54 protein-coding genes, 1 pseudogene and 1 CRISPR repeat array (1 of these 56 running past the window's edge) are annotated in these 57,671 nt (G+C 50.3%); of the genes and pseudogenes, 28 read left to right on the top strand and 27 right to left on the bottom strand.

Features of this window, described 5'->3' with window-relative positions; all coding sequences use genetic code 11:
• Positions 1-14: pseudogene (locus tag A9587_RS04060) on the top strand (sensor domain-containing phosphodiesterase) (it extends 2,334 nt beyond the left edge of the window).
• A 7-nt stretch (positions 15-21) separates the two neighbouring features.
• Positions 22-1,350: a GGDEF domain-containing protein gene (locus A9587_RS04055; protein WP_001516061.1), complete on the top strand. Its 1,329-nt coding sequence runs from the start codon at positions 22-24 to the stop codon at positions 1,348-1,350.
• A gap of 46 nt (positions 1,351-1,396) precedes the next feature.
• On the opposite strand, the gene rimO is transcribed toward A9587_RS04055, so the two are convergent.
• The 3 genes from rimO to A9587_RS04040 all read right to left on the bottom strand — a co-directional run bounded on the left by rimO (position 1,397) and on the right by A9587_RS04040 (position 5,422).
• Complete coding sequence (rimO, locus tag A9587_RS04050) at positions 1,397-2,722, bottom strand: 30S ribosomal protein S12 methylthiotransferase RimO (protein ID WP_000049369.1); 1,326 nt, start codon at positions 2,720-2,722, stop codon at positions 1,397-1,399.
• A gap of 127 nt (positions 2,723-2,849) precedes the next feature.
• The gene (locus A9587_RS04045) at positions 2,850-4,085 is read right to left on the bottom strand and encodes an oligosaccharide MFS transporter (protein WP_105263398.1); all 1,236 of its coding nucleotides are present in this window, start codon (positions 4,083-4,085) and stop codon (positions 2,850-2,852) included.
• A 254-nt stretch (positions 4,086-4,339) separates the two neighbouring features.
• Complete coding sequence (locus A9587_RS04040) at positions 4,340-5,422, bottom strand: LacI family DNA-binding transcriptional regulator (protein ID WP_000849774.1); 1,083 nt, start codon at positions 5,420-5,422, stop codon at positions 4,340-4,342.
• 233 nt (positions 5,423-5,655) lie between these two features.
• Here A9587_RS04040 and A9587_RS04035 point away from each other — a divergent pair, with 233 nt between their 5' ends.
• The 3 genes from A9587_RS04035 to A9587_RS04025 all read left to right on the top strand — a co-directional run bounded on the left by A9587_RS04035 (position 5,656) and on the right by A9587_RS04025 (position 9,427).
• Positions 5,656-7,710 (top strand): beta-galactosidase, encoded by a 2,055-nt coding sequence (locus tag A9587_RS04035; RefSeq protein WP_061090916.1) that lies wholly within the window; start codon positions 5,656-5,658, stop codon positions 7,708-7,710.
• A 104-nt stretch (positions 7,711-7,814) separates the two neighbouring features.
• A complete protein-coding gene (gene bssR / locus A9587_RS04030; protein ID WP_000497146.1) occupies positions 7,815-8,198 on the top strand; it encodes a biofilm formation regulator BssR in 384 nt (127 codons plus the stop codon).
• Between the two features lie 110 nt (positions 8,199-8,308).
• Positions 8,309-9,427, top strand: a complete 1,119-nt coding sequence (locus A9587_RS04025; RefSeq protein ID WP_105263397.1) for a PQQ-dependent sugar dehydrogenase — start codon at positions 8,309-8,311, stop codon at positions 9,425-9,427.
• Here A9587_RS04025 and gstB read toward each other — a convergent pair.
• Positions 9,424-10,050, bottom strand: a complete 627-nt coding sequence (gstB, locus tag A9587_RS04020; protein ID WP_010379678.1) for a glutathione S-transferase GstB — start codon at positions 10,048-10,050, stop codon at positions 9,424-9,426. The two genes, A9587_RS04025 and gstB, sit on opposite strands and share 4 nt — an antisense overlap.
• A gap of 245 nt (positions 10,051-10,295) precedes the next feature.
• Here gstB and dacC point away from each other — a divergent pair, with 245 nt between their 5' ends.
• Entirely contained in the window at positions 10,296-11,498 is a 1,203-nt protein-coding gene (dacC, locus tag A9587_RS04015; protein WP_001516066.1) for a serine-type D-Ala-D-Ala carboxypeptidase, read from the top strand.
• A 47-nt stretch (positions 11,499-11,545) separates the two neighbouring features.
• On the opposite strand, the gene deoR is transcribed toward dacC, so the two are convergent.
• Both deoR and ybjG read right to left on the bottom strand, forming a co-directional pair.
• The gene (gene deoR, locus A9587_RS04010) at positions 11,546-12,304 is read right to left on the bottom strand and encodes a DNA-binding transcriptional repressor DeoR (protein WP_000450142.1); all 759 of its coding nucleotides are present in this window, start codon (positions 12,302-12,304) and stop codon (positions 11,546-11,548) included.
• 57 nt (positions 12,305-12,361) lie between these two features.
• Positions 12,362-12,958 carry an undecaprenyl-diphosphate phosphatase gene (gene ybjG / locus A9587_RS04005; RefSeq protein WP_000892326.1) on the bottom strand — a complete coding sequence of 199 codons (597 nt, stop codon included), beginning with the start codon at positions 12,956-12,958 and terminating at the stop codon, positions 12,362-12,364.
• 285 nt (positions 12,959-13,243) lie between these two features.
• On the opposite strand from ybjG, the gene mdfA reads away from it, so the two are divergent.
• Positions 13,244-14,476 (top strand): multidrug efflux MFS transporter MdfA, encoded by a 1,233-nt coding sequence (mdfA, locus tag A9587_RS04000; protein WP_001516067.1) that lies wholly within the window; start codon positions 13,244-13,246, stop codon positions 14,474-14,476.
• A 40-nt stretch (positions 14,477-14,516) separates the two neighbouring features.
• On the opposite strand, the gene ybjH is transcribed toward mdfA, so the two are convergent.
• The 3 genes from ybjH to A9587_RS03985 form a co-directional block, all read right to left on the bottom strand.
• Entirely contained in the window at positions 14,517-14,801 is a 285-nt protein-coding gene (ybjH, locus tag A9587_RS03995) for a protein YbjH (RefSeq protein ID WP_010379680.1), read from the bottom strand.
• 84 nt (positions 14,802-14,885) lie between these two features.
• Positions 14,886-15,701: a Cof-type HAD-IIB family hydrolase gene (locus tag A9587_RS03990; RefSeq protein WP_001516070.1), complete on the bottom strand. Its 816-nt coding sequence runs from the start codon at positions 15,699-15,701 to the stop codon at positions 14,886-14,888.
• Positions 15,701-16,909, bottom strand: a complete 1,209-nt coding sequence (locus tag A9587_RS03985; protein ID WP_010379705.1) for an MFS transporter — start codon at positions 16,907-16,909, stop codon at positions 15,701-15,703. The genes A9587_RS03990 and A9587_RS03985 overlap by 1 nt, the downstream gene beginning before the upstream one ends.
• Positions 16,910-16,993: 84 nt before the next feature.
• On the opposite strand from A9587_RS03985, the gene rcdA reads away from it, so the two are divergent.
• On the top strand, positions 16,994-17,569 hold the full coding sequence (gene rcdA / locus A9587_RS03980) for a DNA-binding transcriptional regulator RcdA (RefSeq protein ID WP_001516071.1): 576 nt from the start codon (positions 16,994-16,996) through the stop codon (positions 17,567-17,569).
• Between the two features lie 135 nt (positions 17,570-17,704).
• On the opposite strand, the gene A9587_RS03975 is transcribed toward rcdA, so the two are convergent.
• Positions 17,705-19,390: an aspartate:alanine antiporter gene (locus A9587_RS03975; RefSeq protein WP_001024862.1), complete on the bottom strand. Its 1,686-nt coding sequence runs from the start codon at positions 19,388-19,390 to the stop codon at positions 17,705-17,707.
• A 268-nt stretch (positions 19,391-19,658) separates the two neighbouring features.
• Between A9587_RS03975 and A9587_RS03970 the strand changes: the two genes are divergently transcribed.
• Positions 19,659-20,036 carry an inner membrane protein YbjM gene (locus A9587_RS03970; RefSeq protein WP_000681115.1) on the top strand — a complete coding sequence of 126 codons (378 nt, stop codon included), beginning with the start codon at positions 19,659-19,661 and terminating at the stop codon, positions 20,034-20,036.
• A gap of 32 nt (positions 20,037-20,068) precedes the next feature.
• Here the strand turns inward: A9587_RS03970 and grxA are convergent, their stop codons facing one another.
• Positions 20,069-20,326 carry a glutaredoxin 1 gene (gene grxA, locus A9587_RS03965; protein WP_001195226.1) on the bottom strand — a complete coding sequence of 86 codons (258 nt, stop codon included), beginning with the start codon at positions 20,324-20,326 and terminating at the stop codon, positions 20,069-20,071.
• 159 nt (positions 20,327-20,485) lie between these two features.
• On the opposite strand from grxA, the gene A9587_RS03960 reads away from it, so the two are divergent.
• The 10 genes from A9587_RS03960 to rlmC all read left to right on the top strand — a co-directional run bounded on the left by A9587_RS03960 (position 20,486) and on the right by rlmC (position 29,209).
• Positions 20,486-20,773: a YbjC family protein gene (locus A9587_RS03960; RefSeq protein ID WP_001259126.1), complete on the top strand. Its 288-nt coding sequence runs from the start codon at positions 20,486-20,488 to the stop codon at positions 20,771-20,773.
• On the top strand, positions 20,757-21,479 hold the full coding sequence (nfsA, locus tag A9587_RS03955) for a nitroreductase NfsA (RefSeq protein WP_000189116.1): 723 nt from the start codon (positions 20,757-20,759) through the stop codon (positions 21,477-21,479). Before A9587_RS03960 ends, nfsA begins: the two co-directional genes overlap by 17 nt.
• A gap of 60 nt (positions 21,480-21,539) precedes the next feature.
• Positions 21,540-22,442, top strand: coding sequence for a 30S ribosomal protein S6--L-glutamate ligase (rimK, locus tag A9587_RS03950; RefSeq protein ID WP_000684354.1), 903 nt, complete (start codon positions 21,540-21,542; stop codon positions 22,440-22,442).
• Between the two features lie 87 nt (positions 22,443-22,529).
• Complete coding sequence (locus A9587_RS03945; RefSeq protein WP_001516074.1) at positions 22,530-23,006, top strand: YbjN domain-containing protein; 477 nt, start codon at positions 22,530-22,532, stop codon at positions 23,004-23,006.
• Positions 23,007-23,356: 350 nt separating this feature from the next.
• A complete protein-coding gene (potF, locus tag A9587_RS03930) occupies positions 23,357-24,469 on the top strand; it encodes a spermidine/putrescine ABC transporter substrate-binding protein PotF (protein WP_000147250.1) in 1,113 nt (370 codons plus the stop codon).
• 94 nt (positions 24,470-24,563) lie between these two features.
• Complete coding sequence (gene potG, locus A9587_RS03925; RefSeq protein WP_000995979.1) at positions 24,564-25,697, top strand: putrescine ABC transporter ATP-binding subunit PotG; 1,134 nt, start codon at positions 24,564-24,566, stop codon at positions 25,695-25,697.
• A gap of 9 nt (positions 25,698-25,706) precedes the next feature.
• Positions 25,707-26,651, top strand: coding sequence for a putrescine ABC transporter permease PotH (potH, locus tag A9587_RS03920; RefSeq protein WP_001516075.1), 945 nt, complete (start codon positions 25,707-25,709; stop codon positions 26,649-26,651).
• A complete protein-coding gene (gene potI / locus A9587_RS03915) occupies positions 26,648-27,493 on the top strand; it encodes a putrescine ABC transporter permease PotI (protein WP_001516076.1) in 846 nt (281 codons plus the stop codon). Before potH ends, potI begins: the two co-directional genes overlap by 4 nt.
• A gap of 59 nt (positions 27,494-27,552) precedes the next feature.
• A complete protein-coding gene (locus tag A9587_RS03910; protein ID WP_000389253.1) occupies positions 27,553-28,041 on the top strand; it encodes a YbjO family protein in 489 nt (162 codons plus the stop codon).
• 40 nt (positions 28,042-28,081) lie between these two features.
• Complete coding sequence (gene rlmC, locus A9587_RS03905; RefSeq protein ID WP_001149757.1) at positions 28,082-29,209, top strand: 23S rRNA (uracil(747)-C(5))-methyltransferase RlmC; 1,128 nt, start codon at positions 28,082-28,084, stop codon at positions 29,207-29,209.
• A gap of 174 nt (positions 29,210-29,383) precedes the next feature.
• Here the strand turns inward: rlmC and artJ are convergent, their stop codons facing one another.
• From artJ to A9587_RS03875, 6 genes are all read right to left on the bottom strand, one after another.
• Positions 29,384-30,115 (bottom strand): arginine ABC transporter substrate-binding protein ArtJ, encoded by a 732-nt coding sequence (gene artJ / locus A9587_RS03900; RefSeq protein ID WP_001516078.1) that lies wholly within the window; start codon positions 30,113-30,115, stop codon positions 29,384-29,386.
• 303 nt (positions 30,116-30,418) lie between these two features.
• The gene (gene artM, locus A9587_RS03895) at positions 30,419-31,087 is read right to left on the bottom strand and encodes an arginine ABC transporter permease ArtM (RefSeq protein WP_000895404.1); all 669 of its coding nucleotides are present in this window, start codon (positions 31,085-31,087) and stop codon (positions 30,419-30,421) included.
• Positions 31,087-31,803, bottom strand: a complete 717-nt coding sequence (gene artQ, locus A9587_RS03890) for an arginine ABC transporter permease ArtQ (protein ID WP_001001690.1) — start codon at positions 31,801-31,803, stop codon at positions 31,087-31,089. Before artQ ends, artM begins: the two co-directional genes overlap by 1 nt.
• A 6-nt stretch (positions 31,804-31,809) precedes the next feature.
• On the bottom strand, positions 31,810-32,541 hold the full coding sequence (gene artI / locus A9587_RS03885; protein ID WP_000756581.1) for an arginine ABC transporter substrate-binding protein ArtI: 732 nt from the start codon (positions 32,539-32,541) through the stop codon (positions 31,810-31,812).
• Between the two features lie 17 nt (positions 32,542-32,558).
• Positions 32,559-33,287: an arginine ABC transporter ATP-binding protein ArtP gene (gene artP / locus A9587_RS03880; RefSeq protein ID WP_000027205.1), complete on the bottom strand. Its 729-nt coding sequence runs from the start codon at positions 33,285-33,287 to the stop codon at positions 32,559-32,561.
• Positions 33,288-33,504: 217 nt separating this feature from the next.
• Positions 33,505-34,020 carry a lipoprotein gene (locus A9587_RS03875; protein WP_001516079.1) on the bottom strand — a complete coding sequence of 172 codons (516 nt, stop codon included), beginning with the start codon at positions 34,018-34,020 and terminating at the stop codon, positions 33,505-33,507.
• Between the two features lie 125 nt (positions 34,021-34,145).
• Here A9587_RS03875 and A9587_RS03870 point away from each other — a divergent pair, with 125 nt between their 5' ends.
• Both A9587_RS03870 and amiD read left to right on the top strand, forming a co-directional pair.
• Positions 34,146-34,469, top strand: a complete 324-nt coding sequence (locus A9587_RS03870; RefSeq protein WP_001160731.1) for a heavy metal-binding domain-containing protein — start codon at positions 34,146-34,148, stop codon at positions 34,467-34,469.
• Positions 34,466-35,296, top strand: coding sequence for an N-acetylmuramoyl-L-alanine amidase AmiD (gene amiD / locus A9587_RS03865; RefSeq protein WP_001516080.1), 831 nt, complete (start codon positions 34,466-34,468; stop codon positions 35,294-35,296). The genes A9587_RS03870 and amiD overlap by 4 nt, the downstream gene beginning before the upstream one ends.
• Here amiD and A9587_RS03860 read toward each other — a convergent pair.
• The 8 genes from A9587_RS03860 to aqpZ all read right to left on the bottom strand — a co-directional run bounded on the left by A9587_RS03860 (position 35,293) and on the right by aqpZ (position 45,247).
• Complete coding sequence (locus A9587_RS03860) at positions 35,293-36,306, bottom strand: NAD-dependent epimerase/dehydratase family protein (protein ID WP_000866894.1); 1,014 nt, start codon at positions 36,304-36,306, stop codon at positions 35,293-35,295. The genes amiD and A9587_RS03860 overlap by 4 nt on opposite strands.
• A gap of 100 nt (positions 36,307-36,406) precedes the next feature.
• Entirely contained in the window at positions 36,407-37,837 is a 1,431-nt protein-coding gene (locus A9587_RS03855) for an SDR family oxidoreductase (protein WP_001136516.1), read from the bottom strand.
• A gap of 10 nt (positions 37,838-37,847) precedes the next feature.
• A complete protein-coding gene (gene ltaE, locus A9587_RS03850; RefSeq protein ID WP_000566404.1) occupies positions 37,848-38,849 on the bottom strand; it encodes a low-specificity L-threonine aldolase in 1,002 nt (333 codons plus the stop codon).
• Positions 38,850-38,885: 36 nt separating this feature from the next.
• Entirely contained in the window at positions 38,886-40,604 is a 1,719-nt protein-coding gene (poxB, locus tag A9587_RS03845; RefSeq protein ID WP_000815343.1) for a ubiquinone-dependent pyruvate dehydrogenase, read from the bottom strand.
• 132 nt (positions 40,605-40,736) lie between these two features.
• Positions 40,737-41,705, bottom strand: a complete 969-nt coding sequence (hcr, locus tag A9587_RS03840) for an NADH oxidoreductase (RefSeq protein WP_001516083.1) — start codon at positions 41,703-41,705, stop codon at positions 40,737-40,739.
• Positions 41,706-41,716: 11 nt separating this feature from the next.
• The gene (hcp, locus tag A9587_RS03835; RefSeq protein ID WP_000458827.1) at positions 41,717-43,369 is read right to left on the bottom strand and encodes a hydroxylamine reductase; all 1,653 of its coding nucleotides are present in this window, start codon (positions 43,367-43,369) and stop codon (positions 41,717-41,719) included.
• Positions 43,370-43,511: 142 nt separating this feature from the next.
• Positions 43,512-44,411, bottom strand: a complete 900-nt coding sequence (gene lysO / locus A9587_RS03830) for an L-lysine exporter LysO (protein WP_000491126.1) — start codon at positions 44,409-44,411, stop codon at positions 43,512-43,514.
• A gap of 140 nt (positions 44,412-44,551) precedes the next feature.
• Positions 44,552-45,247, bottom strand: coding sequence for an aquaporin Z (gene aqpZ, locus A9587_RS03825; RefSeq protein ID WP_001516085.1), 696 nt, complete (start codon positions 45,245-45,247; stop codon positions 44,552-44,554).
• 424 nt (positions 45,248-45,671) lie between these two features.
• Between aqpZ and A9587_RS03820 the strand changes: the two genes are divergently transcribed.
• Positions 45,672-47,330: an ATP-dependent endonuclease gene (locus tag A9587_RS03820; protein WP_000599821.1), complete on the top strand. Its 1,659-nt coding sequence runs from the start codon at positions 45,672-45,674 to the stop codon at positions 47,328-47,330.
• On the opposite strand, the gene A9587_RS03815 is transcribed toward A9587_RS03820, so the two are convergent.
• Complete coding sequence (locus A9587_RS03815) at positions 47,327-48,277, bottom strand: VirK/YbjX family protein (protein ID WP_133053296.1); 951 nt, start codon at positions 48,275-48,277, stop codon at positions 47,327-47,329. The genes A9587_RS03820 and A9587_RS03815 overlap by 4 nt on opposite strands.
• A gap of 158 nt (positions 48,278-48,435) precedes the next feature.
• On the opposite strand from A9587_RS03815, the gene macA reads away from it, so the two are divergent.
• Positions 48,436-49,551, top strand: a complete 1,116-nt coding sequence (macA, locus tag A9587_RS03810) for a macrolide transporter subunit MacA (protein ID WP_000747340.1) — start codon at positions 48,436-48,438, stop codon at positions 49,549-49,551.
• On the top strand, positions 49,548-51,494 hold the full coding sequence (gene macB, locus A9587_RS03805; RefSeq protein ID WP_085448909.1) for a macrolide ABC transporter ATP-binding protein/permease MacB: 1,947 nt from the start codon (positions 49,548-49,550) through the stop codon (positions 51,492-51,494). The genes macA and macB overlap by 4 nt, the downstream gene beginning before the upstream one ends.
• Before the next feature lie 72 nt (positions 51,495-51,566).
• Here the strand turns inward: macB and cspD are convergent, their stop codons facing one another.
• The gene (cspD, locus tag A9587_RS03800; RefSeq protein ID WP_000410785.1) at positions 51,567-51,791 is read right to left on the bottom strand and encodes a cold shock-like protein CspD; all 225 of its coding nucleotides are present in this window, start codon (positions 51,789-51,791) and stop codon (positions 51,567-51,569) included.
• Between the two features lie 149 nt (positions 51,792-51,940).
• Here cspD and A9587_RS24970 point away from each other — a divergent pair, with 149 nt between their 5' ends.
• The 4 genes from A9587_RS24970 to cas1f form a co-directional block, all read left to right on the top strand.
• The gene (locus tag A9587_RS24970) at positions 51,941-52,015 is read left to right on the top strand and encodes a hypothetical protein (RefSeq protein WP_212741843.1); all 75 of its coding nucleotides are present in this window, start codon (positions 51,941-51,943) and stop codon (positions 52,013-52,015) included.
• A 98-nt stretch (positions 52,016-52,113) separates the two neighbouring features.
• Positions 52,114-52,434 carry an ATP-dependent Clp protease adapter ClpS gene (gene clpS, locus A9587_RS03795; protein ID WP_000520777.1) on the top strand — a complete coding sequence of 107 codons (321 nt, stop codon included), beginning with the start codon at positions 52,114-52,116 and terminating at the stop codon, positions 52,432-52,434.
• A gap of 30 nt (positions 52,435-52,464) precedes the next feature.
• Positions 52,465-54,741 (top strand): ATP-dependent Clp protease ATP-binding subunit ClpA, encoded by a 2,277-nt coding sequence (gene clpA, locus A9587_RS03790; RefSeq protein ID WP_000934071.1) that lies wholly within the window; start codon positions 52,465-52,467, stop codon positions 54,739-54,741.
• 224 nt (positions 54,742-54,965) lie between these two features.
• A CRISPR array of direct repeats spans positions 54,966-56,676; the repeat unit is 28 nt; unit sequence GTTCACTGCCGTACAGGCAGCTTAGAAA.
• Between the two features lie 171 nt (positions 56,677-56,847).
• A partial coding sequence (gene cas1f, locus A9587_RS03785) for a type I-F CRISPR-associated endonuclease Cas1f (protein WP_105263395.1) occupies positions 56,848-57,671 on the top strand: 824 nt, incomplete at its 3' end.

Genomic DNA, 57,671 nt, shown 5'->3' with positions numbered 1-57,671 from the left:
TAGTAAAAGAGTAGTTTAGGTATGTCCAGAATCAATAAATTCGTACTTACAGTCAGTCTGCTGATTTTTATCATGATTTCAGCAGTTGCCTGCGGGATCTATACCCAGATGGTAAAAGAACGGGTGTATGGCCTGAAACAGTCCGTTATTGATACTGCTTTTGCGGTGGCAAATATTGCCGAATATCGGCGCAGTGTGTCAATTGATCTCATTAACACGCTTAATCCGACTGAAGAACAACTGTTGGTTGGCTTGCGCACAGCTTACGCTGACTCGGTTTCACCTTCTTATTTGTATGATGTTGGTCCTTATCTGATTTCCAGCGACGAGTGTATTCAGGTTAAGGAGTATGAAAAAAATTATTGTGCAGATATTATGCAGGTTGTTAAGTATCGGCATGTCAAAAATACGGGGTTTATCTCTTTTGACGGTAAAACCTTCGTCTATTATCTCTATCCGGTTACTCACAACCGCAGTCTGATATTTTTGCTTGGGCTGGAACGATTTTCGTTACTCTCAAAGTCGCTGGCAATGGATAGCGAGAACCTGATGTTCTCTTTATTCAAAGGTGGCAAGCCAGTTGTTGGGGATGAATATAACGCGAAAAATGCCATCTTTACTGTTTCGGAAGCGATGGAACACTTCACTTATTTACCAACGGGGTTGTATGTCTTTGCTTATAAGAAGGATGTCTATTTTCAGGTTTGTACTTTAATTATTTTCTTTGCCGCATTAGTGGCAGCGATATCGGGGATAAGTTGCATGTATCTGGTACGCAGAGTCATTAATCGCGGCATCGTTGAGAAAGAAGCTATCATTAATAACCATTTTGACCGCGTGCTGGATGGTGGGCTTTTCTTCTCGGCGGCGGATGTCAAAAAACTCTACAGCATGTATAACTCAGCGTTTCTTGATGACCTGACGAAAGCAATGGGCAGAAAATCTTTTGATGAAGATTTAAAAGCCCTGCCGGAAAAAGGTGGCTATTTGTGCCTGTTTGACGTCGATAAATTCAAAAACATTAACGATACCTTCGGGCATTTGCTGGGCGATGAAGTGTTGATGAAGGTAGTGAAAATTCTCAAATCACAGATTCCGGTAGATAAAGGCAAAGTCTACCGCTTTGGCGGCGACGAATTTGCGGTGATTTATACCGGTGGTACTCTGGAAGAGTTGCTATCAATACTAAAAGAAATCGTCCATTTCCAGGTGGGGAGCATTAACTTAAGCACCAGTATCGGCGTGGCGCATTCAAATGAATGTACTACCGTTGAACGGCTGAAAATGCTGGCAGATGAGCGGCTGTATAAAAGTAAGAAAAACGGCAGGGCGCAGATTAGCTGGCAATAATGCTTATTAGCAGGCCGGGCGGGTAATTTGCCCGGCCTGACATTAATTAAACCCGACTACCCCACAAATCGTACTCATCGGCGTGTTCGACTTTCACACGCACAATATCACCCGGCTTAACGTTGGTTTCACCATTGAGATAAACCGCGCCGTCGATTTCCGGTGCATCTGCCATACTGCGGCCAATCGCGCCTTCTTCGTCCACTTCGTCGATGATCACCAGAATTTCACGACCCACCTTCTCCTGCAGACGCTCGGCGGAAATCTGCTGTTGCAGTTGCATGAAGCGGTTCCAGCGTTCTTCTTTCACTTCTTCCGGAACCTGGTCAGGCAGGGCATTGGCATCAGCACCTTCAACCGGGCTGTATTTAAAGCAACCAACGCGATCCAGACGAGCTTCTTTCAGGAAATCGAGCAGCATCTGGAAATCTTCTTCCGTCTCGCCAGGGAAACCGACAATAAAGGTTGAGCGCAGTGTCAGTTCCGGGCAAATTTCGCGCCACTGTTTAATGCGCGCCAGTTGGCGATCTACAGAACCCGGACGCTTCATCAGTTTGAGAATGCGCGGGCTGGCGTGCTGTAACGGAATATCCAGATATGGCAGAATTTTGCCTTCTGCCATCAACGGGATGACGTCATCCACATGCGGGTAAGGGTAAACGTAGTGCAGGCGCGTCCAGATCCCCAGTTTTGATAGCTGTTCGCACAGGCTGACCATGCTGGTTTTTACCGGTTCGCCGTTGTGGAAGCCAGTGCGGTGTTTTACATCAACACCATACGCGGAAGTATCCTGGGAGATCACCAGAATCTCTTTAACACCCGCATCAACCAGACGTTTCGCTTCACTTAACACTTCGCCAATCGGGCGGCTCACCAGATCGCCGCGCATAGACGGAATAATGCAGAAGGTGCAACGATGGTTACAGCCTTCGGAAATCTTCAGATAAGCATAATGACGCGGTGTCAGCTTAACACCTTGCTCCGGCACCAGGCTCAGGAATGGGTTGTGTTTCGGTTTTGGCACGTAGTGATGAACGTGTTCCAGAACCTGCTCGTAGCTATGAGGGCCGGTGATTTCCAGCACTTTTGGATGGACTTCGCGGATTTGATCTTCTTTCGCCCCCAGACAACCGGTCACAATTACCTTGCCGTTTTCATTCAACGCTTCGCCAATGGCTTCCAGTGATTCTTGCACCGCACTGTCAATAAAGCCGCAGGTGTTGACGATCACCATATCTGCGTCGTCATAGCTCGGTACTACATCATAACCTTCAGTGCGCAGTTCAGTCAGAATGCGCTCTGAATCGACGAGGTTTTTCGGACAGCCGAGGGAAACAAAGCCGATTTTCGGCTGGGGAGTTACTTTGCTCATAGCTTAAAAAATATTCAGTTACAGGAAAGGTCAGGGCAGGGATTCTACAGAGTTCTGGATAAAATTTGTATCGCAATCTGGTCAACCGGTGAGGAAAGCGCCCCAAATAAAGGGGCGCAAATGAGGATCATGCTACAGAATTTTCAGTTAGCGTCTCCGTAGGCTGGCTGCTGGATTTGTCCCGCAGCGTAAAGACCGAAATAAGCGTGAAGCAACCGGCAATAGCCCCCAGGATTAGATAGGTTTCAGCAAAGTCAATGGTGTCATACAGATAGCCTGCAATGGGTGAATAGATTGCTGTGGCGATGGATGCCACAAAAAGCACTAGCAGGTAGACCGTTGAAGAGAGTTTATGATCAAAGTTAGCCGCGATAAATTTAAACACAGACACCAGGATCAGTGGTTTTTCGATGGCGTGCATCATTTTAACGGCTGCAATCCACACCGGTCCCAGTTGGATTGCAGAACCGGCAATGCGTAACGACATAATGGTTCCGGCAATCACTAACGCCCATTTTGCACCAGTGCGGTTAACAAACCACGGCATCAGGCAGAGAAATAAGGTTTCTCCGCAGACCTGAACAGAAGCCAGAATTCCGTACCAGCGATTGCCTTCTTCTGGTGTCGGAAATTGCAGCGAAAAATACTGTGCGAACTGTTGATCGTAGGTGTCATAAATTTGTGTTACGAACAGAGTGAACATCAATAAAAACCAGAACTGACTATTTTTTGCCAGCTCAAGGGCATGGATGGCTTTCAGCGAATTGGTTTTTTCAATTTCGGCCTCGGTAAGTTCGATTTTGGTAAACATAAAGCAGATTGCGGCGATCACAATGGCGCAGCTTGCCAGCCAGAAAGAGAGATTAGGGTTGGTATCAATATATTTACCAACAATCCACGCGGCGGCGGCCCATCCCAGAGAGCCCCACATCCTTACGCGACCATATTCAAAATGATAACGACGCGAAACTTTATCTATCCAGGAATCCAGAACGCCACAGCCAGAATTAAAAATGATCCCCAGGTAAACGCCACCCAAAACAGCGCCCAGCCAGAAGTTATGAACCAGAAGCGGGGCATACACATAAATAAAGAATGGGCCTACGGGAAGTAATAATGCGACGAGGATCCAGATGAGTTGTTTCTTAAGACCAAATTTATCGGAGATGAAACCGAAGAACGGCTGCATTAATAACGCAATGAAAGCATTAACGGAATAAAGTAATCCTGTGCGTGTGGCGGTAATTTCCAGATGCTGTGTCGTCCATATGACAAAAAATGCCATCGTTGCCGACCAGGCGAAGAGGTACAGAAAATCGAAAATACTGAGCAAAATATAATTACGTTTACCGGGCAATAACATAGCCATATCCTCAATCACTGGCGTTGGGTCATTTACCGTTGGCACAGGCATTAGCTGTGCTTACTGGTTATTGTTTTGGTATGCATCTCCGGAAATGTCATACGTTAACAATTTCATTTTTACTCTGGCCCTGACATTGATGATTAGGCAATGTGTTAAATGAATGTTTGAGATTTACATCACATTTATTGCTGATAATAAAAAAGATTTAGCGAAATGGATCACTAAATCTTCTTTATGAGAACGTATTACTTTTATGCCTTGCGTGTTAGCTCATCTGCCAGCGTGCGAAGGTGTTCGGCAATGTTCATCAGATCAGCCTGTGGTGAGTGCAGAGGGCCAGCAGAATTACGCACGACCAGACGGCTGGGAAGGATGGTTGAAGAGCGGAGCATAGCTTGTGCATCGTCCGGCTGTAAAATTTGTTGAACGGCAATTTTCCCTTGCAAATCAAAGTCGATTGCGACGGTCGTCAGTGAAGGTTCAAAAAACGCACTCTCATAGGTGTCGTCATAGCCAATGACAGAAATATCCTGCGGGATTTTACGTTTTTGTTGATGTAAGGCGCTTAACGCACCCAACGCCATCTGATCGTTCGCGATCAGAAGAGCGGTCGCCTGTGGCGTTTCACGTAGCATCTGTAATGTCGCCAGATAGCCGCTTTGAGCGTCCCAGCTACCGTAATGTATGGCCAGCGGTGTCAGTTGGAGTGAGGCGAGGGTATCGCGCCAGGTATTGAGTCGTAACCGCGCCGGTACTGAATTTTCAGGGCCAGAGATCAAGCAAAATTGACGATGCCCCAAGTCGTAAAGATATTTTACGCTGGCGCGTGCACCTTCTGCGGGATTAAAGGTGACGTTAAACACCGGGCTATAAGGGTCCACGTCGAGAAACAGACACAATACATCACTGTTTTCAGCAACCAGAGTTTCAGCCAATGCCGTTTCCAGGGGGGCGTTGATAATAATCTTTGTTACCCGTTGTGCTTTTAAGTCATTAACTGCAGCCTGAATACCTTTAATATCAACATCATCAATCATCGATATCAGCACCTGATATCCCTGCTCCCCGGCATATTTTTTTACCGCCGCCGCAATTTGTGAAGGGGCATGTAGGGCGAGTGAGGTGGTGACCAGCCCCACCGTTTTGCTCTCTTTCCCTACCAACTGTTGAGCTACGCGATTTGGAACGTACTTAAGTTCGGCAATGGCTTGTTCAATTTTTTGACGTGTTTTGGCAGACACGTTCGCTGAATTGTTAAGCACCCGCGACACTGTCTGATAAGAAACATTGGCATGACGAGCAACATCGGCAAGGGTTGCAGCTTTGGTTTTCATATTCGCCCCGGCTAAAAGATTTGTCACAGTATACCGCAGTGAATGTCATACGTATCACGCTCACGTATTTCAGCGCATGTCTGCCAAACCGTGGAGCCTGTTTGAATGGAAAAACGCGTAGTTGCTCACATTTCTACCGGACACTTCTTGCATAACGAAGCAATTAATTACTAGATGACAGTATTGTGAACGAATAACATTTTTTGTCTGTTTAAAACAATTCAGGAGTCAGCATGGACAAGCATCCACCGATCATCCCCACAGCCCCGTGGTTACTTCATGGTGCCGATTACAATCCGGAACAATGGTTACATGTCCCTGGGATCCTGGAGAAAGATATTGCCATGATGCAACAGGCTGGTTGTAACACCATGTCGGTGGGCATCTTTAGCTGGTCAATGCTGGAACCCACAGAGGGGGAATATCGCTTTGACTGGCTGGATGAGGTGTTGGATAAACTTCATGCTGGCGGGATCTCTGTCTTCCTGGCAACCCCGAGCGGAGCCAAACCCGCCTGGCTTGCAGCACGTTATCCAGAGGTTCTGAGAGTTAGCGCGTCACGCGAGAAAATGCTTCACGGCGGTCGCCATAATCACTGCCTTTCTTCGCCAGTGTATAAAGAAAAAGTGACGCAAATTAACCGTAAGCTGGCGCAGCGATACGCGAATCATCCGGCGGTTCTGGGATGGCATATCAGTAATGAGTATGGCGGTGAGTGTCATTGTAACGGATGCCAACAGGCGTTTCGCCATTGGTTGCAGACTCGTTACACCACTCTTGAGGCACTTAATCAGGCATGGTGGACAGGCTTCTGGAGCCATACATACAGTGACTGGTCACAAATTGAGTCACCTTCTCCATTAGGTGAGATGTCTAACCACGGCCTGAATCTTGACTGGCGACGCTTTGTCACATCGCAGGTAAAAGAATTCTATCAAATGGAAGTCGCGCCGCTAAAAGCAGAACGGCCTGAGTTACCCGCGACTACCAATTTTATGTGGTATTTCAATGATTACAACTACTGGTCATTAGCTGAGGTTGTCGATTTTGTAAGTTGGGATAGCTATCCCATGTGGCACAAACAGGAAGATGAACGCGCCGTAGCTTGTAAAACAGCGATGTATCACGATCTGATGCGTACCTTGAAAAATAAACCGTTCATTCTGATGGAATCCACCCCCAGCCAGACAAGTTGGCAGCCAACCAGCAAATTGAAAAAGCCGGGAATGAACATTCTTTCTTCTTTACAGGCCGTCGCTCATGGCGCAGATGGCGTGCACTATTTTCAGTGGCGTAAGAGTCGCGGAGCCGTGGAGAAGTTTCATGGTGCGGTGGTTGATCACGTCGGTCATCTGGAGACGCGTACCGGGCGCGAAGTTATACAGCTAGGGCAACGACTGGCACATCTTAAGCAATTGGTCGGGACGAAAACTCAGGCTAAAGTTGCCATTATTTTCGACTGGGAAAACCGCTGGGCGATTAATGATGCTGCCGGGCCGCGCAATTGCGGTATCCATTACGAACAAACGGTAGTGGATCATTACCGACCTTTCTGGGAGCAGGGGGTGGCGGTCGATATTATCAACGCTGATTGTGATCTTACGGGTTATCAATTAGTTATCGCTCCAATGCTCTATATGGTTCGCGATGGATTTGCTGATCGTGCCCGTGCCTATGTCGAAGCTGGTGGCAATTTTGTCACCACTTACTGGTCCGGGATTGTCAATGAAACTGATTTATGTCACCTGGGCGGTTTTCCTGGCCCGTTGCGTGACCTGATGGGCGTGTGGGCTGAAGAGATCGATAGCCTTAATGATTATCAGCATAACGAAGTTATCTGCGAGCCGAATGCCTATGGATTGCAAGGTAAATGGCAGGCAAGGGAATTATGTGCGGTTATTCACGCCGAAGGCGCACAGGTTCTGGCGCGCTATGGTGAGGATTTTTATGCAGGTACACCTGCGTTAACGGTAAATCACGTCGGACAGGGACGTGCTTTCTATGTGGCTTCGCGTAATGATGCGTCATTTCATCAAGCGTTTGCTGCGATGTTGATCAACTCACTTAATCTTCCAAAAGCCCTTGCGACTGAACTTCCTGTTGGCGTTATTGCAACGCGTCGGACAGACGGCAATCAGGAATGGGTTTTTGTACAAAATTACACTGCTCATGTACAAAATGTGGTGCTTCCTGGTGCATGGCGAGTGGCGGAAACAGGCAAGGCTTGTTCACAAGAATTAGAACTGGCACCCTGGGGATGCGAGGTACTGGAAAGAGAAATAATGTAAATTATTATTAATAAGATGTGAAGTATTGATCCTTGACAGCACTTTGTTCAAAAAGTAGCCATACTATTTAATTGCACTAAGGCTGCAAAGAGGAGGATCGAAGTATGTTCGTTGACAGACAGCGAAGCGATCTGCTTAATCGGTTGAACGATGCTCGAGTTGACCTCGCCGCATATGTGCGACTGAGGAAGGCCAAAGGATACATGTCCGTCAGCGAAAGCAATCATCTACGAGATAACTTTTTTAAACTGAATCGCGAACTGCACGATAAATCGCTGCGGTTGAATCTTCACCTGGATCAGGAAGAGTGGAATGCTCTTCATCATGCTGAAGAAGCATTAGCGACAGCCGCAGTATGTTTGATGAGTGGGTATCATGATTGCCCAACTTTTATTACCGTCAACGCCGATAAGCTTGAAAATTGTCTGATGAGCTTAACGCTGAGTATCCAGAGCCTGGAGAAGCACGCCATGCTTGAGCAGGCCTGAAAGCTAAGGGGGAGAAGGCGTCTCCCCCTTCATATTTAAGTTTATGTAAAAATAAATTTGTCACGCCCCTGACTGACTACGCTTTAAGCCAGAGTCAATCCGGAGGTGTTATGTATCGACAATCCTTTTACTTTGTGCCCCTTCTCTGTATTCCTTCCGCTCTTTGGGCGGCACCCGAAACGGTAAATGTCGAAGTACTGCAGGATAAACTCGACCATCCGTGGGCGCTGGCCTTCTTACCGGATAATCACGGCATGTTAATCACCCTGCGCGGCGGCGAGTTACGCCACTGGCAAGCAGGAAAAGGATTATCTGCGCCGCTTGCCGGTGTGCCGGAAGTCTGGGCGCACGGGCAGGGCGGTTTGCTGGATGTGGCATTAGCGCCTGATTTTGCCCAGTCGCGCCGTATCTGGTTAAGTTTTTCTGAAGTCGGTGATGATGGTAAAGCCGGAACTGCCGTAGGTTATGGCCGCTTAACTGATGACCTCGCAAAAGTGACGGACTTCCGCACCGTTTTTCGCCAGACGCCAAAACTTTCTACCGGTAATCATTTTGGCGGGCGGCTGGTATTCGATGGTAAAGGCTATCTGTATATTGGTCTGGGTGAAAACAATCAGCGCCCGACGGCGCAGGATCTGGATAAATTGCAGGGTAAATTAGTGCGCCTGACCGACCAGGGCGAGATCCCGGATGATAATCCCTTTGTGGAGGAGTCTGGTGTGCGAGCCGGGATCTGGTCTTATGGCATTCGTAACCCGCAAGGGATGGCGATGAATCCGTGGAGTAATACGCTGTGGTTGAATGAACACGGTCCGCGCGGCGGCGATGAAATTAATATCCCGGAAAAAGGTAAAAACTACGGTTGGCCGCTGGCAACCTGGGGGATGAATTACTCAGGTTTTAAAATACCGGAAGCGAAAGGGGAAATCGTCGCCGGGACTGAACAACCCATTTTTTACTGGAAGGATTCACCGGCGGTGAGCGGCATGGCCTTCTATAACAGCGACAAATTCCCCCAGTGGCGGCAAAAATTATTTATTGGCGCGCTGAAAGATAAAAATGTCATCGTGATGAGCGTTAAAGGCAACAAGGTGGCAGAAGATGGTCGCATATTAACGGACAGGAGGCAGCGAATTCGTGATGTTCGCAGCGGACCCGACGGTTATTTATACGTTCTGACCGACGAGTCCAATGGAGAATTACTCAAAGTTAGCCCACGCAATAATTAGCTAACAGGGATCATCACAACTTTACGCACCGCGGGGCGTTCGGTGAGTTGCTGATACCAGCGTTGCAGATTCGGACGTGGTGTCCAGGTCAGGCCAACGTTAAACAAATTGTAGATAAACGGCGCGATGGCAATGTCGCCCACACCAAATGCATCGCCGGAGAACCATTTCACTTTCGCCAACTCTGCATCGAGAAGGGCAAACAGGGCGTCGCATTCCTTGCAACTGGCGTCAATGGCGGCCTGATCGCGCTCTTCCGGTGGCGTTCTGACCAATCCCATCAGGATCCCTCGATGGGCATTACTGAGCGTCTGGTTTGCCCAGTCCATCCACTTTTCGGCTTCTGCGCGGCGTGCCGGTGAGTCGATCCATAAACGGTTTTGCCCGTACTGTGCTGCAAGGTAGCGGACAATGGCGTTTGATTCCCAAAGAATTAAATTACTTTCGTCGTCACGCAACAGCGGCACCAGCCCGTTAGGATTCATCGCCAGAAAATCGGCGTCATGGTTTACCCCAAACTCACGACCCGCCAAAATTTGCTCATAAGGTAGTTCCAGTTCTTCGAGCGTCAGCAACACTTTTTTAACGTTGGTTGAATTATTCCGACCCCACAGCGTAATCATAGTCACCCCTTTTATACAGGCAGCCACAGGCTGAACAGGATTCCGATGGTGAAGTAAAGTTAACTTTTAAGCAACAGTGAGTAAAAAAATGACACCAGAAGCAGCGAAGCGGCAGGATATTGCATAAACTTTAAAAACTTTACCAATTTACGGTTTCTTTAAGCTTGTGTGTGCGTTATTAATCACCGAACTTATCATACGGCGATATAACGTATTTTTTTTGAATGGATACTCGGGTGGCATTTATGACGCAATACTCCTCTTTCCTTCGTGGTCTTGCAGCGGGTTCTGCATTTTTATTCCTTTTTGCCCCAACGGCATTTGCGGCGGAACAGACCGTTGAAGCGCCGAGCGTGGATGCGCGTGCATGGATTTTAATGGATTATGCCAGCGGCAAAGTGCTGGCAGAAGGCAATGCGGATGAGAAACTGGACCCCGCAAGCCTGACTAAAATCATGACCAGCTATGTGGTTGGACAGGCACTTAAGGCCGATAAGATCAAACTCACCGATATGGTGACGGTCGGTAAAGATGCCTGGGCAACGGGCAATCCAGCGCTGCGCGGTTCATCGGTCATGTTTCTTAAACCGGGCGATCAGGTCTCTGTGGCGGATTTGAATAAAGGTGTGATCATTCAGTCCGGTAATGATGCCTGTATTGCACTGGCAGATTATGTTGCGGGCAGCCAGGAGTCATTTATTGGTTTGATGAATGGTTATGCGAAGAAACTGGGCCTGACCAACACCACCTTCCAGACGGTACACGGCCTGGATGCACCGGGGCAGTTTAGTACCGCGCGCGATATGGCATTGCTGGGTAAAGCGTTAATTCACGATGTACCGGAAGAGTATGCCATTCATAAAGAGAAAGAGTTTACCTTTAACAAAATTCGCCAACCTAACCGTAATCGCCTGTTGTGGAGCAGTAACGTTAATGTTGATGGTATGAAGACCGGAACCACGGCAGGTGCGGGATACAATCTGGTCGCTTCGGCTACCCAGGGTGATATGCGTTTGATCTCTGTGGTGCTGGGGGCGAAAACTGACCGTATCCGTTTTAATGAGTCTGAGAAATTACTGACCTGGGGTTTCCGCTTCTTTGAAACCGTGACACCAATTAAACCTGATGCCACCTTTGTGACTCAGCGGGTTTGGTTTGGTGATAAGAGCGAAGTGAATCTCGGTGCCGGTGAAGGGGGATCGGTGACCATCCCTCGTGGGCAATTGAAAAACCTGAAAGCCAGTTACACGTTAACGGAACCGCAGCTTACCGCACCGCTGAAAAAAGGTCAGGTCGTCGGCACTATTGATTTCCAGCTTAACGGCAAGTCGATTGAACAGCGTCCGCTGATCGTGATGGAAAATGTGGAAGAGGGCGGATTCTTTGGTCGGATGTGGGACTTCGTAATGATGAAATTCCATCAGTGGTTCGGCGGCTGGTTCTCTTAATCTTCTGATGACCGGATGACGCGTTAACGTCATCCGGTTATGCATCATCAATACATCAACTTAATATGCTGCGTCTGTGCGTACTTCACATACTCATCTTCCGGGCAACGATCGCTTACCACAATATCAAATCGTTTCAGGTCACTCATGCGTGCCGGGCGTACCTTGCCAAACTTACTGTGGTCGACAACCAGCACATGCTTTTGCGCCATCGACATGGCCCAGTGTTTTACCGGCAACTCTTCAAGATTAAAACAGGTAGCACCTTTACTGATATGCACTCCGGCTGCGGAATAAAAAGCGATATCTGGACAGAAATTATTCAACGTCAATTGAAAATCGACGGGTTTAAAAATGGCGTTACTGGCATGAAATTCACCGCCGCAAAGAAACACCCGGCAATGGGGTTTCTCTTTCAGTGCCAGAAAGGTATTTAGTGAATAACAAACGGCGGTGAAAGGGATTTCATTATCTATCGCTTCAATAATCCACGGCGTGGTAGTGCCACAGTCAAAAAAGAGGGTCTGATCGGGTTCTACCAGCGTCGCAGCCAGTTTTGCCGCCCGGCGTTTTTCTTCCACCAGACGGGATTTTTGATCGCTTAACAGGTAATGGCTGGCACTGCGCGGTTCCAGAACGATATAACCGCCGAGTAATACGACGGGGGCGCTGTTGTTATTCAAATCGCGGCGAATCGTCATCTCTGAAACCCCGAGCAGGGTGGCGGCGTCCTTCAGATGTAACTTATCGCTGCGTTTTAATTCTTGCAGTAATTGCCCGATACGCTCTTCGCGACGTGTTTCCATAATCCCTCTGAATTGTTATTGAAGCGAGCCGCCTGATATTACACTTTTTATCCGAAATCAGCCACGCACCCAGCCTTTACGTATTGGTAAGGCGAAACAGATGCGATACCACAATTGCAGCCGCTGGTAGAGCCTGGATCCCACAGCTTGCCAGATAATCTGGGCGCTAAGGCAACCAATCATTCCCGCCAACAATCCACCAAGCATGTCCAGCGGCCAGTGAACACCGAGATAAACGCGCGACCAGGCAATAACTACCGCCAGTACCATGAGGATTGCTCCTGACCACAAACGATGCCAGCATAAAAATGCCAGCGCAAAGGTAAATATCACCGTGCCATGATCGCTCGGGAAAGAGTCATCTGCTGCATGATGCAGGAAGTTATAGCCGACATTCTCGACAAATGGACGGTCATGCGGAAACAGATGGCCCATCGTCCAGGAAACAAACAGACTGACCGCTAGCGCGATGGCGATTTTTATCACCAGTTGTCGTTGCGCCGTAAATCCCCATAGCCAAAGCACCGTAGCCAACAATGGCACCACGGTAATTAAATCTTTGGCAATAAAAATTGCTAACGAAATCATCCATGCGGATGAGTCTGGCGTCGCATTAATAAGAGAGAATAATGAATAATTCAGATTTTCCAGCATAACTTTCAGACTCAAAAGGTGATTAGTGGGCAGCCATCAGGCAAGTCGATGAGAATAAATCGCTTGTTAAACAGGGTAAAGCGGCATCGTCTTATTTACCTCAACCGGATTGGCTTACAGCAGAGAATGGTAACGCGAAGAAATTAAATAAAGCTTAAAGAAAGGGGGGCTATACTCGGAATAACGTAAGAATGTGCTTAACCGTGGTTTCAGCTACAAAATTTGCTTTCTCGTTTGCCACGCTTTTATTAAAATTTGCGCGATTATTATTGGCGAAGAAATTGCATGCAAAATAAATTAGCAACAGGTGCCAGACTTGGGCGTCAGGCATTACTTTTCCCCCTCTGTCTGGTGCTCTACGAATTCTCGACCTATATCGGCAACGATATGATTCAACCCGGTATGCTCGCCGTGGTGGAGCAGTATCAGGCGGGTATTGACTGGGTTCCTACTTCGATGACCGCTTACCTGGCGGGAGGGATGTTTTTACAGTGGCTGTTAGGACCACTGTCGGATCGTATTGGTCGCCGTCCGGTAATGTTAGCTGGCGTGGTGTGGTTCATAATCACCTGCCTGGCGATATTACTGGCGCAAAACATTGAACAATTCACGCTGTTGCGCTTTCTACAGGGGATAAGCCTCTGTTTCATTGGCGCTGTGGGTTACGCCGCGATTCAGGAATCTTTTGAAGAGGCGGTTTGTATCAAGATCACCGCGCTGATGGCGAATGTGGCGCTGATTGCTCCGTTACTCGGGCCATTGGTGGGTGCCGCGTGGATTCATGTGTTGCCCTGGGAAGGGATGTTTGTGTTGTTTGCTGCATTGGCGGCGATCTCCTTCTTCGGTCTGCAACGTGCGATGCCAGAAACGGCTACGCGCATTGGCGAGAAACTGTCGCTGAAAGAGCTTGGTCGAGACTATAAGCTGGTACTGAAGAACAGCCGCTTTGTTGCAGGAGCGCTGGCGCTGGGATTTGTCAGTCTGCCGTTACTGGCGTGGATTGCCCAGTCACCGATTATCATCATCACCGGTGAACAGTTGAGTAGCTATGAATATGGTTTGCTGCAAGTGCCCATTTTCGGCGCGTTAATTGCGGGTAATTTGCTGCTGGCACGTCTGACCTCGCGCCGTACCGTACGTTCGCTGATTATTATGGGGGGCTGGCCGATTATGATTGGTCTGCTGGTCGCCGCAGCGGCCACGGTCATCTCATCGCACGCGTATTTATGGATGACCGCCGGGTTAAGTATTTATGCTTTTGGTATTGGTCTGGCGAATGCAGGGCTGGTGCGTTTAACGTTGTTCGCCAGTGATATGAGTAAAGGGACGGTATCGGCGGCGATGGGGATGTTGCAAATGTTGATCTTTACCGTAGGTATTGAGATCAGTAAACATGCCTGGCTGAATGGCGGTAATGGATTGTTTAATCTGTTTAATCTTGCCAACGGAGTTTTGTGGCTGCTGCTGATGTTTATCTTTTTAAAAGATAAACAAACAGGAAATTCTAACGACGGATAAGAAAATGCCTGGTTGTTTTATACAATCAGGCATTCAGGGATTAGTGGTGATGGTCGTCGATCTGATGTTCGATTACCATCCCTTCGCCTACGCTGGCAAGGTGACGGACATATGGATGTGCACGGTAAGCCGGAGCTGGCGTAGGGGCCACGTATACGGTTTGCGGCACGCTGGCAACGCTGACGGCTTGCGGAACGCTGACTGAATCAGGGACCACCACCACTTTGTATCCACTCGGCACATCAACGGTGACACTTTGCGCCATTGCCACACCAGTAAAACTCAACAGAAACGCGCCCAGCAGTACACATTTTTTCATCATCATTTCGCCTGAAATAATCCAGAAGGGTAATTTCCGCGGATTATGCATCCTTCATTCAGGCATTGTGTTGCCGGGCGTGCTGCCGTTTTATTGATTAAATGGCGCTTCGTGTTTAAGAACTTTATCGATAATGTCCAGTACGCCTTCATGGTTATTGGAGCCTGCACGGTATTTCGCCGCCGCTACGACTGCGTTGCCAGCATTTTCCATTGCAAAGCTAAAGCCCGCCTGACGCAGCATCTCAATATCATTACCGCCATCGCCAAAAACCACCACTTCGCTGTCGTCTATGCCCCATAATTTCTGGAGTTGACGCAGGCCATTGGCTTTATGTACGCCGGGGATAATCAAATCGATACTACCGTTGCCGGTATGGACTGGCACCATAATATCGCCAATAGAATCATGTAACTCTTTTTGCACTTGCGGAATCAGTTCGTCAGAGAGATTTAACCCAAACTTGAAGAAGATATCGTCGATATTGTCAAAGTTATCGACATATTCCAGGCGATGATAGTACATCTCCGCCACGGCCTTCATTTCGGCGTCATACTTTTTCAGGGTATAGGCGCTATTTTTTCCACAGGCAATAATTTCCACCTCCGGGCGCGTCAGTAAATGCTCCACAATAGTGGAAAATGCGTCCTTCGACAGTTCGCCATTAAAAACATCTTTGCCTTCGTTCACCACCCAGCCGCCGTTTTCCGCCACAAAGGCAATTTCATTGGCAATTTCGGGAAAGAACGAAATTAACTGATAATATTGATTTCCACTGGCGACCACAAAGCGAATACCTTGTGCTTTCATCTGCTGATACTGGGCCATAAACCGCTCACGGTTATAGGTTTTTTGATCGCTTAAGAAAGTACCGTCCATATCTACCGCAATTAATTTAATGCCCATCAACTATTCTCCATCGCAGTTTGCGTTTTTGTATCGGGTTTGGCGACGGCTTTAGCGACAATAGCCGCAAGAATAACCAGCGCCAGCACAACCAGCATTGCACTACGTAATCCATAATGTTCTCCGAGATAGCCCAGCAGTGGCGGCCCGACGAGGAATGCCAGATAACCCGTCGTTGCCACTACGCTGACGCGGGTCGGCGCATCGGGGCCGGTATCGCTGGCGGCAGAAATGGTTAGTGGGAAGCCCAGAGAAGCGCCCAATCCCCAAAGCACAACAGACACCCCAGCGACCCATGCGCTATCGACAAAAATAATCAGTCCGATACCCAACGCACCCATCAAGGCACTGGCACGTACTACGGCAACGCGGCTGTAACGGTCGATGAACCAGCCACCGGTGAAGCGTCCAACGGTCATCCCCAATGTGAAACCGGCATAAATCAGTGAGCCTGACGTTGGACTAAAACCGTGGCCATCAACCATTAATAAGGGTAACCAATCGTTGGCAGAGCCTTCTGCAAAAGCCATTGCCAGTACTACGACACCAATCAACAGCAACTGGATGTCACGGTAAAAAGGCACACCTTTTTCGTCATGCTGCGAGCCATCGGCAGCGTTTTTGCCCGTACCGCCAGGGATTGCCTTAATAGCAATATAAATAGGTGCGATGCCCGCCAGTGCCGCCAACAAAATATGTACAGTTGCCGGAACACCAAAGGCTGTCAACGCCATCCCGACACCAGCGCCTGCCAGCGTGCCCAGGCTATAAAAGCCGTGCATCATAGGCAAAACCGTTTTATTCATTTCTCGCTCAACGGCTGCGCCTTCAACGTTTATCGCCACTTCAGCGGAACCAAAACTGGCCCCAAAGACACCAAGACCAACGGCAAAGAGGACGGGGGATGTCAGCCAGAGCGCCAGACTTAATATCATCATCCCGATCAAAGCGCAGGACATAGTGACCAGAATGACATTACGCGTCCCAAAGCGTTTCACTAACCACGCCGAGCAGAGGATACCGCTCATCGAACCTATCGACAGGCCAAAGAGTACACCGCCCATTTCAGCGATAGAGACAGAGAGAATATCCCGAATTGCTGGCGTGCGGGTGGCCCAGGAAGCCATTAGCAGTCCTGGCAAAAAGAAGAACATAAACAACGCCCAGGTACGGCGTTTCAAGGCATTACGTGAAGAATTTACTGTCATAGATCACGTCAAAAAAAGAAGAGGGAAGACAACCTTAGCAAGGTTGTGTACATTTGTACACAATTGCAGAGAGAGGGTAAAAATATGCGCCGCGCTAATGATCCCCAACGGCGAGAAAAAATCATTCAGGCCACGCTGGAGGCAGTGAAACTTTACGGGATACATGCCGTTACGCACCGTAAAATCGCCACCCTCGCCGGAGTGCCGTTAGGATCAATGACCTACTATTTTTCAGGAATTGATGAGTTGTTGCTGGAAGCGTTTAGCCGTTTTACGCAGACGATGTCGCGGCAATATCAGGCTTTTTTTGATGATGTCAATGACGCCCCCAGCGCCTGCCAGGCCATAACAGACATGATCTACAGCTCGCAGGTCGCAACGCCGGATAACATGGAACTGATGTACCAGCTCTACGCATTGGCCAGCCGAAAACCGCTATTAAAAACGGTGATGCAAAACTGGATGCAGCGTAGTCAGCAAACGCTTGAACAATGGTTTGAACCGGAAACTGCCCGGGCGCTGGATGCTTTTATTGAAGGGATGAGTCTGCATTTTGTCACCGACCGTAAGCCGCTATCGCATGAGGAGATTTTGAGGATGGTGGAGCGAGTGGCAGGGCTGGAGATAAATTTCAGGCAACAAAAAACCCATCAACCTTGAACCTAAATGGCGGGGTTGATGGGCTCCACAAAATGGGGACATCAAAGAAAAGCAGTGGCACTAATTAAGACTGATACCCTGAAGAAAAGTTCTGCGGTTGTACAAAAAAATTTCATTTTTAGGGCAACTTCAGTTTTATCCGAGTCCGGGCCATACCATCACAATGATTGTCCCTGCCAGTGTCAGCAGTACGTTAGCTATTGCATAAGTGCCCGCATAGCCCAGCGCCGGGATGTTACTGCGGGCTGTATCACTGATGATCTCCATTGCCGGTGCGCAGGTTCGTGCGCCCATCATTGCGCCGAATAACAGTGCGCGGTTCATACGCAATACGTAAGCACCGAACAGGAAGCAGATAACAACGGGCACCAGACTGACAATCAATCCGGCAATCAACATCTGACCGCCAATCGCGCCCAGGCCGTTATTGATGCCGCTACCGGCGCTTAAACCAACACCCGCCATAAACACCATCAAACCAAACTCTTTCACCATACTTAACGCACCCTGCGGAATATAGCCGAAGGTCGGGTGGTTAGCGCGCATAAAGCCCAGCATAATGCCAGCGAATAACAATCCGGCAGCGTTACCCATGCCAAAACTGAAAGTGCTGAACTGGAAGGTAATCATCCCGATCATCAGGCCTATAACAAAGAATGCGCAGAATGCCAGCAAGTCGGTGACCTGGCTGTGAATCGAAATAAAGCCGATACGGTCAGCGATGGTCTTCACACGGCGGGCATCGCCGCTCACCTGCAAAACGTCACCTTTGTTAAGCACTACGTTATCGTCAATTGGCATCTCGATCTGACTGCGGATCACGCGGTTAAGGAAGCAACCGTGATCGGTCAACTTCAATTGCGCCAGACGTTTACCGACGGCGTTATGGTTTTTGACGACCACCTCTTCAGTGACAATACGCATGTCGAGAAGGTCACGATCAAAAACTTCTTTACCGTTACGGAAGCTGGGATCGAGTCGGGCGTGGGCATCGGGATATCCTACCAACGCTATTTCATCGCCCATTTGCAACACGGCGTCACCATCCGGATTTGCCAGAATCCCGTTACGACGGATACGTTCAATGTAGCAACCGGTCTGTCGATAAATACCCAATTCACGCAAGTTCTTGCCGTCGGCCCAGGCGACCAGTTCCGGTCCGACTCGGTAAGCGCGAATCACCGGCAGATAGACTTTGCGGCTGGCGTCGGTGTCCAGACCTCGCTCACGAGCGATTTGCTGGGCGCTGGTCTGTAAGTCCTGATGCTGTAACTTGGGCAGGTAACGCGCTCCGACAATCAGGCTCACCAGACCGATCAAATAGGTTAATGCATACCCAAGGCTTAAATTATCCAGTGCCGCGGAGAGCTGCCCGCTTTCTATACCAGAGTGGCGTAACGTATCGCCCGCACCGACCAGAACCGGCGTCGATGTCATGGAGCCAGCCAACATACCGGCCGTCAGGCCAATGTCCCAGCCAAACAGCTTACCCAAACCTAAGGCGATCAACAGCGCACTACCGACCATTACCAGCGCTAACATTAGGTAATTTTTCCCATCGCGGAAAAAAATGGAAAAAAAGTTGGGTCCGGCTTCGACCCCGACGCAGAAAATAAACAGCATAAAGCCAAGATTAAGCGCGTCGGTGTTAATACTGAAATGTTGTTGACCTAATAATAGCGATACGACTAAAACGCCAATGGAATTACCCAGTTGGATTGAACCAAGTCGTAATTTTCCGAGACATAGCCCAAGCGCGAGGACCACGAATAATAACAGAATGTAATTCCCATTTAACAATTCGGCGACGTTTATATTCACGGAGACTAACTTCTTGTTTACGAGTAAGCTGTTGAAAGAAATGGTAATTTAAGATAATGTTTTTACCTGAATTCAGGGCGCAGATTCATTCAGCGCACTTAATCAATAGTAAAGTAACAATATATTTTACTAGTGTAATCACATTAGATACCAACGGCTATAAGAATTGTGTTGGCCTATATTAGCATGGAATGCGAAGCGGCTTTATCTTACTGAGCGCCACACTGGCGAAAAATGTGTTCGATAGAGGCAGTGTCAGGAGGAAGATGTGAAACATAAACAACGTTGGGCGGGGGCAGTCTGCTGTTTTGTCCTCTTCATTGTGGTGTGCCTTTTCCTGGCGACGCATATGAAGGGCGCTTTTCGGGCTGCCGGGCATCCTGAAATCGGCTTACTGTTTTTCATTCTTCCTGGAGCTGTCGCCAGTTTTTTTTCGCAGCGTAGAGAAGTCCTTAAACCCCTGTTTGGCGCAATGCTGGCAGCACCGTGTTCTATGTTAATTATGCGCCTGTTTTTTTCACCAACACGCTCATTCTGGCAAGAGCTGGCATGGTTATTGAGTGCTGTCTTCTGGTGTGCGCTGGGGGCGTTGTGTTTCTTGTTTATCAGTAGCTTGTTCAAGCCACAACACAGAAAAAATCAATAAAGCCCTCAAACAGAGAGGGCTTATCCGGCAAATCAGGCGTCAAGATTCTCTTTTACCCAGGCTGCAAAATCGGTATAGCCACCGATGTGTTGCTGATCGACAAAAATCTGCGGCACGGTTTCAACGGGCTTCCCGGCCTTCTGTTGTAAATCTTCTTTAGTGATCCCTTCAGCACGAATATCCACATACTGATAGTGAAAATCATCGCGCTCGTTGCTTAATTTTTCTGCCAGATCTTTTGCACGAACGCAGTAAGGGCAACCCGGACGGCCGAAAATAACGGTTTGCATTTTATCTCTCCATTTATCTGTCATGCGTGCATGATCACGCCAAATCTTATTCGCTGAAAGTAGGTTTAACCTGTTGCATTGATTGTGTAAAGCTATAACTGTTAAGCACAATGTGATGAAAGGTTTTAAACTGGCCGCTCACTTTGCAGAGGGAAGCCTATGCGCACGATCGGTAAATTGCCTGACAGTGTGTTGATACTGGAATTTCTCGGAATGATGTTACTGGCTGTGTCGCTGCTGTCGGTAAGCGACTACCTTTCGCTTCCGATGCCGTTTTCTACACCAGAAGCGCAAATTCTGATGATTTTTCTCGGTGTTTTGCTCATGCTTCCCGCTGCGGTGGTGGTTATTCTTCAGGTTGCAAAACGGCTTGCCCCGCAACTGATGAATCGTCCACCAGAATCTTCATGTTCAGAAAGAGAAAAAGATAATGACGCCAACCATTGAACTCATTTGTGGTCATCGCTCCATTCGCCATTTCACTGATGAACCTATCTCCGCTGAACAGCGCGAGGCGATTATCAACAGCGCCCGGGCGACTTCCAGTTCCAGTTTTTTGCAGTGCAGCAGCATTATTCGCATTACTGATAAAGCTCTGCGTAATGAACTGGTAACGCTGACCGGTGGGCAAAAACACGTTGCGCAAGCGGCGGAGTTCTGGGTGTTCTGTGCCGACTTTAACCGCCATTTACAGATTTGCCCGGATGCTCAACTCGGCCTGGCGGAACAGTTGTTACTCGGTGTCGTTGATACGGCGATGATGGCGCAAAACGCCTTAACAGCAGCGGAATCGCTGGGATTGGGCGGTGTATATATCGGCGGCCTGCGCAATAACATTGAAGCAGTGACGGAACTGCTGAAATTGCCGAAGCATGTATTGCCGCTGTTTGGCTTGTGCCTGGGCTGGCCTGCGGATAACCCGGATCTCAAGCCGCGTTTACCGTCCTCTATTTTGGTGCATGAAAACAGCTACCAACCGCTGGATAAAGACATTCTGGCGCAGTATGACGAGCAACTGGCGGAATATTATCTCACCCGTGGTAGCAATAATCGCCGTGATACCTGGAGCGATCATATTCGCCGGACGATTATCAAAGAAAGTCGTCCTTTTATTCTCGATTATTTACATAAACAAGGTTGGGCGACGCGCTAAAACCGTAACGCCGATGTATTATACGCGGGCTTTTGACCAGGTCTGACAGAGAGGTGCAGGGTGAAAATTGCCATATTGTCCCGGGATGGAACGCTCTATTCGTGTAAGCGACTGCGTGAAGCGGCGTTGCAGCGCGGTCACCTGGTTGAAATTCTCGATCCGCTTTCTTGTTACATGAACATTAATCCTGCGGCGTCGTCCATTCATTATAAAGGTCGCAAGCTTCCCCATTTTGATGCGGTGATCCCGCGCATTGGCACCGCCATTACCTTTTATGGAACGGCGGCGCTGCGCCAGTTTGAAATGCTGGGCAGTTATCCGCTAAATGAATCGGTTGCTATTGCCCGTGCGCGTGACAAATTGCGTTCAATGCAATTGCTGGCACGTCAGGGTATTGACCTGCCTGTCACGGGGATAGCGCATTCGCCGGACGATACCAGCGACTTAATCGAGATGGTCGGTGGTGCGCCGCTGGTGGTCAAGCTGGTTGAAGGTACGCAGGGAATTGGTGTGGTGCTGGCGGAGACGCGTCAGGCGGCAGAAAGCGTGATTGATGCATTTCGCGGCCTGAATGCCCATATTCTGGTGCAGGAATATATCAAAGAGGCGCAAGGGCGCGATATTCGCTGTCTGGTCGTCGGTGATGAAGTGGTTGCGGCGATTGAACGGCGGGCGAAAGAAGGCGATTTTCGTTCCAATTTGCATCGTGGTGGCGCGGCAAGCGTCGCAAGTATCACGCCGCAGGAGCGCGAAATCGCCATTAAAGCCGCGCGAACGATGGCGCTGGATGTTGCCGGTGTGGATATTCTGCGTGCAAATCGCGGACCGTTGGTGATGGAGGTAAATGCATCGCCAGGTCTGGAAGGGATAGAAAAAACCACCGGTATCGACATCGCGGGTAAAATGATCCGCTGGATTGAACGCCATGCTACGGCGGAATATTGCTTAAAAACCGGTGGTTAGTCGCAATAACGTGACTGATCATGGTTTTGCCTGCGCTTTTTGCGTAAGCTGTGCCGGTCTTTTTATCGGAAGAGGTTGTACAAAATTATGACATCGCTGGTCGTTCCTGGTCTGGATACGTTGCGTCAATGGCTCGATGACCTGGGGATGAGTTTTTTTGAATGTGATAACTGTCAGGCTCTGCATCTGCCACATATGCAGAATTTCGACGGTGTCTTTGATGCCAAAATCGATCTGATAGATAACACAATCCTGTTTTCTGCTATGGCGGAAGTCAGACCTTCAGCCGTGTTACCGCTGGCGGCGGATTTATCAGCCATCAATGCCAGTTCGCTGACCGTGAAAGCATTTCTTGATATGCAGGATGATAATCTGCCAAAGCTGGTGGTTTGCCAGTCTTTATCCGTTATGCAGGGCGTAACCTATGAACAGTTTGCATGGTTTGTACGTCAGAGCGAAGAGCAGATTTCGATGGTTATCCTTGAAGCCAATGCCCATCAACTGCTGTTACCGACTGATGATGAAGGGCAAAACAACGTTAGCGAAAACTATTTCCTTCACTGATAATTCCTTTTGAGCACGCAGTCGCTGCCGCAGTGGCTGCGCGTTGTAATATTTTCTGCTGATTTTAACCTTTCATTAAAGATTATTTCACTTCCGTTGTGCCGGATTTGCTTTATCACATAGAGCAAATACGCATAAAAATTTGTTAAATGCCGTTTTTTTATTACAGCTATAGTTTCAAACCCTGGCTAAAGTTATTCTTGCAATGCTTTTATATAGCGAGCAATGCTGGCCGGGAGAGAGTCCTCTTTTCTTACACCGCGCCGATAAAAAATATGCACATTTATTGCATATCTTTCAGTGTGACAACTTTTGTTCGTTTGTTAACGAACTTTCAGAAGGAAAGAGATATGACCGGCTTAAATAAAAAATGGCTATCGGGTCTGGTTGCGGGTGCTCTGATGGCTGTCTCTGTCGGCACGCTCGCGGCTGAACAAAAAACACTCCACATTTATAACTGGTCTGATTATATCGCCCCGGATACGGTGGCAAATTTTGAAAAAGAGACCGGTATCAAAGTCGTCTACGATGTTTTTGATTCCAACGAAGTGCTGGAAGGCAAATTAATGGCGGGGAGCACCGGCTTTGATCTTGTCGTTCCATCAGCCAGCTTTCTTGAACGCCAGTTGACTGCCGGTGTGTTCCAGCCGCTGGATAAAAGCAAATTGCCAGAATGGAAGAATCTCGATCCAGAACTGTTGAAACTGGTGGCAAAACACGATCCCGGCAATAAATTTGCCATGCCATATATGTGGGCGACGACTGGCATTGGCTATAACGTCGATAAAGTTAAAGCGGTACTGGGTGAAAATGCGCCTGTCGATAGCTGGGACTTGATCCTCAAACCTGAAAATCTGGAAAAACTGAAAAGCTGCGGCGTCTCTTTCCTCGATGCGCCGGAAGAAGTTTTTGCTACCGTGCTGAATTATCTCGGCAAAGATCCGAACAGTACCAAAGCAGATGATTACACCGGACCGGCTACCGACTTACTGTTGAAACTGCGCCCGAATATTCGCTATTTCCACTCCTCTCAGTACATAAACGATCTGGCAAACGGTGATATCTGCGTCGCTATCGGCTGGGCGGGTGATGTCTGGCAGGCGTCAAACCGTGCGAAGGAAGCGAAGAATGGCGTAAATGTCTCTTTCTCGATTCCGAAAGAAGGGGCGATGGCATTCTTTGATGTATTCGCCATGCCTGCCGACGCCAAAAATAAAGACGAAGCGTATCAGTTCCTGAATTACCTGCTACGCCCGGATGTAGTAGCGCATATCTCCGACCATGTGTTCTATGCCAACGCCAACAAAGAAGCGACGCCGCTGGTAAGCGCGGAAGTGCGTGATAACCCGGGGATTTATCCTCCGGCAGACGTTCGCGGCAAAATGTTCACACTGCAAGTGCAGGACCCGAAAATTGACCGAGTGCGCACCCGCGCCTGGACTAAAGTGAAGAGCGGAAAATAATCCGCAGCCGTAGATGCCGGACGGGCGCGCCAGTCCCTCCGGCAATTTGCACCATCATGGTGCGCTTGCACACCTTAAATGCCGGAGAGCAGCCGTGAATGACGCTATCCCTCGCCCACAGGCGAAAAGTCGGAAGTCGCTGACACCACTATTAGAAATCCGCAATTTGACCAAATCTTACGATGGTCAACATGCGGTCGATGATGTCAGTCTGACCATTTATAAAGGCGAAATCTTTGCACTGCTGGGCGCATCTGGCTGTGGCAAGTCCACACTGCTGCGTATGCTGGCAGGTTTCGAACAGCCTTCTGCCGGGCAGATTATGCTTGATGGCGTTGATTTGTCACAGGTGCCGCCTTATCTGCGCCCCATCAATATGATGTTCCAGTCCTATGCGCTGTTTCCGCATATGTCCGTGGAACAGAACATCGCCTTTGGCCTGAAACAGGACAAGTTACCAAAAGCGGAAATTGCCAGCCGGGTCAACGAGATGCTCGGGTTGGTGCATATGCAGGAGTTCGCCAAACGCAAACCGCATCAACTTTCCGGCGGTCAACGCCAGCGTGTGGCGCTGGCCCGAAGCCTTGCCAAGCGCCCAAAACTTCTGCTGCTTGATGAACCGATGGGCGCGCTGGATAAAAAACTACGTGACCGGATGCAGCTTGAAGTGGTGGATATTCTCGAGCGTGTCGGCGTGACCTGTGTGATGGTCACCCACGATCAGGAAGAGGCGATGACCATGGCGGGGCGTATTGCCATTATGAATCGCGGTAAATTTGTCCAGATTGGCGAGCCGGAAGAAATTTATGAGCACCCGACCACCCGCTACAGCGCCGAGTTTATTGGTTCAGTTAACGTCTTTGAAGGGCTGCTAAAAGAGCGCCAGGAAGACGGACTATTGCTCTATTCGCCGGGGCTGGTGCATCCGTTGAAAGTCGATCCGCAGGCGTCAGTGGTCGATAACGTGCCGGTGCATGTGGCGCTGCGTCCGGAAAAAATCATGCTCTGTGACGAACCGCCTACTGATGGCTGCAATTTTGCGGTGGGAGAGGTGACACATATTGCCTATCTCGGTGATTTGTCTGTTTATCATGTTCGCCTGAAAAGTGGGCAGATGATCAGCGCTCAGTTACAAAACGCCCATCGTCATCGTAAAGGGCTGCCGACCTGGGGCGATGAAGTCCGTTTATGTTGGGAAGTGGACAGTTGTGTGGTGCTGACGGTTTAAGGAGCAAAGATGAGTACACTTGAACCTCCTGTCCAGCCGGGCGGGTTGAAACTGTGGCTTACGCAGTGGCAGATGAAGCACGGGCGTAAACTGGTGATTGCGCTGCCGTATATCTGGTTGATTTTGCTGTTTCTGCTGCCATTTCTTATCGTCTTTAAAATAAGTCTGGCAGAGATGGCGCGCGCCATTCCCCCTTACACCGAACTGATGGAATGGGCGGATGGGCAACTGTCGATCACCCTCAACCTTGGTAATTTCCTGCAGCTAACCGACGATCCGCTCTATTTCGATGCTTATCTCCAGTCGTTACAGGTAGCGGCGATTTCGACCGTTTGTTGCTTATTGCTCGGCTACCCGCTGGCGTGGGCGGTGGCGCACAGTAAGCCTTCAACCCGTAATATCTTATTGCTGCTGGTGATCCTGCCGTCGTGGACTTCGTTTTTGATCCGCGTTTACGCCTGGATGGGGATCCTGAAAAACAACGGTGTATTGAATAATTTCCTGCTGTGGCTGGGCGTTATCGATCAACCGCTGACCATTCTGCATACCAATCTGGCAGTTTATATCGGCATTGTTTACGCCTATGTGCCGTTTATGGTGTTGCCGATCTACACCGCGTTAACCCGCATCGATTATTCGCTGGTAGAGGCGGCACTGGATCTCGGCGCGCGACCGCTGAAAACGTTCTTCACCGTCATTGTGCCACTGACCAAAGGCGGGATTATCGCCGGATCGATGTTGGTTTTCATTCCGGCGGTTGGTGAGTTTGTGATCCCGGAACTGCTCGGCGGCCCGGACAGTATTATGATCGGACGCGTCCTGTGGCAGGAGTTCTTCAATAACCGCGACTGGCCGGTGGCCTCAGCGGTGGCGATCATCATGTTATTGCTGCTGATTGTGCCAATTATGTGGTTCCACAAATATCAGCAAAAAAGCGTGGGGGAGCACGGATGAATAATTTACCGGTCGTTCGTTCTCCCTGGCGGATTGTGATTTTGCTGCTGGGTTTCACCTTTCTCTATGCGCCGATGCTGATGCTGGTTATCTATTCGTTTAACAGTTCGAAACTGGTGACGGTGTGGGCCGGTTGGTCAACGCGCTGGTACGGCGAATTATTGCGTGACGATGCGATGATGAGTGCGGTCGGGTTAAGTCTGACTATTGCCGCCTGTGCGGCGACCGCGGCGGCGATCCTCGGGACTATTGCGGCGGTCGTGCTGGTACGGTTTGGACGGTTTCGTGGCTCAAATGGCTTTGCCTTTATGATCACCGCGCCGCTTGTCATGCCGGATGTGATAACTGGTCTGTCGTTGTTGTTATTGTTCGTTGCCCTTGCTCATGCCATTGGCTGGCCAGCCGATCGCGGCATGTTGACTATCTGGCTGGCGCACGTAACTTTCTGTACGGCGTATGTGGCGGTCGTTATTTCTTCACGTTTGCGGGAACTGGATCGCTCGATAGAAGAAGCGGCGATGGATCTCGGTGCGATGCCGCTGAAAGTATTTTTCGTGATTACGCTGCCGATGATCATGCCGGCAATCATTTCTGGTTGGTTGCTTGCTTTTACTCTGTCGCTCGATGACCTGGTGATTGCCAGTTTTGTTTCCGGACCCGGTGCCACCACATTGCCTATGTTGGTTTTTTCCAGTGTGCGGATGGGGGTGAATCCGGAGATTAACGCCCTGGCGACGTTGATCCTCGGGGCGGTAGGAATTATCGGATTTATCGCCTGGTATTTAATGGCGCGTGCAGAAAAGCAGCGGATACGCGATATCCAGCGTGCAAGACGTGGCTGAAGACACTAAAATTTGCCAACCTGGCTACATAATGCCGCGCATGTCGCGGCATTGTTTTCATGGAAGACGAAACGTTGGGATTTTTTAAGAAAACATCTTCATCACATGCTCGCCTGAATGTGCCTGCGCTGGTGCAGGTGGCGGCGCTCGCCATTATTATGATCCGTGGTCTCGACGTGCTGATGATTTTCAATACGCTGGGCGTTCACGGTATTGGCGAATTCATTCATCGTAGCGTACAAACCTGGAGTTTAACGCTGGTCTTTTTAAGCAGCCTGGCGCTGGTTTTTATTGAAATCTGGTGTGCGTTTTCGCTGGTGAAAGGCTGTAGCTGGGCGCGCTGGCTGTATCTGCTGACACAAATTACGGCTGCCAGTTATCTGTGGGCGGCTTCACTCGGTTATGGTTATCCTGAGCTGTTCAGCATTCCCGGTGAATCAAAACGCGAAATCCTCCATAGCCTGATGCTGCAGAAGCTGCCGGATATGCTCATCCTGTTGTTGCTATTCGTTCCCGCTACCAGTCGGCGGTTCTTCCAGTTGCAATAATGTGTATAATCGTCGCCCCTGATGATGTGAAGGTCAATGTATGCAGTGCGCACTTTACGACGCGGGTCGCTGTCGTTCCTGTCAGTGGATAACGCAGCCGATTCCAGAGCAACTCTCCGCTAAAACCGCCGATCTTAAAAATCTGCTGACCGATTTTCCGGTTGCGGAGTGGTGCGCGCCGGTGTCTGGCCCCGAACAAGGGTTTCGTAATAAAGCCAAAATGGTGGTGAGTGGCAGCGTTGAAAAGCCACTGCTCGGAATGCTACACCGCGACGGCACGCCGGAAGATCTTTGCGACTGTCCGCTTTATCCTGCCTCATTTGCGCCCGTTTTTGCGGCGCTAAAACCGTTTATTGCCCGCGCCGGGCTGACGCCGTACAACGTGGCACGTAAGCGTGGCGAACTGAAATACATTCTGCTGACTGAAAGCCAGACTGATGGCGGCATGATGCTGCGTTTTGTGCTGCGCTCGGAAACCAAGCTGGCGCAACTGCGTAAGGCGCTACCGTGGCTACAGGCACAACTGCCGCAGCTCAACGTCATTACCGTCAATATTCAGCCAGTACATATGGCGATTATGGAAGGGGAGACGGAGATCTACCTGACCGAACAACAGGCGCTGGCAGAGCGTTTTAATAACGTACCGTTGTGGATCCGTCCGCAAAGTTTCTTCCAGACCAATCCGGCAGTTGCCAGCCAGCTTTATGCCACCGCGCGCGATTGGGTGCAGCAACTACCGGTAAACCATATGTGGGATCTGTTTTGCGGTGTTGGCGGTTTTGGTTTGCATTGTGCGACGCCAGAAATGCAGTTAACGGGGATTGAAATTGCACCAGAAGCGATTGCTTGTGCGAAACAGTCTGCTGCTGAGCTGGGCTTAACGCGTTTGCAATTTCAGGCGCTGGACTCCACTCAGTTTGCCACCGCGCAAGGCGAAGTGCCGGAACTGGTGCTGGTTAATCCACCGCGTCGCGGCATTGGAAAGCCACTGTGTGACTATCTCTCAACGATGGCACCGCGTTTTATTATTTACTCCAGTTGTAACGCTCAAACGATGGCGAAAGATATTCGCGAACTGCCTGGTTATCGCATTGAGCGGGTACAGCTTTTCGATATGTTCCCGCACACCGCGCATTATGAAGTGCTGACGCTGTTGGTGAAGCAATAAAAAAGCCGCGGCTGCGGCTTCAGATTGTTGACCAGATGCGCTTTGTTCATGCCGGATGCGGGGTGAACACCTTATGCAACCTACAAAATCTTGCGAAATCAATATATTGTAGAGTCAATGTAGGCCAGATAAACGTAGCGCATCAGGCCATCTTACTTTTGTCATCAGTCTCAATTACTGCGGGAACCATTGATCACTGATTTTCTGATACGTACCGTCGGCTTTAACGGCTGCCAGTGCGTTATTCAGTTTCTCCAGCAGAGCTTTGTTATCCGGACGAACAGCGATGCCCAGGCCGGTGCCGAAGTACTGCGGATCGGTCACTTTCTCAGTCGCAACGCCCAGTTGTGGATTGGTTTTCAGCCATTCATTAACTACCGCTGTGTCACCAAATACACCATCGATACGGCCATTTTTCAGGTCGATAAATGCATTCTGATAGCTGTCATAAGAGACGGTTTTCACTTCCGGATGCTGATCCTGAATATATTTCTGGTGGGTGGTGCCGTTTTCCATACCAATACGTTTACCTTTCAAATCGGCAAAAGTCTTATAGGTATCTTTTTTGGCAATCACGACGGCAGAGTTTTCGTAGTATGGCGTGGTAAAGGCCACCTGTTTGCTGCGCTCTGGTGTGATGTCCATCCCGGAAATCACGGCGTCATATTTCCTGAATTTTAGTGACGGGATCAGGCTGTCGAAAGCGTGATTAGTAAAAGTACATTCTGCCTGCATTTGTTTGCATAACGCTTTTGCCAGATCGATATCAAAGCCGACGATCTCATTATTAGCACCTATAGATTCAAAGGGGGGATAGGTAGCTGATACGCCAAAATTGATTTTCTCTGCGGCAGAAGCGCCGAAAGTAAAGGAAGCAAGTAATGCGGCAAGAACTAACTTTTTCATGATGGAACTCCCGTCTGTCAATCTTATGTTTATTGGCTGTGTCTGCGGCATGGGTTAACAATGCCATTAAGTGAATTTATATGCAATAAATATGATTAAATAATTCAAAATAGATAAAAAAAGACGGACAACTTAGTAGGTTGCCCGTCTTCATTATAAGGGTTTATGCAATATGTGGGTTCTGTGCTGGTGTCTGATGCGATGCTTGCGCGTCTTATCAGACCTACAAATTATTCTGCGAATGTAGGCCGGATAAGGCGTTCACGCCGCATCCGGCATTAGCACGTTATCAATGCAGCCACATTAATTCCGGCGCTCGAACGCCAGCGCTTTACGCTCGATCAGGCGCATCATCAACGTCAGCAGGCCGTTAACGATCAGGTAAATAATCCCCGCCGCGCCAAACACCATCACATCGTAGGTGCGTCCGTACAGCAACTGGCTGTATCCCATCACTTCCATCAGCGTAATGGTGTAAGCCAGCGAGGTACTTTTAAACACCAGCACCACTTCGTTGGAATAAGAAGAGAGCGAGCGTTTAAATGCATACGGCAGCAGGATCGCCAGCGTATCTTTTTTACTCATCCCCAGGGCGCTACAGGATTGCCACTGACCTTCCGGGATCGCACGAATTGCTCCGTAAAACAGTTGCGTGGTATACGCGGCACTATTCAGCGACAACGCAATCAGTGCACACAACCACGGTTCCGACAGCAAATGCCACAGCGCCGGATACTCCTGCAACGTCGGGAACTGGCCCGGTCCGTAGTAAATCAGGAAGATCTGCACCAGCAGCGGCGTACCGGTAAACAGTGTGATGTAACCCCGCACCAGCCACACCAGCACCGGTGTTTTCAGCGTCAGGACGATGGTAAAAATTAACGCCAGAATCAGCGCCACAATCAGCGAGGCGACCGTCAGCGTCAGGCTGGTATGCAGCCCTTTCATCAGTTCAGGTAAATACTCAAGCATCAGCCAGGTCTCCGCTCAAAACGTGTCGCGCGCAGATCAATGCGTTTGAGAATGTACTGGCTCAACAGGGTAATCACCAGGTAAATCGCCGCCGCCACAATGTACCAGGTAAATGGTTCCTGGGTACGGGTGGCGATGCTTTTGGTTTGCAGCATTAAATCATTCACACTAATCAAACTGACCAGCGCGGTATCTTTCAGCAGTACCAACCACTGGTTGCCGAGACCAGGCAGCGCATGACGCCACATCTGCGGCATCACCAGACGGAAAAATATAGCCGATTTCGACAGCCCCAGCGCCTGACCAGACTCCCACTGACCCACCGGCACCGCTTTCAGTGCACCGCGTAGGGTTTGCGAGGCATAGGCAGCATACAGCAGGGACAGGGCGATCACCCCGCAGAGGAACGGGCTAACGTCGAAGTTCTCTATGTCCATCTGCACCGGGATCTGTACGAACCCAAGGTTGATGGTGAAGCCATCCGAAAGTGTCAGTAGTAGCTGCGAAGAACCAAAATAGATAAACAGCACTACCAGAATTTCTGGCAGGCCGCGCAGAATCGTTACCAGCGCCGAACCTGCCCACGCGACAGGACGCCATTTTGCTGACTCCCACACCGCGAAGAACATCGCCAGCGCCAGACCGACAATCAATGCACAAACGGCAAGGCCGACGGTCATCCCGGCGGCGCTTGCTAAAGGAAAAAATTCATTCATCAGGAATTACTTCTGGAACCATTTGTTGTAGATGGTTTCGTAAGTGCCATCTTTCTTCACTTTTTCCAGCGCAGCGTTGAATTTCTGCTGCAGTTCAGTGTTGCCCTGACGTACCGCAATACCGAGGCCAGTACCGAAGTAATCTTTATCGGTCACTTTGTCGCCAACTGGTGCCAGTTTGGGATTATTGTTCAGCCATTCGGTTACCACTGCGGTGTCACCGAATACGCCGTCAATACGGCCATTTTGTAGATCCAGTTTCGCGTTCTGGTAGCTGTCATATGGAACAGTGGTGATTTCCGGATGTTTATCCATAATGAATTTCTGGTGCGTCGTCCCGTTCTGCACGCCGACTTTTTTGCCTTTCAGTTGATCAACGCTGGTGTATTTGCCTTGCTGACCAACAAACAGTGCAGAGTTGTCATAGTACGGGGTGGTGAACAGTACCTGTTTTTCACGCTCAGGAGTGATATCCATACCCGCCATAACGGCGTCCACACGACGGAATTTCAGACTCGGGATCAGGCTGTCAAACGCCTGGTTAGAGAAAGTACAGGTCGCATCGATCTCTTTACACAACGCCTGCGCCAGGTCAACGTCAAACCCGACGATCTGGTTATTCGCATCCATCGATTCAAACGGAGGATAGGATGCTTCGGTAGCAAAACGAATGGTTTCAGCGGCTGTGGCGGAAAGACTAAAACCTGCAATTAACGCGGCAATCAGAACTTTTTTCATTGTCGTTATCCCGAATCTTAGTGAGAGAGATAGTTTTTAAATGCTTCGGTTTGCGGCTCGGTAAAACAGCTCGCGTCGCCTTGCTCTACGATGTGACCGTTTTCCATATACACCACACGGCTGGCGGTTTTACGCGCGACTTCAACTTCGTGGGTGACGATCACCTGGGTAATGTTGGTTTCCGCCAGTTCACGAATGATACTGACGATTTGCGCTGTAATTTCCGGGTCCAGTGCGGCGGTCGGCTCATCAAACAGCAACACCTGCGGTTCCATCATCAGCGCTCGGGCGATAGCAACACGTTGTTGCTGGCCACCAGAAAGGTGCAGTGGATAACGATCGCTATAAGGTTTGAGACGCAGACGTTCCAGCAGTTTTTCTGCACGAGCCAGCGCCTGATCTTTACTCAAGCCGAGTACGCGGCAGGGTGCTTCGATCAAGTTTTGCTGCACGGTGAGATGTGGCCACAGATTGTATTGCTGAAACACCATGCCAACGTTACGACGCAGGTCGCGAATCGCTTTGTCAGACGGTGTTTTGGTGAAATCGAAATGATTGCCTGCAATGTTGAGCGTACCGGAGCGCGGCATCTCAAGCAGATTGAGTACACGCAGCAGCGAGCTTTTCCCCGCGCCGCTGGGGCCAAGTAACACCAGCGTTTCGCCCTGCGGGCAATCCAGCGTGATATCGAACAGCGCCTGATGTGCGCCGTAGAAGCAATTAATGCCGTTTAATTGAATACTCATTGACTCTCGTATACTGGCAGTCTGATAGCTATTGAGGTCGAAGATAGTACCTTTGACAGAATAATTATGCAATATTTCTGCTTTAAAAGTTAAAAGCAAAGCACATTATTCACTAAACATAGCACAAAATAACGAGGGTGATGGGCGGCGAGCATAAATGTCGGCATTCCTCGCAGAATGCCGGACAATTTATGGGGGTTATAATCTGATCAAGGGATTAACGGTTCTCAACGGACTGACGTAATGTTCCCGCTTTGGCGTGAACGCTGCCACCTAAATAGCGCACATCATCGATAACCCAACATTGCCCCTCCTGAATCATCAATACTTCATCCTGCCAGCTCTGATCGCCTTGTTTCAGATCTACGCGCAGCGGAATATTGCGCGCATCGCGATTCGGGATGGTCGATGCGCTGGCGACTCGGGCGCTATCAGGCAAGGTAGTACGGCTGGAGAACGGATCGCTGCTTAACAATTCGCGATGGTTGTTATCGCGGTTGGCATCGCTGAGCAGTGCCGCCAGTTTATCGCTCAAATACGGGCGCAGAGCGGTAATGTCGTTACTGCGATGCTGAATACGGTAGTCATAGAATTGCTGAGCCACGCTGTCAGGGCCGCCCTGGACGCAAGAACCTGTGCGAGTGCCATTGTCTTTATAGGCTGGCGTAACGGTGGTACAAGCACTGAGTAACAGTGCGCAAGGGATAAGCATGGTCAATTTGCTGTAGCGCATAATGATTTCCTTATAAGCGAACACCTTGAAAGCGTTCTACGATAATAATGATATCCTTTCAATAATAGCGTATCAGTCCGATAATGCTTTTGAGATCGAAGGCTTAGCAAACAAGGAGATCGGTCATGCAATTTTCCACAACCCCAACACTTGAAGGTCAGACCATCGTTGAATATTGCGGTGTGGTGACGGGCGAAGCGATTTTAGGTGCCAATATTTTTCGCGATTTCTTTGCGGGCATCCGCGATATCGTCGGCGGACGCTCCGGGGCTTACGAAAAAGAACTGCGTAAAGCACGGGAGATTGCGTTTGAAGAGTTAGGCGATCAGGCACGGGCGCTGGGTGCTGACGCAGTGGTCGGCATTGATATCGACTATGAAACGGTCGGGCAAAACGGCAGTATGCTGATGGTCAGCGTCAGCGGAACAGCGGTGAAAACGCGTCGATGAGAAGAATCTTCTGGCTGGTTGCTGCGGTTCTGTTACTGGCAGGGTGCGCAGGAGAAAAAGGAATTGTTGAGAAGGAGGGATACCAGCTCGATACCCGACGTCAGGCACAGGCAGCGTATCCTCGTATCAAAGTGTTGGTGATCCATTACACTGCAGATGACTTCGATTCTTCGCTGGCGACACTGACCGATAAGCAGGTCAGCTCGCATTATCTGGTGCCTGCCGTGCCGCCGCGTTACAACGGCAAACCACGTATCTGGCAACTGGTGCCGGAACAGGAACTGGCCTGGCATGCGGGGATCAGCGCCTGGCGCGGAGCAACACGAATTAACGACACCTCTATTGGTATTGAGTTGGAAAATCGTGGCTGGCAAAAATCGGCGGGGGTGAAATATTTTGCGCCGTTTGAACCGGCGCAGATTCAGGCGCTCATTCCACTGGCGAAAGAGATTATCGCCCGCTATCACATCAAACCAGAGAATGTGGTGGCACATGCGGATATAGCCCCACAGCGCAAGGACGATCCTGGCCCGTTATTTCCGTGGCAGCAACTGGCGCAGCAGGGGATTGGTGCCTGGCCGGATGCATCGCGCGTTAGCTTTTATCTGGCCGGACGCGCACCACACACGCCGGTAGAAACAGCATCGTTACTGGAGCTTTTGGCGCGCTACGGCTATGACGTAAAACCTGAAATGACGCCGCGCGAGCAGCAGCGAGTCATTATGGCGTTTCAGATGCACTTCCGCCCGACGTTATATAACGGCGAAGCGGATGCAGAAACTCAGGCGATTGCCGAAGCCCTACTGGAGAAATACGGCCAGGACTAGCGCGGCAGTTTTCCGTGGTCGCGCAGCCAGGCAGCAGTTTGCTCGATACCTTCATCCAGCGAGATGACCGGCTGATACCCCAGCTCCTCCTGTGCTCGCGTAATATCCAGCGTAAAGTCAAAATTCAACTTGGAGACGCCGTAATGGGTTAGCGGCGGCTCTTTTGCTGACTTGCGTCCTAAACGCTCCATACTGCGGGCAATCATATCCAGCATCGGGTAAGGTACCGAACGGATACGGCAATCAATATTCAGTTCGTCGATCAATTTCTGCACGATACTGCGCAGAGTGCGATGTTCGCCGTTGGTAATGTTATACGCACGACCAGAAGGCAGTTTATCGCACGCTTCCTGGCTCGCCAGCCACATAGCGTGCACCGCATTTTCATAGTAAGTCATATCGACCAGTGCGCTGCCGCCGTGGGGTAACAGGATGCTGCCGTAGTGGTGCATCATATGCGCCAGACGGGGAATAAAGACTTTATCGTGCGGCCCAAACAGGCTTTGTGGGCGCAGAATGGTAAAGCGCGTTTGTGGATTTGTCTGCGAAAGCATATTGATGACCTCTTCACTGGCGGCTTTGCTGCGGGCAAATTCGTTGGCGAAGCGGTGCGGACGAAAATCTTCTTTGATGTCGCGGTGGTGGTGGTAATCGAAGTACAGTGACGGTGAAGAGATATGAATAAAATTACGTACGCCCCAGGCGACAGCCCATTCACCCAGGCGGCGAGTGGCGCGAACGTTTGCCAGATCGAAAGCCTGCTGCGTTCCCCACGGCGAGGTAAAGCTGGAACAGTGCCACAGCGTATCAATGCCTGCGAGCATTACTTTTGCCTGCGATGAGACCAGTTCAGTCAGATCCGCCTGGACAAACTCTGCGCCTATTTTCTCCAGCAATTTACCCATCGCTTCATTGCGACCGGTCGCTCTTACGCTGATGCCTTTTCGGCATAAAAATTCAACCGCGTTTCGACCTAAGCCGCTGGTGGCGCCGGTAACCAGTACCTTCATATCATTCCACTGTTGTTGATAAAAACGACGTGCGCATTCTTCCGTGATTTCATCCTTGATGCAATGGGAAACATGAAAGAATAACGCAGGTTTTTTTCGATTAATCTGTGCTTTGTTCTGCCAGTCTGGCGATTCGTTTTGCCATCCCGCGAAAAATAAACAGATGTGCGGGGATCATGAACAGCCAGTAAAACAGCCCTGGCATCCCGTGCGGGTGCCAGAAAGCGCGGACATCAATAGTGCGATAGTCGCCTTTATCTTCGAGAGTAAAACAAAGCCGCCCAAGTCCTGGCGCTTTCATACCAAACAATAAGGTAAGCTGTTTTTCAGGCTCGACGACAATCACTTTCCAGCTATCCACCGCATCGCCGGTTTGCAAATATTCTCGCTCGGGGCGACCTTTCGCCAGTTTGTGACCTATTGCGCGGTCCATCAACGCCCGGGTCTGCCACAAAATATTGCCAAAGAAGTAACGTTCTTTACCGCCGATTTGATTCACTACCCGCCATAAAGCCTGAAGGCTGGCGGAGGTTTTAACGGTATAACCCGCCTGTTTGGCGAAATAACCGTATTCTGGTCGCCAGCGGGCAAAGGCCTGAGTGTCATATCCCCAGTCGCTGGAGTTGGCGAGCTTTTCTTCCTCTCTCAACGTGCGACGCACAGCGTCATCAAAAGCGATCAGCGGTTGTGGAATGAGCGCGCGTAAGGCGGTGTCATCCGCCAGCAGATCGTGTTTCAGTCCCTGAATCAACGCACTTGCGGTGGTGGACGGTACGGAGGTAATCACATTGAGAAACCACACCGAAATCCAGCGGGTGGGGAAAGGGATGGGGATTAACCCGCGGTGTTTGCCGCTCACGCTCATAAAATGTTCAAACTGCTGTTGATAGCTGAGCACCTGTGGTCCGGCGGCTTCGAATACCCGATGTTCGCAGGCCGGATGGTCTAACAGCGCCACCAGATAGTGCAGCAGGTTTTCCAGCGCGATGGGTGTGGTACGTGAACGAACCCAGCGCGGTGGTGTTAGCACTGGCAGGTTGTAAACCATATCGCGCATGACTTCGAACGCCGCTGACCCGGCTCCGACGATAATTCCGGCACGCAATTCAGTAACAGGCACATCGGCTTCACGCAAAATATCCGCCGTGGCCTGACGGGCGCGCAGATGATCCGATTGCTCATGGGGCGGAGCCTGCAATGAACTAAGAAAGATGACTTGCTTAACCGGCACTTCACGCAGCGCATCACGGACGTTGAGAGCAACCTGGCGTTCCTGAGCGATAAAATCACCGCCTTCGCCCATGCTGTGCACCAGAAAATAGACGGTATCAACATCTTTTAACAGAGCCGTAAGGTTGTCCGGCCAGCTAAGATCGACTTTATGGCAACTGACATTAGCCAGTTGTAGCTTTGTAAGCCTGTCGACATGACGTGCCGCCGCCAGGATCTGATGCCCTTGCTGGTTGAGTGTGCGCACCAGATGCTGACCAATGTAGCCACTGGCACCGAGAACTAAAATGCGTTGCGGCACGTCTCGCTCCTTAACGCGTCAGGAAAGCGCGCCAGTGGGCGGCGACTTCAGCCAGTTGTTCACGCGAGACGTCGAGATGTGTTACCAGGCGAACAATCGGTGAGGCGTTAATCAGCACGTTTCTCGCTTTCATGTATTCACCCAACGCAGCAGCATTTTCTTCCCCGACGCGAACAAACAGCATATTGGTGTCCTGGCGCATCACATCAGCGCCCGCTTCACGCAGTTGCTCTGCCATCCAGGCGGCATTGTCGTGGTCTTCCTGTAAACGCGCGACGTTATTTTTCAGCGCATACATCCCGGCGGCCGCCAGGATCCCGGACTGACGCATCCCGCCACCGGTCATTTTCCGCCAGCGGATGGCTCGTTTAATGTAATCACGATTGCCTACCAGTAGCGAACCTACCGGCGTACCAAGACCTTTCGACAGACATATGGTGAACGAATCACAATATTGCGTGATCGCTTTCAGTTCGCAGCCATAAGCCACCACGGCGTTAAAGATGCGAGCGCCGTCAACGTGCAGCGCCAGATTGCGCTCGCGGGTAAATTCCCATGCCTGTTTCAGGTATTCACGCGGTAGTACTTTGCCGTTGTGGGTGTTTTCCAGACTAAGCAACTTTGTGCGGGCGAAGTGGATATCGTCAGGTTTGATTTTCATCGCCACTTTATCCAATGGCAGCGTGCCGTCGGTAGCCGCATCGATAGGTTGCGGCTGAATGCTGCCCAGCACCGCAGCACCACCGGCTTCAAACAAATAGTTATGTGCTGCCTGACCGACAATATACTCTTCGCCGCGTTCGCAGTGACTGAGCAGAGCGACCAGGTTGGCCTGGGTGCCGGTAGGCAGAAAAATGGCGGCTTCTTTACCGGAAAGCTCTGCCGCGTAGTCCTGCAGAGCATTAACGGTAGGGTCGTCTCCATAAACGTCGTCCCCAACCGGGGCGGCCATCATCGCTTCTAGCATGGCGCGGCTCGGTCGGGTAACGGTATCACTGCGTAAATCAATCATGGCATGTCCTTATTATGACGGGAAATGCCACCCTTTTTACCTTAGCCAGTTTGTTTTCGCCAGTTCGATCACTTCATCACCGCGTCCGCTAATGATCGCCCGCAACATATACAGGCTAAAACCTTTGGCCTGTTCGAGTTTAATCTGCGGTGGGATTGCTAACTCTTCTTTCGCGACGACCACATCCACCAGTACAGGACCGTCGATGGAGAAGGCGCGTTGCAGGGCTTCGTCGATTTCAGCGGCTTTCTCTACGCGGATGCCCGTAATACCGCACGCTTCGGCAATGCGGGCAAAGTTGGTGTCGTGCAGTTCAGTGCCATCTGTCAGGTAACCACCAGCTTTCATCTCCATCGCCACAAAGCCCAGCACGCTGTTGTTAAAGACGATGATTTTCACCGGTAGTTTCATCTGTACCACCGAGAGGAAATCGCCCATTAACATACTAAAACCGCCATCACCGCACATGGCGACTACCTGACGTTCTGGCTCGGTTGCCTGCGCGCCCAGCGCCTGCGGCATGGCGTTAGCCATCGAACCGTGGTTAAACGAACCTAACAAGCGACGCTTACCGTTCATTTTCAGATAACGCGCAGCCCATACCGTTGGTGTGCCGACGTCACAGGTAAAGATGGCATCATCGGCAGCAAAATGGCTAATTTGCTGAGCCAGATATTGCGGGTGAATCGCTTTCTCGCTCGGTTTGGCTAAATCGTCCAGCCCTTTACGGGCATCGCGGTAATCTTCCAGCGCTTTATCCAGGAACTTGCGATCGGTTTTTTCTTCCAGCAATGGCAGAAGTGCTCGCAGGGTTGATTTGATATCGCCCACCAGCGCCATATCCACCTTGCTGTGTGCGCCAATGCTGGCAGGATTGACATCGATCTGAATAATTTTGGCATCGGTCGGGTAGAACGCGCGGTAGGGGAATTGGGTGCCGAGCAGCACTAAAGTGTCGGCATTCATCATGGTATGAAAACCCGATGAGAAACCGATTAAGCCGGTCATTCCGACATCATACGGATTATCGTATTCGACATGTTCTTTACCACGCAGAGCATGGATGATTGGCGCTTTAATTTTCCCGGCAAACTCTACTAACTCTTTATGCGCGCCCGCGCAGCCGCTGCCGCACATCAGTGCAATATTTCTGGAGTAACGCAGTAGTTGCGCCAGCTTGCGTAACTCTTCTTCTTCCGGCGTCACTATTGGCAGTGGCGCGTGATACCAGTGGGTGGTTGCCCCTTCTGGCGCAGGTTTTAACGCCACATCGCCCGGTAAAACGACCACCGAAACGCCACGGTTAAGCACCGCTTTGCGCATGGCGATCGCCAGTACTTGCGGGATCTGCTCCGGGCTGGAAACCAGCTCGCAATAGTGACTACATTCGCGGAATAACTCTTGCGGGTGGGTCTCCTGAAAATAACCGCTACCAATTTCGCTGGAAGGAATATGGGCGGCAATCGCCAGTACCGGAACGTGATTACGATGACAGTCGAACAGGCCGTTGATTAAGTGCAGGTTGCCTGGCCCACACGATCCGGCGCAGACCGCCAGTTCTCCTGAAAGCTGGGCTTCAGCGCCAGCGGCAAAGGCCGCGACTTCTTCATGGCGGGTGGACATCCACTCGATAGTGCCCATACGATTAAGGCTGTCGCTGAGGCCGTTAAGCGAGTCGCCCGTCACTCCCCAGATACGTTTCACCCCAGCCGATTCGAGCGTTTTAGCGATATAAGCTGCAACCGTTTGTTTCATGGTTTTCCGTCTCCTGAATGTGATAACGGTTACAAGTTTAGTTCATCTGACGGAGAGGGAAGGGATGGGAGAAAAAGGGGGCACTAACAGTTAAATTGCCCGATGACAGGAATATCATCGGGCATAATGCGATTACGCGAGAACCATATCTCCCTGCGGATGGCAGGAACAGGCCAGCACGTAACCCTCAGCGATTTCGGCGTCAGTCAGCGTCATGGTGCTGCTCACCGTGTATTCGCCAGAAATTACTTTTGTTTTACAGCAGCCGCAAACACCCGCACGACAGGCGGCGACGACCGGAACTTTATTGCTTTCCAGCGCCTCCAGCAGCGTGGTGCCAACCGGGGCATAAAATTCTTGTGCCGGTTGTAATTTGGTGAATTTCAGACCACTGGTCGCAGCGTCCGCCACCGGCGTGAAGAACTTCTCTTTAAAGAAGCGTGTTACGCCAAGTGCTTTCACTTCCTGTTCCACCCAATCCATATACGGAGCCGGGCCACAGGTCATCACGGTACGCGAAGCCAGGTCAGGAACGCTTTCCAGCAGTTCGCGAGTCAGGCGACCAGCGATAAAGCCCTCGCTGACGTTATTTTCTGCCACCAGCGTCACCGGATAGTTGCGCCATTCGTCGGCAAAAATGACATCCTGCGGTGTGCGCACGTTGTAGATCACCTGTACATCGGCCTGCGGACGATTTTTCGCCAGCCAGCGACGCATCGACATAATTGGTGTGACACCGCAGCCTGCTGCCAGTAACAGGAATTTCTCTTCTGTTTTATCGTCGCAGGTAAATTCCCCCATCGCATCCGAAAGCCAGAGATAGTCACCGCGTTTCACCTCGCGAGTCAGCCACTGGGAGCCGACACCGTCATCAATCCGCCGCACGGTCAGGGTGATGTATTCACTCACGCCTGGCGTGGAGGAAATGGTATACGCACGCAGCGTTTCTGCTGAGTTACGCACGCTGACCAGCGCATATTGCCCGGCGCGATACGGATAGTAATCGTGGCAAATCAGGGAAAGCGTCCACACATCCGGTGTTTCTTGCTTAATGTGATGAACCTGCATCCGCCACGGGCATTGATTCGTTGGCATCGTCATCGATAAACTCCTTACGCGCTCAACAGTTGCTTCATGTCTTCTTCAACAGTGGTGATAGAACGCAGGCCGAATTTCTCATTCAGCACCGCCAGCAGGTCTGGGGTCAGGAAGCCTGGTGCAGTCGGGCCGGTGACGATATTTTTCACGCCCAGAGAAAGCAGCGTCAGCAGAATAACAATTGCCTTCTGTTCAAACCAGGAGAGTACCAGCGAGAGTGGCAGATCGTTGACACCGCAACCCAGTTTTTCTGCCAGGGTGACAGCCAGAATAATCGCTGAGTATGCATCGTTACACTGGCCGGCATCCACCAGACGCGGCAGACCTTCGATATTGCCAAACTCAAGTTTGTTAAAGCGATATTTACCGCAGGCGAGCGTCAGGATCAGGCAGTCATCCGGCACGCTGGTAGCGAAATCGGTGAAATAGTGACGTTCACCACGGGCACCGTCACAGCCGCCAAGCAGGAAGATATGACGCAGTTTTTCACGGCTCACCAGATCAATCAGCGTATCGGCTGCGCCAAGCAGCGTCTGACGACCAAAACCTACGGTGATCAGATGCGGAATTTCGCTGTACGGGAAGCCCGCCATTTGTTGCGCCTGGGCGATGACCGCAGAGAAATCTTCACCATCCAGATGACGCACGCCCGGCCAGCCAACAATGCTGCGGGTCCAGATACGATCGTCATAAGCGCCGACGGTTGGGTCGATGATGCAGTTAGAGGTCATCACGATAGGGCCAGGGAAGCGAGCGAACTCAACTTGTTGATTCTGCCAGCCACTGCCGTAGTTACCGACCAGATGCTTGAATTTACGCAGCTCCGGGTAGCCGTGAGCAGGCAACATTTCGCCGTGGGTGTAGACGTTAACGCCCGTGCCTTCGGTCTGTTCCAGCAGGTTATAGAGATCTTTAAGATCGTGGCCGGAAATCAGAATGCATTTACCCGCTGTAGCTTTGACGTTGACCTGAGTCGGTGTCGGATGACCGTATTTACCGGTTTCGCCTGCATCCAGAATGCTCATCACTTTGAAGTTCATCTGGCCGATTTCCATGGAACACTCGAGAAGTGCGTTCATATCGGAAGGCCAGGTTCCCAGCCATGCCATGATTTTATGGTACTGGGCGTAAATATCGTTGTCGTACTGACCGAGAACGTGAGCGTGTTCCATATAGGCCGCCGCACCTTTCAGACCATACAGGCAGAGCAGACGCAGGCCGAGAATATTTTCGCCAATCGTTGCTTTATCTTTATTTGGCGTAAATTCCGCCGCCTGACGTTGCAGTTCACCGAGATCATCGCTCACCAGTTGCAAGTCAGCCATCGGGTTATCGACGCGGGCGTTTGCATCTACTGCCAGGCATTGTGCTTTCAGCGCCTCACGCAGGGCAATCGCTTCACGGGCGTAGCCGACAATACGAGGAGAATCGAAGTTAACGTTAGTCAGCGTTGAGAAAAATGCACGCGGAGCGAAGCTGTCTACGTCGTGGTTGATGATGCCGTATTCACGTGCTTTTACCGCCCAGGCAGAAAGCCCTTGCAGCGCCGCAATCAGTAAGTCCTGAAGGTCAGAGGTTTCCGCCGTTTTACCACACATCCCCTGCGCGTATGAGCAGCCGTTTCCTGCCGGAGTACGGATAGTTTGTTCACATTGCACACAAAACATGATCACACCTTTAAAGTTATATTTAATATACATGTTTAAGGTTAAGACGCTTAACGCGGGGATAAAAGGGATTTTTGTTGCAACTTTAAGGGAGATTGATTTAGCGCAATTTTGGCGGCAGGGTTCTACCGCCAGAGAGGTATTACGCGGAGAAAAGGGCGATCAGAATGGGCACCAGCAGGCTAAGAATAAAACCGTGAACAATCGCCGCCGGGACCATCTCCAGACCACCTGTACGCTGAAGAACGGGCAGGGTGAAATCCATCGATGTGGCACCGCACAAACCCAGCGCCGTTGAGCGACTGCGACGGATAAGGCCGGGGATTAGCATGATGGCGATCAGCTCTCGTGCCAGATCATTAAAAAACGCTGCGCTACCGATTACCGGGCCAAAAGATTCGGTCAACAATATACCGGAAAGAGAATACCAGCCGAAACCGGAGGCCATTGCCAGCGCGGTGTTGATAGGGAGATCAAGAATAAAGGCGTTAATTAAACCGCCAATTAATGAACTGGCAACCACTACCACAGCGACAATCATACCCCGGCGATTAAGGACAATCTGCTTTAAGGTCATGCCATTATTGCGTAGCTGAATACCGACGAGGAAAAGTAACAGAATTAACGTGTATTCGCTGGCTTCAGTGGCGTGTTGTAAGAAACCTAATCCGCTAAGGCCAATGGCAAAACCAATCACTACTACGCCGCACAGTTTTAGCGACTCCAGTGCCATCGCAATACGTGACGGTAATTTCTCTTGCTGGTGGTGATTACGCCATGGCAAACCACGCTCCAGCCACAGCAAGGCGACAATATTGCATAGCAAAATAACGGTAATACTGACGGCGGAATAATGCAGGATCGCCAGCAAATTACTGGCGAGATTATCAAGGAACGCCAGGCTAATACCCATAAAAAAGAGAATGAGATAGACCATCCAGCTTAATAACTGATTAATGCGTTTTAACGCAGCTTTTTGGCGAAGCGGAATGAGGTAACCCACAATGAGTGGCACCAGAATGATTAACAGCCCAGAAAACATGAAAACTCAGCCCTTGCAAAGAAGAAATCGGAATGCGCGATGACACACTACTGAAAGCGGAAGGATGAGTAAAGTTGCAATTAAAAGGAAACGTTATGCAAATAAGAAGGCCTGACATTGCGTCAGGCCTTCTGCGTTAATTAATCGCGTTTTTCCAGCAGTGTCCGGTAAATCAGACCACCAATAATACCGCCGACAATGGGCACTACCCAGAAGAACCACAGTTGTTCTAACGCCCAGCCCCCCTGGAAGATAGCAACCGCAGTGCTGCGCGCCGGGTTAACGGAGGTGTTAGTGACCGGAATACTGATTAAGTGAATCAGCGTTAATGCCAGACCAATGGCAATCGGCGCAAAACCCGCCGGCGCGAATTTGTCGGTCGCACCGTGGATCACCAGCAAGAAACCAGCGCTCAATACCAGTTCAACAACCAATGCAGAAAGCATGGAATAGCCGCCAGGTGAATGCTCACCATAACCGTTAGACGCAAAACCGCTGGCCGCCGCGTCAAATCCGGCTTTACCGCTGGCGATTAAATACAGCAGTGCCGCCGCAACAATACCGCCAACAACCTGGGCAATGACGTAGCCAACGACTTCTTTTGCCGGGAAACGACCGCCAGCCCATAAACCAATAGTGACTGCCGGGTTAAAATGACCACCAGAAATATGACCAACAGCGAAGGCCATGGTCAGTACTGTCAGACCAAACGCCAGCGCGACACCAGCAAAGCCAATACCTAATTCCGGAAATGTTGCCGCCAGCACAGCGCTACCGCAGCCACCAAATACAAGCCAGAAAGTACCAAAACATTCTGCTGCTAATTTTCTGAACATATCCACCTCAATTAAAAATTGACCCTGTGAAAAATATGGTCGTTTTATAGGGTCGTCGTAAAAAAGTGACGACAGAAATAATGCGTGGGTATTTTAAAAACGAAGCTGAGTCATTCGCCAGATAAATAAATCCAGTAATTTTGATTTAGAACAAATGAGGGTTCCCCCATATAGTCATTTGCCTGATTGACAGTGTAGTGCAAACCACGAAATTAAACCTTTGGGGGTAATAAAAATAATACACAAGATTAATCATTTGATTTTATTGTTTTTTGGGGGAAATCAGTGAGAGGGCGTCTGACACAATTATTCGCTCATTTTTCAGACATTTGCCATGCTTAAGTGTGATGTCATCACGTATTCCTGGGGGCTTTCCCGTTATACTGCCGGAGTAAAGGATAAGTAACATATTTCTGGAGGGGATATGATTCTTGAGCGCGTTGAAATTGTGGGCTTTCGTGGTATCAACCGACTATCGTTGATGCTGGAACAAAACAACGTCCTGATTGGCGAGAACGCGTGGGGTAAATCCAGTTTGCTGGATGCGCTAACCCTACTGCTATCGCCAGAATCAGATCTCTACCATTTTGAACGCGACGATTTCTGGTTTCCGCCGGGCGATATCAATGGCCGGGAACACCATCTGCATATCATTCTGACCTTTCGTGAATCGCTGCCAGGGCGGCATCGTGTTCGCCGTTATCGCCCACTTGAAACATGCTGGACGCCGTGCGTCGATGGTTATCACCGCATTTTTTATCGTCTGGAAGGGGAGTGTGCGGAAGATGGCAGCGTGATGACGCTGCGCAGTTTTCTTGATAAAGACGGGCATCCGATTGAGGTTGATGATATTAACGATCAGGCGCGTCATCTGGTGCGGTTGATGCCTGTTCTGCGCTTGCGTGATGCCCGCTTTATGCGCCGTATTCGCAACGGAACTGTACCAAATGTGCCCAATGTGGAAGTTACCGCGCGCCAGTTGGATTTTCTTGCCCGTGAATTATCCTCACATCCACAAAATCTTACTGACGGGCAGATTCGTCAGGGGCTTTCGGCAATGGTGCAACTGCTTGAGCATTATTTTTCGGAGCAGGGAGCCGGGCAGGCGAGATACCGCTTAATGCGGCGGCGGGCCAGCAATGAGCAACGGAGCTGGCGTTATCTGGATATCATCAACCGGATGATTGACCGGCCTGGAGGTCGTTCGTATCGGGTTATTTTGCTTGGGCTATTTGCGACTTTGCTACAGGCAAAAGGCACATTGCGGCTGGATAAAGACGCGCGTCCGTTATTGTTGATAGAAGATCCGGAAACGCGCCTGCATCCGATTATGCTTTCAGTCGCCTGGCATCTGTTGAACCTTCTGCCATTGCAGCGTATTGCTACCACCAACTCTGGCGAGCTGCTTTCGTTAACGCCGGTAGAGCATGTTTGCCGTCTGGTGCGTGAATCTTCTCGCGTTGCCGCATGGCGTCTGGGGCCGAGTGGCTTGAGTACCGAAGATAGCCGACGCATATCCTTTCACATTCGTTTTAACCGTCCGTCATCGCTGTTTGCCCGTTGTTGGTTGCTGGTGGAAGGGGAAACAGAAACCTGGGTTATTAACGAACTGGCGCGCCAGTGTGGGCATCATTTTGATGCTGAAGGGATCAAGGTCATTGAATTTGCCCAGTCAGGATTAAAACCGCTGGTTAAATTTGCCCGCCGGATGGGGATTGAGTGGCATGTGCTGGTCGATGGCGATGAAGCCGGGAAGAAGTATGCCGCTACGGTGCGCAGCCTGTTGAATAACGATCGGGAAGCTGAACGAGAGCATTTAACGGCATTACCGGCGCTGGATATGGAGCATTTTATGTATCGCCAGGGATTTTCCGATGTATTCCATCGCGTGGCGCAAATCCCGGAAAATGTACCGATGAATCTGCGCAAAATCATCTCGAAGGCGATCCATCGCTCTTCCAAACCCGATCTCGCCATTGAGGTTGCAATGGAGGCCGGACGCCGTGGTGTGGAGTCCGTACCGGCATTGCTGAAAAAAATGTTCTCGCGCGTGCTGTGGCTGGCGCGCGGTCGGGCAGATTAACCGCGAAACATCGTTGCCATCTGTGGCTGAATAGCGTCGAGCATCTCATAGCGGCGACGGTATTCAGCTCGTTTTTTACTGGCTATTTCAGCAACTTCTTTTCGTACTATCTGACCAGGAAGTCGGTAATGCCGTTCGGCATCGCATTCGCCGCCAACCGACTCCCAGAACGCGTTATAGTCCGCATGGATTTTTCCTTCTTTATCGCGATAGCGCAGGCTGCGATAAATATGCGTTTCATTGCTGACGGCAATAATCTGCTCAACCTGTAAGCGTTGGGCAAAGAGACAGACCGCTTCCATCACCAGACGTTTTGGAAACAGACCGTGGCAGGCTTTCGTCGCATTCTGGATTTCCTGGTGCGGAATTTCCCATTTCGCGCCTTGCAGTCCACCAATAAACAGCGTTCTTTTTCCCTGGTACTCACACAGAGTGAAGGTGATCTCTGCCAGAGGGATGCCCTCGCTGTTACGGAACAGGATCGTGCTGTCACCTTCTTTATCCATTGAGATCATCATGGTCAGTTCAAGCGTGAACTGCTCGCCGTTTTTTCCTTCCAGCTTCGCCAGTTGCAGCCCGGGGGTATTCAAATATAAGCTGAATTCTTCCGCCGACATGCAGGCACGCAGCAATGCATAATGGTAACGTAACGCCTCCAGTAATTGTTTGCGGTTAAGATTGGCGGCAAGGTAAGGGCGATGCAGACGAACAGGCAGTCGCGGCTGGCGTGTTAACAGCGTATTGAGGTTCGGCCAGTGGGATAGTTCGTTCATCCACTCAACGCTTAAACGCGGCATAATCAAAGAGCGCAGCAAAAATTTCTGGCGAAAGCTACGGCGATGCCAGAATTTACCTGGTCGCCACTGGCCACCAGCCAGACTAAGGAAAAGAGACATGCTGCTAAGAGATTCAGATGGCGTAAAAGCCCGTTCAGTAAGTTGTGACATATTCACAAAATCAATGATTATACATAGCGTCGATTTCACCATCGGAAATCTTAACCAAACATCAATAATGTGATTACTAACGGAAATTTTAGGGTTTTGTTGATATTTTGTTGATGTTAACAACGCCCGGATGCGCGTATGGAGTACTCAATATATTTATGAAAAAGCGAAGAAACATTAAGAAGCGTTACGTTATTGCGCTGGTGATAGTCATTGCCGGGTTGGTTGCATTGTGGAAAATTCTCAATGCGCCGGTGCCAACTTATCAGACATTGATAGTGCGCCCCGGTGATTTGCAGCAAAGCGTGCTGGCGACCGGAAAGCTCGACGCGTTGCGTAAAGTTGATGTTGGCGCGCAGGTCAGCGGTCAGTTGAAAACGCTGTCGGTGGCGATTGGCGATAAAGTGAAAAAAGATCAGCTTTTAGGCGTTATTGATCCAGAACAGGCTGAAAACCAGATCAAGGAAGTGGAAGCGACGCTGATGGAGCTGCGCGCACAACGTCAGCAGGCGGAAGCAGAACTGAAACTGGCTCGGGTGACATACTCTCGCCAGCAACGACTGGCGCAAACGCAGGCCGTTTCACAGCAGGATCTCGACACTGCTGCGACTGAAATGGCTGTTAAACAGGCGCAGATTGGCACCATTGATGCGCAAATCAAACGCAATCAGGCCTCTCTCGACACAGCTAAAACCAATCTCGATTACACCCGCATCGTTGCTCCGATGGCCGGGGAAGTCACGCAAATCACTACCCTGCAAGGGCAGACGGTGATTGCCGCACAACAAGCGCCGAACATTTTGACGCTGGCAGATATGAGTACCATGCTGGTAAAAGCGCAGGTTTCTGAAGCGGATGTTATCCACCTGAAGCCGGGGCAAAAAGCCTGGTTTACGGTGCTTGGCGATCCGCTGACGCGCTATGAAGGGCAGATTAAAGATGTGTTGCCAACACCGGAAAAGGTCAACGACGCTATTTTCTATTACGCCCGTTTTGAAGTACCAAACCCCGATGGTCTGTTGCGGCTGGATATGACTGCACAGGTGCACATTCAGCTCACTGATGTGAAAAACGTGCTGACAATCCCACTGTCGGCGTTAGGCGATCCGGTTGGCGATAACCGCTATAAGATCAAACTGCTACGTAATGGAGAAACGCGCGAGCGTGAAGTAACGATTGGCGCACGTAACGATACCGATGTTGAGATTGTCAAAGGGCTGGAAGTGGGCGAAGAAGTGGTGATTGGTGAGGCCAAACCAGGAGCTGCGCAATGACGCCTTTGCTCGAATTGAAGGATATTCGCCGTAGCTATCCCGCGGGAGATGAGCAGGTTGAGGTGCTGAAGGGGATCACTCTGGATATTTATGCCGGAGAGATGGTGGCGATTGTCGGCGCTTCGGGTTCCGGTAAATCGACCCTGATGAATATCCTCGGCTGCCTGGATAAAGCCACAAGCGGCACCTATCGCGTCGCCGGTCAGGATGTTGCCACGCTGGACGCCGATGCGCTGGCGCAGCTCCGTCGCGAGCATTTTGGCTTTATTTTCCAGCGTTACCACCTGCTTTCGCATTTAACCGCCGAGCAGAACGTTGAAGTTCCCGCCGTCTATGCTGGCCTTGAGCGTAAACAGCGACTGCTGCGCGCCCGGCAATTACTGCAACGACTGGGGCTGGAAGAGCGCGCAGAGTATTACCCTGCTCAGCTTTCCGGTGGTCAACAACAGCGAGTCAGTATCGCCCGCGCGTTGATGAACGGTGGGCAGGTGATCCTCGCTGATGAACCGACAGGCGCGCTGGACAGCCATTCCGGTGAAGAGGTGATGACTGTCCTGCATCAGTTGCGCGATCGCGGGCACACGGTGATTATCGTCACTCATGATCCGCAGGTTGCCGCCCAGGCAGAGCGGGTGATCGAAATTCACGACGGCGAAATTGTGCGTAATCCACCTGCTATTGAAAAAAATACTGCTGCAGCCAACAGCGAACCGGGTGTCAAAACGGCGTCTGGCTGGCGGCAGTTCGTCAGCGGTTTTAACGAGGCGCTGACGATGGCGTGGCGCGCGCTGGCAGCCAATAAAATGCGTACTTTACTGACCATGCTGGGGATTATTATCGGTATTGCGTCGGTGGTATCTATTGTCGTGGTGGGCGACGCGGCTAAACAAATGGTACTGGCGGATATTCGTTCTATTGGTACTAATACTATTGATGTCTATCCCGGGAAAGATTTTGGCGATGACGATCCGCAATATCAGCAGGCGCTGAAGTACGACGATTTAATCGCCATTCAAAAACAACCGTGGGTCGCTTCTGCCACACCCGCCGTCTCGCAAAACCTGCGCCTGCGTTATAACAATGTTGATGTTGCTGCCAGCGCCAACGGCGTAAGCGGGGACTATTTTAATGTTTATGGTATGAGTTTCAGCGAAGGGAACACCTTTAATCAGGAGCAACTGAATGGTCGCGCGCAGGTAGTTGTTCTCGACAGTAATACCCGCCGTCAGCTTTTTCCGCATAAAGCGGATGTGGTTGGCGAGGTGATTCTTGTCGGTAATATGCCAGCGAGGGTCATCGGCGTGGCGGAAGAGAAACAGTCGATGTTTGGCAGTAGTAAAGTGCTGCGCGTGTGGTTGCCTTACAGCACCATGTCCGGGCGGGTTATGGGGCAGTCGTGGCTTAACTCCATTACCGTAAGAGTGAAAGAAGGCTTTGACAGCGCTGAAGCTGAACAGCAACTCACCCGTTTGTTGTCGCTGCGCCACGGCAAAAAGGATTTCTTCACCTGGAACATGGACGGTGTCTTGAAAACGGTCGAAAAGACCACACGTACTTTACAACTGTTTCTGACACTGGTGGCGGTGATTTCGCTGGTGGTGGGCGGCATTGGCGTCATGAATATTATGCTGGTATCGGTGACAGAGCGGACGCGGGAAATTGGTATCCGCATGGCCGTGGGCGCGCGCGCCAGCGATGTGTTGCAACAATTTCTGATTGAAGCCGTGCTGGTTTGTCTGGTGGGTGGTGCGCTGGGGATAACGCTGTCACTGTTAATCGCTTTCACATTGCAGCTTTTTTTACCCGGTTGGGAAATTGGTTTTTCTCCGCTGGCGCTGCTACTGGCGTTTCTTTGTTCAACCGTTACCGGGATTTTATTTGGCTGGCTGCCTGCGCGAAATGCGGCAAAACTGGATCCAGTGGATGCTCTGGCACGGGAGTAATATTTGAGATAAAAATGCCAGCCGATCGGGCTGGCATTTTGCCTGTAGGATGTACACAATGAGACAGAAGAGCTATGCGACTGCAGCTTCTACTTCGACGGGCACAATGACACTGGCATGATTGCCTTTTGGCCCCTGGTGGACATCAAACTGAACGGATTGCCCAGCTTTTAGCGTTCTGTAACCATCCATCTGGATGGTGGAATAATGAGCGAAAATATCTTCGCCGCCGCCTTCAGGGCAGATGAAACCAAACCCTTTGGCATTGTTGAACCACTTAACAGTACCCTTTTCCATGCTTCGACATCCTTCGCAAATCTTATACAAGTAAGATGGAATAAACCGGGGTCAGAGAGGGAGCTGTTCAAAACCTCGCCAACTCTAGAAATACAATTTAGAGAAATAGGGCGAGCCGTCAAGCGTTTGACAGGGGGCTGGGGGTAGGTATGCATCAAAAATTTGAAGCAGTTAACGCTATTGACAGTAATGTGACTGATGTCGCTGATGCCAACGATAGATGATAATTATCTATTATGTGGAGTAGATTGGTCAGGCAAATAAGCTCTTGTCAGCGGCAGAGCGTTCTGCCGATAACCGTAACCGAAGATGATAACTGACAATGGGTAAAACGAACGACTGGCTGGACTTTGATCAACTGGCGGAAGAAAAAGTGCGTGACGCGCTAAAACCGCCATCTATGTATAAAGTGATATTAGTCAATGATGATTACACTCCGATGGAGTTTGTTATTGACGTGTTACAAAAATTCTTTTCTTATGATGTAGAACGTGCAACGCAATTGATGCTCGCTGTTCACTATCAGGGGAAGGCCATTTGCGGAATCTTTACCGCCGAGGTTGCAGAAACCAAAGTGGCGATGGTGAACAAGTACGCAAGGGAGAACGAGCATCCATTGCTGTGTACGCTGGAAAAAGCCTGAATGCAGGCATAAAAATTGGGGGAGGTGCCTATGCTCAATCAAGAACTGGAACTCAGTTTAAACATGGCTTTCGCCAGAGCGCGCGAGCACCGTCATGAGTTTATGACCGTCGAGCACTTGTTACTGGCATTGCTCAGTAACCCGTCGGCTCGGGAGGCGCTGGAAGCATGTTCCGTGGATCTGGTGGCGCTCCGTCAGGAACTGGAAGCCTTTATTGAACAAACCACACCCGTTCTGCCTGCCAGTGAAGAGGAGCGTGACACGCAGCCGACGCTGAGTTTTCAGCGTGTACTGCAACGTGCGGTCTTCCATGTTCAGTCCTCCGGTCGCAGTGAGGTTACCGGTGCGAATGTTCTGGTTGCTATCTTTAGCGAACAGGAGTCACAGGCTGCCTATCTGTTGCGCAAACATGAAGTCAGCCGTCTTGATGTGGTGAACTTTATTTCTCATGGCACGCGTAAAGACGAGCCATCTCAGTCTTCTGAACCAGGAAACCAGCCCGGCAGTGAAGAACAAGCTGGTGGGGAGGATCGTATGGAGAATTTCACGACGAACCTGAACCAGCTTGCGCGCGTGGGAGGAATCGACCCGCTGATTGGTCGTGAGAAGGAGCTGGAGCGCGCCATTCAGGTTCTCTGTCGCCGCCGTAAAAACAACCCACTGCTGGTTGGCGAGTCTGGCGTTGGTAAAACTGCGATTGCGGAAGGTCTCGCCTGGCGTATTGTCCAGGGCGATGTACCGGAAGTGATGGCTGACTGTACGATTTACTCTCTGGATATCGGTTCCCTGTTAGCGGGAACTAAATATCGCGGCGACTTTGAAAAACGTTTCAAAGCGTTGCTCAAACAGTTGGAGCAGGATACCAACAGCATCCTGTTTATCGATGAGATCCACACCATCATCGGCGCAGGCGCAGCTTCTGGCGGTCAGGTGGATGCGGCTAACCTGATTAAACCACTGCTCTCCAGCGGTAAAATTCGCGTTATAGGTTCGACGACGTATCAGGAGTTCAGCAACATTTTCGAGAAAGATCGTGCTCTGGCGCGTCGCTTCCAGAAAATCGATATTACTGAACCGTCGATCGAAGAAACCGTTCAAATCATCAACGGTCTGAAACCGAAGTATGAAGCGCACCACGACGTGCGTTATACCGCGAAAGCGGTGCGTGCGGCGGTAGAACTGGCGGTGAAATATATTAACGATCGTCATCTGCCGGACAAAGCGATTGACGTTATCGACGAAGCGGGCGCTCGCGCACGTCTGATGCCGGTAAGCAAGCGCAAGAAAACGGTCAATGTGGCGGATATTGAGTCCGTGGTGGCGCGTATCGCACGTATCCCAGAGAAGAGTGTTTCTCAGAGTGACCGCGATACTCTGAAAAACCTCAGTGATCGCCTGAAAATGCTGGTCTTCGGTCAGGATAAAGCCATTGAGGCGCTTACCGAAGCCATCAAGATGGCGCGTGCGGGTTTAGGCCACGAACATAAACCGGTCGGTTCGTTCCTGTTTGCTGGTCCAACCGGGGTCGGCAAAACCGAGGTCACGGTGCAGCTTTCCAAAGCCCTCGGCATTGAGCTTCTGCGCTTTGATATGTCCGAGTATATGGAACGTCACACTGTCAGCCGCCTGATTGGTGCGCCTCCGGGATACGTCGGTTTTGATCAGGGTGGTCTGCTGACCGATGCGGTCATCAAGCATCCGCACTCGGTGCTGCTGCTGGACGAAATCGAGAAAGCGCATCCGGACGTGTTCAATATCCTGTTGCAGGTGATGGACAACGGCACGCTGACCGATAACAACGGACGCAAGGCCGATTTCCGTAACGTGGTGCTGGTGATGACTACCAACGCCGGGGTACGTGAAACCGAGCGTAAATCGATTGGGCTTATCCACCAGGATAACAGCACCGATGCGATGGAAGAGATCAAAAAGATCTTTACGCCAGAGTTTCGTAACCGTCTCGACAATATTATCTGGTTCGATCATCTCTCAACCGACGTGATCCATCAGGTGGTTGATAAATTCATTGTCGAGTTGCAGGTTCAACTGGATCAGAAAGGTGTTTCTCTGGAAGTGAGCCAGGAAGCACGTAACTGGCTGGCTGAGAAAGGTTACGACCGGGCAATGGGCGCACGTCCGATGGCTCGCGTCATCCAGGACAACCTGAAGAAACCGCTCGCTAACGAACTGCTGTTTGGCTCGCTGGTGGATGGCGGTCAGGTCACTGTTGCGCTGGATAAAGAGAAAAATGAGCTGACCTACGGGTTCCAGAGTGCGCAAAAGCACAAAGCGGAAGCAGCGCATTAATCTGGGGTCGTGAAGCCTTTTAAGTAGGTTGATAAAGTCCGTAATCTCGTCAGGGGTTACGGACTTTTTGTTTATGGGGTGGGGGAGGTTCAGCCCCTTTTTTTGATGATGATGGTAAGTTGTTGATAATTAGTGCTGCTGGACGGTAAGGATAAAAAAGGGTGGCAGCAGGAAAATGAGATGGTTTTGCTTTATTAACAACGGGCTAAACGTGTAGTATTTGAGTTCACTGCCGTACAGGCAGCTTAGAAAATCATTTTCTGACCGAATTGCTGAGGGTGTGCGTTCACTGCCGTACAGGCAGCTTAGAAACTAACGGTTCCCAGGCAATACTCGCAGCTTCAGTTCACTGCCGTACAGGCAGCTTAGAAATGAAAATGGCGGCAATGCAACTGAACCAATGTGTTCACTGCCGTACAGGCAGCTTAGAAACAGCGGGGTTATTAGATATTTTGGCATCAGACGTTCACTGCCGTACAGGCAGCTTAGAAAGCGAAACATTCAGCGTATAGAGATTACTGGTGGTTCACTGCCGTACAGGCAGCTTAGAAAAGCTCCGCCAGCCGCGCGGACCAGTCCTGTGTGTTCACTGCCGTACAGGCAGCTTAGAAAACGTCCTGGAACGCTACAATACGCAGTCCACCGTTCACTGCCGTACAGGCAGCTTAGAAAATCTTTCGTCATCTCCTCCAGCCTCGCCCACGGTTCACTGCCGTACAGGCAGCTTAGAAAAATCCAGTTACCCGGTATCCCATAAGCAATAGGTTCACTGCCGTACAGGCAGCTTAGAAAGCACCGTGACACTGATTTAGCGTTGGATGTGAGTTCACTGCCGTACAGGCAGCTTAGAAAATTATGATCAGCGCGGGCGATAATATTCCCGGGTTCACTGCCGTACAGGCAGCTTAGAAAAATACTCGCGGGAAATTAGTTCTGACGAATATGTTCACTGCCGTACAGGCAGCTTAGAAAGGCAAGCCCAGCCAGAAAACATCCGAAGGCATGTTCACTGCCGTACAGGCAGCTTAGAAACATATCAGCATCATTCCAGTGATTGCGCGTCGGTTCACTGCCGTACAGGCAGCTTAGAAATTGCCCATGCGCCATGCAATACACAAGCCCACGTTCACTGCCGTACAGGCAGCTTAGAAAGCTACTGTTATCAATAACAACATTAACTGTAGGTTCACTGCCGTACAGGCAGCTTAGAAAGCACACTGGCCCGCAGTCAGGGCAGTGGCCGCGTTCACTGCCGTACAGGCAGCTTAGAAAATCAACGATGTATATACCTTTATCAATTATCTGTTCACTGCCGTACAGGCAGCTTAGAAATGCCCGTCGTGATACTGCGATCGACTGTACGGGTTCACTGCCGTACAGGCAGCTTAGAAACGGCGGGGAAACGGTGACAGACACAGCAAAAATGTTCACTGCCGTACAGGCAGCTTAGAAAAGTTGAGTAGCGTCGGGCGCGACACGCACAGCGTTCACTGCCGTACAGGCAGCTTAGAAAGGCAGCGCAATTGAAAACTTCAGTTCATAACCGTTCACTGCCGTACAGGCAGCTTAGAAAGCGAAGGTTATGAAGTGGCCAGGCGTACCCGCAAGTTCACTGCCGTACAGGCAGCTTAGAAAAAATAACCGCCGCACAGGATGAATGGGTAAATGTTCACTGCCGTACAGGCAGCTTAGAAAGCGTGCATCTCACCCCACACAACGCGGATTTTGTTCACTGCCGTACAGGCAGCTTAGAAAATTTGTCAGAGCGGGTCATATGGGGTTTACCCGTTCACTGTCGTACAGGCAGCTTAGAAAAGATATTTGCCCAATAACCGGACGTGCATTTTGTTCACTGCCGTACAGGCAGCTTAGAAAGCACTTATGGCGAGTAACAAAGGTTGAAATGTGTTCACTGCCGTACAGGCAGTTTCACAAATACGATGATGGCAGAAATTTAGCTGCGTTATGGCGCTCTCAACTCCGAACCATTAGCTGTGACACACAATAACAATTGTGATAATTGCGACGAGAATCAATTTCTCACACAGAAATCAATGCTGTACTAATCCTAACTCCTTCAAATAAAAATAATCACAGGATGTGTTTATGTCTTCAAATTACCTTACTCCTTCTGATCTCAAAACCATTCTCCACTCCAGGCGTGCCAATATTTATTATCTGGAAAAATGCCGGGTGCAGGTGAATGGTGGGCGAGTGGAGTATGTCACCAGTGAAGGCAAGGAGTCGTATTACTGGAATATCCCCATTGCGAATACCACGGCATTGATGTTGGGGATGGGAACATCCGTTACTCAGGCGGCGATGCGTGAATTTGCCCATGCCGGGGTGATGGTGGGCTTTTGTGGTACGGATGGCACGCCGCTGTATTCGGCAAATGAAGTTGATGTTGATGTCTCCTGGCTCAGTCCGCAAAGCGAATATCGTCCTACTGAATATCTTCAGCAGTGGGTTTCTTTTTGGTTTGCTGAAGATAAACGACTTGCCGCTGCGAAACGTTTTCAGTTAATCCGCCTGACACATATTGATAAGCACTGGACCAGCGCGAAAATGCAGCGTGAACACGCCTTTCAGCCTGATGCTAATGCACTGCAGACCCTACTAAATCGTACTCGTGAAGAAATAGACGCGGCAGAAAACCATACGCAGCTTATGCTCGTAGAGGCCAAGTTGACCAAAGCACTCTACAAAATGGTGAGCCAAACCGTGGGCTATGGCGACTTTACTCGCGCAAAACGGGGCGGCGGAGTTGATATGGCCAACCGCTTTCTCGATCAGGGTAATTATCTGGCTTATGGGCTGGCGGCAGTGGCGGCGTGGGTAACCGGGATCCCGCACGGTTTAGCAGTAATGCACGGTAAAACACGTCGCGGCGGCCTCGTTTTTGACCTTGCCGATCTGATTAAAGATGC

The sequence above is a fragment of the Escherichia sp. MOD1-EC6162 genome (genome assembly GCF_002965125.1).
GTDB lineage: Bacteria > Pseudomonadota > Gammaproteobacteria > Enterobacterales > Enterobacteriaceae > Escherichia > Escherichia marmotae.
This window is presented reverse-complemented; position numbering and strand designations above follow the sequence as displayed.

What these genes read in the sequence shown, in the direction of transcription:
- A9587_RS04055 (WP_001516061.1), top strand. Translation starts at nt 22, where the DNA reads ATGTCCAGAATCAATAAATTCGTACTTACAGTCAGTCTGCTGATTTTT.
- rimO (WP_000049369.1), bottom strand. Translation starts at nt 2,722, where the DNA reads ATGAGCAAAGTAACTCCCCAGCCGAAAATCGGCTTTGTTTCCCTCGGC.
- A9587_RS04045 (WP_105263398.1), bottom strand. Translation starts at nt 4,085, where the DNA reads ATGTTATTGCCCGGTAAACGTAATTATATTTTGCTCAGTATTTTCGAT.
- A9587_RS04040 (WP_000849774.1), bottom strand. Translation starts at nt 5,422, where the DNA reads ATGAAAACCAAAGCTGCAACCCTTGCCGATGTTGCTCGTCATGCCAAT.
- A9587_RS04035 (WP_061090916.1), top strand. Translation starts at nt 5,656, where the DNA reads ATGGACAAGCATCCACCGATCATCCCCACAGCCCCGTGGTTACTTCAT.
- bssR (WP_000497146.1), top strand. Translation starts at nt 7,815, where the DNA reads ATGTTCGTTGACAGACAGCGAAGCGATCTGCTTAATCGGTTGAACGAT.
- A9587_RS04025 (WP_105263397.1), top strand. Translation starts at nt 8,309, where the DNA reads ATGTATCGACAATCCTTTTACTTTGTGCCCCTTCTCTGTATTCCTTCC.
- gstB (WP_010379678.1), bottom strand. Translation starts at nt 10,050, where the DNA reads ATGATTACGCTGTGGGGTCGGAATAATTCAACCAACGTTAAAAAAGTG.
- dacC (WP_001516066.1), top strand. Translation starts at nt 10,296, where the DNA reads ATGACGCAATACTCCTCTTTCCTTCGTGGTCTTGCAGCGGGTTCTGCA.
- deoR (WP_000450142.1), bottom strand. Translation starts at nt 12,304, where the DNA reads ATGGAAACACGTCGCGAAGAGCGTATCGGGCAATTACTGCAAGAATTA.
- ybjG (WP_000892326.1), bottom strand. Translation starts at nt 12,958, where the DNA reads ATGCTGGAAAATCTGAATTATTCATTATTCTCTCTTATTAATGCGACG.
- mdfA (WP_001516067.1), top strand. Translation starts at nt 13,244, where the DNA reads ATGCAAAATAAATTAGCAACAGGTGCCAGACTTGGGCGTCAGGCATTA.
- ybjH (WP_010379680.1), bottom strand. Translation starts at nt 14,801, where the DNA reads ATGATGATGAAAAAATGTGTACTGCTGGGCGCGTTTCTGTTGAGTTTT.
- A9587_RS03990 (WP_001516070.1), bottom strand. Translation starts at nt 15,701, where the DNA reads ATGGGCATTAAATTAATTGCGGTAGATATGGACGGTACTTTCTTAAGC.
- A9587_RS03985 (WP_010379705.1), bottom strand. Translation starts at nt 16,909, where the DNA reads ATGACAGTAAATTCTTCACGTAATGCCTTGAAACGCCGTACCTGGGCG.
- rcdA (WP_001516071.1), top strand. Translation starts at nt 16,994, where the DNA reads ATGCGCCGCGCTAATGATCCCCAACGGCGAGAAAAAATCATTCAGGCC.
- grxA (WP_001195226.1), bottom strand. Translation starts at nt 20,326, where the DNA reads ATGCAAACCGTTATTTTCGGCCGTCCGGGTTGCCCTTACTGCGTTCGT.
- A9587_RS03960 (WP_001259126.1), top strand. Translation starts at nt 20,486, where the DNA reads ATGCGCACGATCGGTAAATTGCCTGACAGTGTGTTGATACTGGAATTT.
- nfsA (WP_000189116.1), top strand. Translation starts at nt 20,757, where the DNA reads ATGACGCCAACCATTGAACTCATTTGTGGTCATCGCTCCATTCGCCAT.
- A9587_RS03945 (WP_001516074.1), top strand. Translation starts at nt 22,530, where the DNA reads ATGACATCGCTGGTCGTTCCTGGTCTGGATACGTTGCGTCAATGGCTC.
- potF (WP_000147250.1), top strand. Translation starts at nt 23,357, where the DNA reads ATGACCGGCTTAAATAAAAAATGGCTATCGGGTCTGGTTGCGGGTGCT.
- potH (WP_001516075.1), top strand. Translation starts at nt 25,707, where the DNA reads ATGAGTACACTTGAACCTCCTGTCCAGCCGGGCGGGTTGAAACTGTGG.
- potI (WP_001516076.1), top strand. Translation starts at nt 26,648, where the DNA reads ATGAATAATTTACCGGTCGTTCGTTCTCCCTGGCGGATTGTGATTTTG.
- A9587_RS03910 (WP_000389253.1), top strand. Translation starts at nt 27,553, where the DNA reads ATGGAAGACGAAACGTTGGGATTTTTTAAGAAAACATCTTCATCACAT.
- rlmC (WP_001149757.1), top strand. Translation starts at nt 28,082, where the DNA reads ATGCAGTGCGCACTTTACGACGCGGGTCGCTGTCGTTCCTGTCAGTGG.
- artJ (WP_001516078.1), bottom strand. Translation starts at nt 30,115, where the DNA reads ATGAAAAAGTTAGTTCTTGCCGCATTACTTGCTTCCTTTACTTTCGGC.
- artM (WP_000895404.1), bottom strand. Translation starts at nt 31,087, where the DNA reads ATGCTTGAGTATTTACCTGAACTGATGAAAGGGCTGCATACCAGCCTG.
- artQ (WP_001001690.1), bottom strand. Translation starts at nt 31,803, where the DNA reads ATGAATGAATTTTTTCCTTTAGCAAGCGCCGCCGGGATGACCGTCGGC.
- artI (WP_000756581.1), bottom strand. Translation starts at nt 32,541, where the DNA reads ATGAAAAAAGTTCTGATTGCCGCGTTAATTGCAGGTTTTAGTCTTTCC.
- artP (WP_000027205.1), bottom strand. Translation starts at nt 33,287, where the DNA reads ATGAGTATTCAATTAAACGGCATTAATTGCTTCTACGGCGCACATCAG.
- A9587_RS03875 (WP_001516079.1), bottom strand. Translation starts at nt 34,020, where the DNA reads ATGCGCTACAGCAAATTGACCATGCTTATCCCTTGCGCACTGTTACTC.
- A9587_RS03870 (WP_001160731.1), top strand. Translation starts at nt 34,146, where the DNA reads ATGCAATTTTCCACAACCCCAACACTTGAAGGTCAGACCATCGTTGAA.
- amiD (WP_001516080.1), top strand. Translation starts at nt 34,466, where the DNA reads ATGAGAAGAATCTTCTGGCTGGTTGCTGCGGTTCTGTTACTGGCAGGG.
- A9587_RS03860 (WP_000866894.1), bottom strand. Translation starts at nt 36,306, where the DNA reads ATGAAGGTACTGGTTACCGGCGCCACCAGCGGCTTAGGTCGAAACGCG.
- ltaE (WP_000566404.1), bottom strand. Translation starts at nt 38,849, where the DNA reads ATGATTGATTTACGCAGTGATACCGTTACCCGACCGAGCCGCGCCATG.
- poxB (WP_000815343.1), bottom strand. Translation starts at nt 40,604, where the DNA reads ATGAAACAAACGGTTGCAGCTTATATCGCTAAAACGCTCGAATCGGCT.
- hcr (WP_001516083.1), bottom strand. Translation starts at nt 41,705, where the DNA reads ATGACGATGCCAACGAATCAATGCCCGTGGCGGATGCAGGTTCATCAC.
- hcp (WP_000458827.1), bottom strand. Translation starts at nt 43,369, where the DNA reads ATGTTTTGTGTGCAATGTGAACAAACTATCCGTACTCCGGCAGGAAAC.
- lysO (WP_000491126.1), bottom strand. Translation starts at nt 44,411, where the DNA reads ATGTTTTCTGGGCTGTTAATCATTCTGGTGCCACTCATTGTGGGTTAC.
- aqpZ (WP_001516085.1), bottom strand. Translation starts at nt 45,247, where the DNA reads ATGTTCAGAAAATTAGCAGCAGAATGTTTTGGTACTTTCTGGCTTGTA.
- A9587_RS03820 (WP_000599821.1), top strand. Translation starts at nt 45,672, where the DNA reads ATGATTCTTGAGCGCGTTGAAATTGTGGGCTTTCGTGGTATCAACCGA.
- A9587_RS03815 (WP_133053296.1), bottom strand. Translation starts at nt 48,277, where the DNA reads ATGTCACAACTTACTGAACGGGCTTTTACGCCATCTGAATCTCTTAGC.
- macA (WP_000747340.1), top strand. Translation starts at nt 48,436, where the DNA reads ATGAAAAAGCGAAGAAACATTAAGAAGCGTTACGTTATTGCGCTGGTG.
- macB (WP_085448909.1), top strand. Translation starts at nt 49,548, where the DNA reads ATGACGCCTTTGCTCGAATTGAAGGATATTCGCCGTAGCTATCCCGCG.
- cspD (WP_000410785.1), bottom strand. Translation starts at nt 51,791, where the DNA reads ATGGAAAAGGGTACTGTTAAGTGGTTCAACAATGCCAAAGGGTTTGGT.
- clpS (WP_000520777.1), top strand. Translation starts at nt 52,114, where the DNA reads ATGGGTAAAACGAACGACTGGCTGGACTTTGATCAACTGGCGGAAGAA.
- clpA (WP_000934071.1), top strand. Translation starts at nt 52,465, where the DNA reads ATGCTCAATCAAGAACTGGAACTCAGTTTAAACATGGCTTTCGCCAGA.